Consider the following 57,671-nt stretch of genomic DNA (forward strand, 5'->3'; position numbering starts at 1 on the left):
CGAATCTGTTGACCCGACGCACCCCCTACGACGAGGGCTGCGACTACCTGCTCACCAACGAGCGGCTCACCATCTCGATCGAGCACGAGTCCGGTGCCGTGGTGACGGTGACGCAGATAGCCGATCTCTGGGTGGACCGCATCGTCGCGCACGTCGCCGTCGGCGACAGCGTCGAACGCGGCGAGCAATACGGGATGATCCGCTTCGGTTCTCAGTGCGACGTGTTCGTGCCGGACGCACTCGTCGACGAGATCACCGTCCGGCCAGGTAATTACGTGTTCGCCGGGGAGACGACGGTGGCCCGTTCGCCGATCCTCGTGGACGGCAGTCAACAGAGCGAAGAGGAACGATGATCACGATCGAAGAGGTCGACGGCAAAGCAGGCTGGCGCGAGTTCGAGGCCGTCTCGGACCTGGTCTACCAGGGCGATCCGTACCGCCTTCCCGACGAGTCGATGGACCTGCGTCGAGTGCTCATCGCACCGCCGTCCTCGGTCGCCGCCACCCGTATCACCAAGGCATTCCTGGCCCGCGAGAACGGAATTGCCGTCGGTCGCGTCGTGGCCATCCACGATCTGTCGTTCACCGAGTACACGGGGGAGTCGATCGGCTTCTTCGGCTTCTACGAGGCCGTCGACGATCACGATGTCGCGACAGCACTGCTCGACGCTGCCGCGCAATGGCTTTCGGCGCGCGGGCTCGCGACGATTTCCGGGCCGTTCGGACCCTCGATGTTCTACAGCGCCGGCATCGTCGTCGACGAGATCCCGGCGCTGCCGCTGGTGGGGATGCCACACAATCCGCTCTACTACGCGGCCCACTTCGAGAAGTGGGGTCTGATGGCGGTCAAGGACTTCTACAGTTACCTCTTCGACGACCCGTGCATCATCTACAACGACCCCAAATACGCGCGGCACATGCAGATCTTCGAGAAGATCAAGGCGCGGTCGGAGGTGACGTTCCGGTCGATGAAGTATCGGACGCTACGCCGCGACGCGCGCATCGTGCGAGACCTCTACAACAAGACGTTCGTCAACTTCTGGGGCTTCTCGCCGCTGTCCTACACGGAGCTGTTCGAGTTGCTGAAGATGATGCTCCCGGTCATCGACCGCAGGCTCACGCTGCTGGCCGAACTCGACGGCAAGCCCGTCGGCTTCCTGATGGGCATCCCGGACGTCAATCAGGCCGCCGCCAAGGCGTCGCACCTGAAGTCGCGCTGGGCGCGAGACCTGGTGACGCTGTGGCACGTCAAGCGTCCGGGCCGGACGGAGATCATCGACGGCGTACGGGTGGACATGCTGTTCGTCGATCCCGATTGCCCCGACCGGGCCGTGTCCTCGCTGCTGATCATGGAGATGTCGGTGCGCATGCGCGACCTCGGGTTCACGCGCGTCGAAGCCGCTCCCGTTCTCGACGACAGTCCGTGGATGAAGGGGTCGGTCCTGTCCAGGACGAAACTCGCTCCGCACCGCACGTACCGCATCTTCAGCCGGGAGTTGACGTAGATGACCGACACGATTTCGCGCATCGACCCGCAGGTGACCAGTGGAAACATCGGCGACCGGTGGGGCCGACTCGTCGCGCGTCGGCGCTGGGTGGTGCTGGCGATCTGGACGCTGCTCGCGGTCGGATCGGCGATTCTGTATCCGGCGCTGCAGAATTCGCTGGTCGGAGCCAACTTCTCGGTACCGGGCACCGAATCGAGCCGCGCCGACGACCTGATCGAGCGTCACTTCGAGTCGTTCGGCTCCGAACAACTCGTCGTCACGTTCACCTCCGAATCGGTGAACACGTCGGACCCGGCGTTCCGTGAGCGAGTGGGGGAGGTGGTCTCCTCGCTGCGGCAGTCCCCGGATGTGCTGCGGGTCGTCGACCCCTACGAGACCGCGGGCTTCGTCCCGACGATCTCGCAGGACGGCACGTCGGCGCTCGCGTTCGTCGGTATCGGCGGAGAGGCCAGCGATCGGATCGCGGTGGCCGAACGCGTGCAGGAGATGATCGGCGCGGCGTCCGGCGACGGCGTCGAGGTGGCGGTGACGGGGTATTCCCCGATGACGGTCGATCTCACCCGCGTCGAATCCGAGGACGCCGTGCGGGCCGAGAGCATCGGTCTGCCCATCGCCTTCGTGGTGCTGGTTCTCGCGCTGGGGTCCGTGGTCGCGGGCATCGTGCCGTTGGTCTCCACCGGAATCGGCGTGCTGGCGGCGTTCGGAATGTTCGCGCTGTTGTCCAACTTCATGACGTTCGACGTTCTCGTCACCACCGTGGCGGCGATGTTCGGCCTGGGTCTGGGAATCGATTACGCACTGTTCATCGTCAGTCGATTCCGGGAAGAGATCGGGCGAGCCGGACCACCCGACGATCCGCACCGGACCGAGCGCGCGGTGGGGGCGGCCATGGGTACGGCCGGGCACACCATCGTCATTTCCGGTCTGGTCGTGTTGATCGCACTCGGAGCCCTCGCCATCGTCGATGTTCCTGCCGTCCGCAGCATCTCGTTGGTGGTCGCGCTGACCATCGCGACCGTCGTCGTGGTCGCGTGGACCCTGCTGCCGGCGATTCTCGCGGTTCTGGGAACGCGCATCGGCGCGTGGTCGCTGCCCGACAGATTCCAACCTCCGTCGGTCGACGAGCACGAGGCGGCAGTTCCTACCTGGTGGTCACGGTGGGCGCAGCATGTCATCGAACGACCGTGGCGCTACACGGTCGCGTCGGCCGCGGTGCTCGTCGTGTGCCTGATTCCCATCGGTTCCATCTCGTACGGTGTCGACCTCGGGGCCGAGGCGCTGAGCGCGGAACCGTCCGGACGGGCCAACACGGTCCTGACCGAGAAGTTCGCGCCCGGGACCATCTCGCCCATCACCATCGTGTTCACGGGTGAGGACGACAGTCCGTTGGGACCGCAGCAGCTGGCCACCGTCGACGCGTTCGCTGCCTCCGTGCGCGACGACGATCGCGTCGCCTACGCGCTGGCACAGCCGGAGGGCGGGCGATCGTTGCTGATCGTGGTTCCGTCGGTGCCGATCGACTCGACCGAGGCCGCCGATCTCGTGGGATCCCTTCGAGCGCAGGCGGTTGCCGCCGGCGACACGGACGGCACGAGCGTCTCCGTCGGTGGCACCACCGCACTGGTGGTCGACGCCTCCGACGAGATCTCCGGCAAATTCGCCTGGGTCGTGGCCGCCGTCCTGGCCTTCTCCCTCTTCTACCTGGCCGTCGTCTTCCGCAGTGTGGTGATTCCGCTCAAGGCCGTCGCCATGAACCTGCTGGACACCGGCGCAGCGTTGGGTGCGACCGTCGCCGTCTTCCAATGGGGTTGGGGGTCGAGCATTCTCGGCTTCGAGAGCCCGGGCTACATCCAGGTGTATCTACCGGTGACGGTGTTCGCCGTGGTCTTCGGCCTGTCGATGGACTACGAGGTGTTCCTCATCGGCCGCATGCGTGAGATGTTCGTGCGGGGAGCCGGCAACGACGTGGCCGTGGTCGACGGTATCGAGCACACTGCCAGGCCCATCACGGCCGCCGCGGCGATCATGATCGCCGTGTTCGCCAGCTTCCTCACCGCCGACGTGCTCGAGCTCAAACAGTTCGGCTTCGCTCTCGCCATCGCCGTACTGTTCGACGCGGTGCTGGTGCGCATGATGATGGTGCCGGCGATGATGAAGCTCTTCGGCGAGCGCAACTGGTGGCCCGGCTCGAAACGCTACGAGGCCGTCGGCAGCTGAGCACGCGCCAGGACGGCACCACCGGACGTGCGGATCTCGATGTCGGTCACGTCCTGACGCAGCACCGCGGCGTTCATTCGGCACTCGATGGTGATGTCACTACCGAGGAACGTGCCGGACGGACGCTCGACACCCGATCGGTCGACGAGAACCACCTCGTACGGGCCACGATCGGACATGCCGTCCATCTCCAGGACGGTCTCTGTACCCCACGTGTGGGCGACCAGACCTCCTTCTATGTCCACACTCGGCACCTCGGTGGTGAAGGCGACCTGCTCGTACGCGCCGAGGGTTCCGGGTGGACCGGTGATCGCGGCGGGTGGATTCGTGGGGTCCTGGCGGTAGGCGTCGACTCCGAGCACCACCCCACTGCCGACCACCACCCCTAATATTGCGGCCGCAACGGCCAGTCCTGCCGATCTGCGCTGCCCCCCGAACCGCTGCCTTCCCAACCGCTGCCCACCGAACCGCTGTGTCCGCCGATCTTGCTGCGGCGACCTTTCGGAGCTGCCTGTCGCACCGAGGATTCGCTCGCGAAGGTCGGGTGACGTCGAAGATTCGAGCCACGCGTCGGTAGGGCCGCGGCTCCCGAGAGTCATGGTCAGCGAGCGCAATTCGGCGATCTCGTCGTCGATCGTGGGATCGGATGCAGCGAGCCGACGCAGTTCGGCGGCTTCGGCGTCGTCGAGATCGTCACCGACGGCAGCGGCGATCAACTCGGCTCGGCGATCGGGTGCTGCGCTCATGTCTCCTCCTTTCCGTCGAGATGTTGTCGTAGGGCTCGCAGTGCGTAGAAGGTGCGGGTGCGCAGTGTTCGCACGGCGACCCCGGTCGATTTCGACAGCTCCGCGTAGGAGCTGCCGCCCAGGTGCACTGCGACGACGACCTGCCGATGCTCGGGGGAGAGCAGGGCGAGTGCGGCGATGATGCGGAGCCGCTCGTCGACGTCGGGGCTGGTGTCACGCGTGACCCCGTCCGACTCCCGCCCGACGTCGTCGATCCGGTCCGAGGCCGGCATCGGCATCCTCGTCAGCGACCGCTGAGCATCGACGATCACGTTGCGTTCGATGGCGAACAGCCACGTTCGCAGGGACCCGCGCCCGGGCTCGAATCGGGACCGCGCTCGCCACGCCCGAAGGAAGGTCTCCTGAACACAATCCTCGGCCAGAGTTCTGTCACGGAGAGCGTTGACGGCGAACCCGAGCATGGCCGACGCGTGCTCGTCGTACGCGGCAGCGACGTCGAAGTCCAGTTCGATCACGCTCCCGATGCTCATGACAGTGGATACGTCGGTGGACCCTCGGACGTTCATGGCGAGGGCGGAAAACATTTCTTTACCGAGCTTTGAACATTTTGGCATCGGCGCTCGTACACCTTGCACGGGCTCGCCTGCCCGATACTCCCACGGAAGGCACACGAGATGACCAGACGCTCGATCCCCCGCCCGGCAACGTCGATCCGATCCACCGCCACAGCGCTCGTCGGTGGTACCGCCACCGCTGCGGCGATGATGCTGTTCGCCGCCGCCCCGGCCGGTGCCGATACGCCTGTCGCCGAACCGGATTCCTTCACCAGCGCATTCACGGCCATGGCCACTCCCGACCAGGTGCTCAACGGAGAGGGCGTCGCCACTCCGGGTCAGCCCGGTGCGATGGGTACCTTCACTCTGCGCATCAACTCCGACCTCGACATCATCTGCTATGACATCGCGCTCGAAGGCGTGACCGGCGACTACATGAGCCCGGCCAAGACCGCCACGCACATCCACCAGGCTGCGGCGGGCGCAGCAGGTCCTCCGCGTCTGGCATTCCCGAACCCCACCCCGATCGGCGATGGCCCGCGCACCAGCAGCGGCTGCATGCAGGGGCCGTTCACCACCGGCCTGACGCCTGCCGGTGCCGACGCGGACAGCGGGACCGGATTCACCCTGGATCAGATCGAAGCCGACCCGGCAGCCTTCGCCGCCGACACCCACACCGTCGACTTCTCGGCCGGAGCGGTGCGCGGCCAGCTCAGCCAGATTCCGGTCGGGTCCGTTGCGACCGGTGGCGGCGGGTCGGCGCTCGCGGCGTCCGATTCGGCGTCGAGTTCGGTGCTGCCGGTCGTCGGTGCGGTGGCACTGGGCGCGATGGTCGTCGCGGGCGTGACGGTCGCTGCTCGACGCGAGGTGCGGAGCTGAGATATCCGGTTCTGATCGCGGTCGCTGCCGCGGCGGTGGTGGTGGGCTGTTCCTCGCCCCCTCCATCGCCGCCGGCGGCGACCACGCCGGTGTCCTCGCAGCCGTCGTCGAGCACCACCGCGCCTGCACCCGCCGTGCCAGTACCCGCAGTGGATTCGGTGAGACCGGCCCCGACGCGGGTGAGTGCCGTGGACATCGCGCTCGACGAGCCGTTGATCGGCCTGGGGCTCACCGAATCGGGTGAGATGCAGGTGCCCACCGACTACGACGACGTCGGGTGGTTCACCGGAGGTGGCCGACCCGGCGCGATCGGCAGTCCGACGGTGATAGCCGGGCACGTCGACTCGACGACCGGTCCCGCGGTGTTCGATCGCCTGTCGGAACTCGGAATCGGCGATGTCGTTGCGGTGGACGACGAGGCGGGTGGCCGAGCCGAGTACCGCATCGACGAGATCGGTGATTACGGCAAAGCCGAGTTCCCGACGGCGTCGGTCTTCGGGGCTGTGCCTGCCGACGAGATCCGGCTCATCACCTGTTCGGGTGACTTCGACGCAGCCGTGGGCAGCTACGAGCGCAACCTCGTTCTATACGGAGTGCGCATATGACAGTGCAACGCATATGGCAGTGCGAACACCGAACGTTTTGGAGTTGACCCCGAACGTGTTGTAGCCTGGTCGACGGTTCGGATCACGAATGCTCGCACTCGTGCCCTGACCGCCCAATCAAGTTCTACCCAAGACCGTTGGTCACCGCCTTCTCGAAGGATTCGCTTCCGGGAGTTGCGCGGTTGAAGGTCCGAGACAGCTTCGGACGGCCCACGCAGGAGAACGAGGTAGGGAACCTGTATGCAGCCCTGGTGGCTGCCCGCTCGTTCACGCCCCGTGTGCTTCTTGCGCCGGGGCGTTCGTCGTTTTCCGGCCCTCTCGCGATCGACACAACTTCCCACGAGAGGAGGCGAAGTATGGCAAAGCCCGAAAAGGTCTCAGCAGTATCGGAGATCACCGAACAGTTCAAAGGTTCGACGGCTGCCGTCGTCACGGAATACCGTGGCCTGTCGGTGTCCGGTCTGACTCAGCTCCGGCGTGCGCTCGGCGAAGGTGCCACGTACTCCGTCGCCAAGAACACCCTGGTCAAGCGCGCAGCAGCCGAGGCCGGCATCACCGGCCTCGACGACTTGTTCGTCGGACCGACCGCCATTGCATTCATCAAGGGCGAGCCGGTCGACGCAGCGAAGGCCATCAAGGCCTTCGCGAAGGACAACAAGGCCTTGATCGTCAAGGGCGGCTACATGGACGGCGCAACGCTGTCCGTGGACGAGATCAACAAGATCGCAGACCTCGAGTCGCGCGAAATCCTGTTGGCCAAGCTCGCCGGCGCCATGAAGGGCAACTTGTCGAAGGCTGCAGGCCTGTTCAACGCTCCCGCATCGCAGTTCGCGCGTCTGGCGTTCGCGTTGCAGGAGAAGAAGGCTGCCGGCGAACCCGCCGCAGCCGAGGCACCTGCAGAAACAGAAGCACCGGCGGAAGCTCCCGCCGAAAGCTGATCCGCTGGTATTGGCGAACAGCTCAGCTCCACACCACCAACACCAAGTCGCGGATCAGCGACCAGGTACTTACAGGAAGGACCCGCCACCATGGCGAAGCTCAGCACCGAAGAATTGCTCGACCAGTTCAAGGAGCTCACCCTCCTCGAGCTCAGCGAGTTCGTGAAGGCATTCGAGGAGACCTTCGAGGTCACCGCAGCCGCTCCCGTCGCCGTTGCTGCTGCAGGCGGCGGCGCTGCCCCCGCCGAGGCTGCTGAAGAGCAGGACGAGTTCGACGTCGTCCTCGAGTCGGCCGGCGACAAGAAGATCCAGGTCATCAAGGTCGTCCGTGAGGTCGTCTCCGGCCTCGGCCTGAAGGAAGCCAAGGACCTCGTCGAGAGCGCTCCGAAGGCAATCCTGGAGAAGGTCGCCAAGGATGCAGCCGAGGCTGCCAAGGAGAAGCTGGAAGCTGCCGGCGCAAAGATCTCCGTCAAGTAAGACCGCTTCGTTGCAGTCGCACGTCACGCTCTGACATCGAGAGCGAGTCGAGGGACCGTTTCCACTCCGGTGGGGACGGTCCCTTTTCTGTGTTTCCGGTGGCACCGGTCGAGGTGCCGTTGTGATCGGTCACGGACTCCGCGAGATCGCGTGACACTCGCTCTGCGTCCCTGTTTACTCGACCTCGCCGAAGTCCGAAGCTTTCCGAAGGGTTTCGGCTGTGATCGCTTGTGGCTTGTCACAGCAGAGCACGGCAGGGACTTGTCACAGTTCTGGCGAGTCGCCGACCGTGTCGCGTGAGATGGGCCACACTGATGCAAGCTCTACAGCCTGACTCGGGGAAGTTCTTACTGGGCGGTAAGCTCCTGTGTCGGAGCGGACACGTGCATGGGTTACAGTGACGCAACCCACATCTGGGTCGATGTGTACGAATTGTGGAGGTCAGCGTGGGAGTCGAGGTTTCGGTCGAGGGATTGACCAAGTCTTTCGGTGTACAGAAGATCTGGCAGGACGTGACGTTGACCCTGCCGAAGGGTGAAGTCAGTGCTCTCCTCGGTCCGTCCGGAACCGGTAAGTCGGTCTTCCTGAAGTCTCTGATCGGCCTCCTCCGGCCCGAGCAGGGCAAGATCTTCATCGACGGAACCGACATCCTGCAGTGCTCCTCACGTGAGCTCTACGAGATCCGCAAGCTCTTCGGCGTGCTGTTCCAGGACGGTGCACTGTTCGGCTCGATGAACCTGTACGACAACGTCGCGTTCCCGCTCCGCGAGCACACCAAGAAGTCCGAGTCCGACATCCGCAAGATCGTCATGGAGAAGTTGGAACTGACGGGTCTGCTCGGTGCCGAGGACAAGCTCCCCGGTGAGATCTCCGGCGGTATGCGTAAGCGCGCCGGCCTCGCCCGCGCTCTGGTTCTCGACCCCGAGATCATCCTCGTCGACGAGCCCGACTCCGGCCTCGATCCCGTTCGTACCACGTACATTTCGCAGACCCTGATCGACATCAACGCCGAGATCGACGCGACGATCCTGATCGTCTCGCACAACATCAACCTGGCGCGGACGGTGCCCGACAACATCGGCATGCTCTTCCGTCGCCAACTGGTCATGTTCGGCCCGCGTGAGGTGCTGCTCACCAGCGACGAGCCGGTGGTCAAGCAGTTCCTCAACGGCACCATGATCGGTCCGATCGGTATGTCGGAGGAGAAGGACGAGGCGCAGATGGCGCAGGAGCAGGCCATGGTCGACGCCGGGCACCACGCCGGTGGCGTCGACGACGTGGAAGGCATCGTCCCGCAGATGAAGGCCACCCCGGGTACTCCGGTCCGCCAGGCCGTCGGACGCAGGCAGGAACGCGTCCGCCAGATCATGCACACCCTGCCGCACAGTGCGCAGGTCGCGATCCAGGAAAGCCTCGACACCACCGATCCCGGTCAGCGGAACCCCGTGTACGCAGACCAGCAGCAGGGCTACGACCAGCAGGGTTATGGCCAGCAGGGTTACGACCAGCAGGGTTACGACCAGCAGGGCTACGGCCAGCAGGGTTACGACCAGCAGGGATACAGCGAGCAAGGTCATGAACAGCAGGGCTACCAAGCTCCGACTCAAGGTCGGGGTCAATAGCAGACATGGGGGGATCGAAGAAGTCCGCGTTCGCTCCGGCGAATGCCGCTCTGACTCAAGCCGGAAATATCGTCGAGCTGTTCGTCGAGGTCGTTCGGAACACCTTTCGTAGGCCGTTCCAGTTCCGCGAATTCATCGAGCAGGCCTGGTTCATCGCCAGCGTCACGATTCTGCCGACAGCGCTCGTCGCGATTCCGTTCGGTGCGGTCGTGTCGCTGCAGACCGGATCGCTCATCAAGCAGCTCGGTGCCGAGTCGTTCACCGGCGCGGCCAGCGTGCTCGCGGTCATTCAGCAGGGCAGTCCGATCGTGACCGCGTTGCTGGTGGCCGGTGCCGCAGGTTCCGCCGTCACGGCCGACCTCGGCTCGCGCACCATTCGCGAGGAGATCGACGCCATGCGGGTGCTGGGCATCGACCCGGTACATCGTCTGGTCGTTCCGCGAGTGCTCGCGATGATTCTCGTCGCACTGTTGCTCAACGGCCTGGTCTCGGTCGTCGGCATCGCCGGCGGTTACTTCTTCAACGTGATCCTCCAGGGCGGCACCCCCGGTGCGTACCTGGCGTCCTTCGGAGCGCTGGCGCAGCTTCCCGATCTGTATGTCGCAGAAGCGAAAGCGGCGATCTTCGGGCTCATCGCGGGCATCATCGCCTCCTACAAGGGGCTCAATCCCAATCCCGGACCCAAGGGCGTCGGCGAGGCAGTGAACCAGACGGTTGTCATCACGTTCCTGCTGCTCTTCTTCGCCAACCTCATTCTGACCCTGGTGTACCTCCAGGTCGTCCCAGCGAAGGGAGCGTAACCGCGATGACGATCGCAAGAGGTCGCGGTGACCGCACACTGATGCGTGTCAAGCGCGTCGGCAATGCCCCGCTCAACGTGCTCGACCGTGCAGGCGAGCAGATGTCGTTCTACCTGCGGGCCATCGGGTGGATTCCCAAGACCGCGGTGCATTACAAGAAGGAGGTGCTTCGCCTGCTGGCGGAGGTCACCTTCGGCAGCGGTGCGCTCGCCGTCATCGGCGGAACCATCGGCGTGATCGTGATGATGTCCGGCTTCACCGGCATCGTCGTCGGCCTGCAGGGCTACGCAGCACTCGAGCAGCTCGGTAGCTCGGTACTGACCGGCTTCCTTTCTGCGTACGTCAACACTCGTGAGATCGCGCCGATCGTCGCAGGACTTGCGCTCTCGGCCACCGTCGGCTGTGGCTTCACCGCCCAGCTCGGTGCCATGCGGATCTCGGAGGAGATCGACGCCCTCGAGGTGATGGCAGTACCGAGCGTGCCGTTCCTGGTGACCACCCGCATGATCGCCGGCTTCGTGGCCGTCATCCCGCTCTACATCGTCGGACTGCTGGCGTCGTACGTCGCGTCCCGTGGGATCAGCACCATCTTCAACGGGCAGTCCACGGGGTCCTACGACCACTACTTCAACCTCTTCCTACCTCCGGAAGACGTGTTGTATTCGTTCCTGAAGGTGCTGATATTCGCCTTCGTCCTGATCATGATCCACTGCTATTACGGCTACCACGCCTCGGGCGGACCTGCCGGTGTCGGTGTGGCCGTGGGCCGTGCCGTTCGTACCGCGATCGTCACGATCGCAGTGCTGGACTTCTTCTTGAGCCTCGCCATCTGGGGCACGACCACCACAGTGAGGGTTGCGGGATGATCGACTCGCCATCGCGACTGAAGCGAGTACTGCTCGGTTTGGCGTTCTTCCTGGTGCTCATCCTGTTTCTGGGATGGAGCATCACGTCCTACAACAAGACGTTCAAGTCGGTGGTCAACGTCAGCCTCGAAACCGACTCGGTCGGAAATGCTCTGCCGATGAACGCCGATGTGAAGGTGCGCGGAATGATCGTCGGCGAGGTGCGCTCGGCGTCCACCGTCGACGGAGTCGTCACCTCGCAGCTGGCCATCGATCCGGACAAGGCTCCACTGATTCCGTCCAATGCGACGGCGCGGTTGCTGCCCAAGACTCTGTTCGGCGAGCGTTACGTGTCGCTGATCCTGCCCGAGAACGATTCCGCGTCGCCGATCACCGACGGCACGGTCCTGCAGCAGGACACCAGCGGGAACGCCATCGAGGTCGGGCAGTTGCTCGACGGCCTGCTCCCTCTGCTGCAGGCGATCCCGCCGCAGGACCTGGCGAACACCCTCGGGTCGTTGGCACAGGGACTCAGTGGACGCGGCGAGCAGCTCGGCCAGACCATCGACAACCTGACCAATGTCGTGTCGGGGCTGAACACGGAGCTGCCGAACATCCAGCAGACCCTGGTCGGGCTGGCGGATTTCTCGGAGACCTACGCCGACGCTGCGCCCGAACTGATTTCGGCGCTGGACAACCTGCGGACGACGGGCAACACCGTGGTCGAGCGGCAGTCCAGCCTCGAAACGCTGTACGGCTCGCTGACCTCGGCGTCCTACACCACCGCGGACTTCCTGCAGACCAACTCCGAGAACCTCATCGGATTGGCCGCGAACTCTCGTGAAGCTCTCGAGCTGCTGGCCGAGTTCTCCCCGACGTTCGGTTGCACGTTCACCCAGTTCGCCGAAGGTGCCAGGCGCGGCAAGATCGTGCTCGGCGAGGGCGACGAGTACCCCGGCATCAACGTGTCCGCATCGTTCGTCAACCCGAAGGGCCGTTACTTGCCTAACCAGGACGAGCCGCGCTTGTTCGACGATCGCGGAGCCACCTGCTTCGAGCCCGCAGCACCGGGAGAGTTCTTCCCGCAGTACCCGGGAGGTTCGATCAACGACGGCTCCTACCAGGTGCCGACCCGCAACCCGGGACCGCAGGTGATCGAAGGGCAGGGGCCGCCCAAGTCGGCTCAGAGCTCCATAGTTCCCGCGGTCGCCGCATCCGCGCAGCCTGCGAGCTACGAGGGCTCGGACTTCGAGCGTGACACTCTCGCCGTGATCTACGGACAGGCGAGTGGTGTTGCACCGGACAGTGTTCCGTCGTGGGCAGCCGCTATCGGCGCACCGGCGATGAGAGGAGTGGAGGTGACCGTGCCATGAGAGGCCTTCTCGCGCCGATCATCAAACTGATCGTGTTCGCCGTGATCACGATCATTGCTACGGCCACCCTTGCCTTCACCATCGCCAACAGCAGCGGCGGCGGCGGTACCAAGTTCTCGGCAGTCTTCACCGACGTCACCTCACTCAACGAGGGCGACGAGGTTCGCATCGCAGGCGTTCGCGTCGGCCAGGTCGACTCGATCGAGATCGCCAACGAGCGCGAAGCGAAAGTGGACTTCACGCTGAGCAGTCGCGATTGGCTGCCCGCCAGTTCGACGGCAACCATCCGGTTCAGGAACCTGGTGGGCCAGCGCTACATCGCCATCGAGCAGGGCTCGGGTGACCAGGGGCGCAAGATCACCGAAGGTGCCACCATTCCGTTGGAACGGACCAAGCCTGCGGTGAATCTGACCACGCTGTTCGACGGCTTCCGGCCGCTGTTCACCACCCTGAGCTCCGACGACGTCAACAAGCTGTCGTACCAGATCATCCAGGTGTTCCAGGGAGAGTCGGGCACGATCAACGAACTGGTCACCAACACGGCGACCCTGACGAACACCGTCGCCGACAAGGACCAGGTCATCGGCCAGGTCATCACCAATCTCAACAACGTGCTGGCGACGGTCAACCAGAACGACGGTCAGCTGGACAGCTTGATCGTCAACACCCAGCAGCTGGTCTCGGGTCTGTCGGCCGACCGTGAGGTCGTCGGCTCGGCCGTCACCTCGCTCGCGGGTCTGACCAACGCCACCGCCGACCTGCTCGAGCCGACTCGGCCGTCGATCCAGGGATCGGTCACGGCACTGAACACGCTGGCCGAGACCATCAACCGTCGAAGCGCCGACGTGGACGCGGTCCTGGGGAATCTGCCCGTGAAGCTCGACAAGCTGATTCGCACGGCCCAGCAAGGATCGTGGTTCACGTTCTACCTGTGCGGTATCGACATCGTCGCCGGACCGGGTACCTCGCCGAACCTGAATCTGCCCACCGGGCTTCCGACCGTCAACCAGCCGCTGTACACGAACTCGGCAGAGCGTTGCAAAGCTGGGGGGATCCAACAATGAAATCTCGTCGTAGTCCGGCCACCATCGGTGCTCTGGGCATTGCCATCATCCTGCTCGCCACGATGTCGGTCTTCTTTCTCGACCGTCTCCCGATCATCGGTGCCGGCTCGGTGTACACCGCCGAGTTCAGCGAGGCCGCAGGTCTCAAGGCCTCCAACGAGGTTCGTATCGCCGGAGTGAAGGTCGGCAAGGTGACCGACGTGCGTCTCGAAGGCGACCGGGTGCTCGTGGACTTCACGGTGCAGGACGCCTGGGTCGGCAGCGAGTCACGGGCCGCAATCGCGATCAAGACGCTGTTGGGACAGAAGTACCTGGCGCTCGACCCGAGCGGCCCGGAGACGCTGAGCCCCAAGGACCCGATCCCGCTCGAGCGCACCACGTCCCCGTACGACGTCATCGACGCGTTCTCCGATGCGGCGTCGACCATCAACGACATCGACACCGATCAACTCGCGACGAGTATGCGGACCCTGTCCGAGGCGTTCTCGGAGACGCCTGCGAACATCCGCGCCTCGCTCGACGGCGTCACCCGGTTGTCGCAGACCGTGGCGAGCCGCGACGAGGAGCTCAAGAAGCTGTTCGAGGCCACCGGTGAGACGTCGAAGGTGTTGGCCGACCGCAACGAGCAGTTCAACAAGCTGATCACCGACGCAGGTCCGCTTCTCGAAGAGCTGAACAACCGCCAGCAGGCAATTTCGCAGCTGCTCACCGGCACTCAGCGTGTCTCGCAGGAGCTGACCGGCCTGGTTCGCGACAACGAGGCGACCATCAACCCGATGCTGCAGCAGCTCAACGGCGTCATCGAAATCCTGCAGCGCAACAACGACAATCTCGACCGTGCGCTGAAGCTGTACGAACCGTTCATCCGGCTGTACACGAACGTGACCGGCAACGGTCGATGGCTCGATATCACGCTGGCCAACCTCACACCTCCCGGAGTTCCGTTGATACCTGGCTACCGCCAGCCCTCACTCGACAAGTTGCCGGGGGAATGATGACAGACACGCAGACAGCACCGAGAAACAAGAACAAGCTCGCGCTGATCGCCGTCGTCGTGATCGTGGCGCTGATCGTGGCCGTGGCCGGTTGGTGGTTGTTCACCAGGGCCGGCACGACCAAGATCACCGCGTACTTCGACAAGTCGATCGGCATCTACTCCGGCTCCGAGGTACGAGTGCTGGGCGTCAAGGTCGGCACGGTCGACTCCGTCACGCCACTCGGTGACGACGTCGAGGTCGTCCTTCGCGTCGACCGCGGGGTCGACATCCCGGCCGACGCCAAGGCCGTGCAGGTCAGTCCGTCGCTCGTCGCCGATCGTTACGTCCAGCTCTCACCCGTCTACACCGGCGGAGACACCATGGCGGACGGCACGACGATCGGTCGCGATCGCACCGCCACACCCGTCGAGGTCGACGAGCTGTACAAGTCCATCAACGACCTGTCGACCGCCCTCGGTCCCGACGGTGCGAACAAGGACGGCGCTCTCACCGACCTCGTCAACACCGGTGCCGCGAACCTCGACGGCAACGGTGAAGCCCTGGGCGACAGCATCACCCAGCTGTCTGCCGCCGGCCGCACTCTGAGCGATTCGCGCACCGACGTCTTCGACACGATCAAGAATCTGCAGACGTTCGTCAGCGCTCTGGCCGTCAACGATCAGCAGGTCCGCAACTTCAACACCCAGTTGGCCGACCTGACCGGTTTCCTGTCGGGTCAGCGAGAGGATCTGGGAGCTGCGCTCCAGCAGCTGTCGGTTTCGCTCGGCGACGTGGCGACGTTCGTCGCGGACAACCGGACCGAACTGACCGATGCCGCGAACGGTCTCGTGGTTCCGACTCAGACGCTCGCCGACAACCGCGAGCAGCTGGTGCAAACACTCACGTTGCTGCCGCTGGCCATCAGCAACCTGGTGAACGCCTACGACGCCGAGTCCGGCACGCTCGCCTCGCGCGCCAATCTCCAGAACGAGACCCAGGATCCGCTCGGCACCGTGTGCAAGCTCCTCGACCTCGGCGCGCTCGTTCCCGGCGATCCGCGCTTCGAGGCACTCGGTGCGCAGATTCAGCCGATCATCGATCAGTGCGCCAACATCACCACGATGATCCAGGCCCCGATCACCGACCAGAACCGGATCGTGCTGCCGTTCGGTGTTCTCACCAACGACATCGAGCAGAACGTGTCCGTGCCGGGCACCGTGCCGGGCGTCGTCTCGCCGAGGCTCGGAAACAGCACGATGCCCGGACTGGAGCAGTCGTACATCGGAGGTGGGGGACAGTGAGAACCTCTGTGAAAGGGAATCGAGCCCGCGTGAAGCGTTCCTTGGTCGTCGGAGCAGGCGTGTGCGTGGTGGCGCTGTCGGCCGGAGCGTGCTCGTCGGCCGGCATCTACGCCGTACCGCTTCCCGGTGGTGCCGATGTCGGTGACAATCCTTTCAACCTGACGGTGCAGTTCGACGACGTACTCGACCTCGTCCCGCAGTCGACCGTCAAGGTCGACGGTGTGGCTGTCGGCCGGGTGGCTTCCATCTCCGTCCCGAACGAGGGGTGGACGGCCGATGTCGACGTCATCCTCAACTCGGACGTGGATCTGCCTGCCAATGCGATCGCATCGGTGCAGCAGACCAACCTGCTCGGTGAGAAGTTCGTGCAGCTCTCGGCACCTCCCGCGGACGAGTCCGCAGCGCGGCTGCAGGACGGCGACACCATCCCGCTGGATCGAACCCGCCACGCGACCGACATCGAGCAGGTACTCGGTGCGCTCTCGCTGCTGCTCAACGGTGGCGGCGTGGGGCAGCTCTCGCCGATCGTCAAGGAACTGAGCACGGCATTCGACGGTCGCGAAGGCAGGACCAAAGAGCTTCTGCAGCAGGCGAACACGCTGATCGACGGCCTCAACCAGCAGCGTGACGACATCACCCGCGCCATCGATGGTCTCGACACTCTCAGCGGCCGCGTCAACACGCAGACCGACAAGATCGACGCCGTGCTGAAGGATCTGCCGATCGCCACCGAGGTGCTCGAGCAGCAGCGCCCGCAGCTGACCGAGATGCTCGGAGCTCTCGATCGTCTCGGAGCCGTCGGCACCGACGTGATCGACCGTTCCAAGGACGATCTGATCGCAGACCTGCGGGCACTGCGCCCGACGCTCCAGGCGCTGGCCGATTCGGCGGACGACGTGGTGACATCGCTTGCGGTGATTCCCACGCTGCCGTTCGCCGACGGAACCGAGAAGATCATCGAAGGCAACTCCGCCAACCTGTTCCTCTCTCTCGACCTGTCGATCGGAACTGCGCTGCGTAACTTCGGCGTCGGTGAAGGCGATCCGGTCTACGTCCAGCCCAAGTACGGCAACACACTGCCGGTGGTCGATCCGTCGAATCCGTACTACAACGGAAACGGACCTCGGCCGGGTTGGCCGACGATCTCGTTGCTGCCGTTGCCTCCGATCATCCCGTCACCGGTTCCGGGCCCGGGTGCCCCGGCGAACGAGCAGGCTGCCGCGGCCGCCGCGCCCGCACCGGCCGATCCGTTGGCACCGTTGAACGATCTGCTCGAGCGATTCGGAGTTGGACAGTGAGATCGAGACTGGTTCGCATTCAATTGGTCCTCTTCGTCGTGGTCGCCGTATTGGGCTTGGTCTATGTCGGTGCCAAGTACGTGCGCCTGGACAACATGCTCGGCTTCGGGCAGTACCAGGTCGATCTGAATCTCGCCGATTCCGGTGGCATCTTCTCCAATGCCGAGGTCACCTACCGAGGTGTTCCGGTGGGAACCGTCGGGGATCTGGAACTGACGCAGGACGGCGTCCGGGTCGCGCTCATGCTCGACAACGGTGGGCCGGACATCCCGGCCGGCACGAAGGCCGTCGTCGCCAACCGGTCTGCGATCGGTGAGCAGTACGTCGACTTGCAGCCCGACACCGATCAGGGTCCGTTCCTGGTCGACGGTTCGCAGATCGCACAGGCCGACACCACCACTCCCGTGCCGGTGGAGGACGTACTCGCCAACACGAACACGTTGGTCCGGTCGGTACCGCTGGACACGCTGACGCGGGTCGTCAACGAACTCGGCGTCGCGTTCGACGGTAAGGGCGCAGATCTGGCGTCTCTCGTCGATTCGCTTGGGAACATCTCCGAAGCAGGCAACGAGGCGCTGCCGGAGACGCTCGCGCTGGTGCGTGACGCGGTGCCGGTGCTGAACACGCAGTCCGAGCAGTCGGATCTGATTCGACAGTTCAGCACCAGCCTGGACGAGGTGACGGCTCAGTTGAAGTCCAGCGATCCGGACATTCGCCGCCTGATCGATACCGGTACGGCGGCAGGCGATCAGGTCGGCGGTCTCATCACCGATGCCGGTCCGGCTCTGACCACCGACATCAACAACCTGGCCTTGGTTGCTGCTCAGGCCGAACCGCGATATGTGGCGCTCCGTCCGTTCCTGACGTTCCTGCCTGCCCTCGGTGCCGGCATCTCGACGATCGTCCCGAACGACGGCACCATCCATCAGGGTCTGCTGCTCGAGGTCAACAACCCGCCGCCCTGCACGGTGGGCTACGAGGGTTCGCAGGCCATCCTCGACGAGGAGAAGCGCAAGAACCCGAACTTCGATCCGACTCGGGAGAACTACCCGTTGAACCTCGACGCGAACTGCGCGACACCGCAGGGCAGCGTCACGGGTGTGCGGTCCGCGAACCGCATCGTGTTCGCCGATCCGGACGTGCCGCAGCCGTGGGACCTCAAGCCCAAGGTCGATCCGGAGAAGCTCAACCTCAACCCCATCGCCACCCAGTTGGCACCGCTGATCGGCGTCACGCCGAAGTAGTGGAATCGGTGGAACTGCTGCTCAGCACTGCCGTCGGGCCGAGAGTGGTTCGGCCGGATATTACCGAGTAGTAGGGTGGAAAGTGTGAACTCGAGCACCGAAGCCCTGGAGTCCCCAGCGACTCCAGGGCGCACCAAGACCGCGAAAATCCTGTTGGCCGTCGTCACGGTGATCGCCGTTGCCGCTCTCGCGGCGGCAGTGTTCTTCGGTTACGGCTGGGGCAATGCGTTACTGAGCCAGAAGCCCACCGCGGACACCAGGGACGCGGCGCTGACCGGAGCTCAGCAGGCGGCCGTCAACCTGAACACGGTCGACGCAGCAGCCATCGATCAGTCGTTCGACAACATGAAGTCGTCGATCACCGGCGACCTGATGCTCAACGACCTCGAGCAGACTCGCTCGGGCATCACCGATCAGGTTCGCCAGTCCGGTGCCAAGAGCGAGGCCGAGGTGTTGCACGGCACGCTCACCGAGCTGAGCACGGACGAGAACACCGCCACCGCCCTTGTCGTCATTGCGACGACGACCACCTGGCCCGATCGCGTCGAGCGCAGCAAGCTGACGATGCGTCTGGCCATGGAAGAGGTCGACGGGGTGTGGAAGACCAACAAGGTCGACCCCATCGGTTCACGGATCTCGCTCGACAACCCGAACACCAATCCCGTTGTCCCGACCGAACCGGGCGGCCCCGCCGACCCGAATGCGGTCGATCCGAATGCGGCCGACCCCAGTGCGGCAGCGACGCCGGCTCCCCAGCCCGACGCCGGCGGCAACTGAGAGACCCGGCATTGGTGTTTTCCGTCTGTACCGAAGTGAGTTTCGAAGGAGTTCTGTAGTGCCTCCCCAGCGTCGCAAGATCGTTCCACCCACCACCACCAGCAAAGTTCGCCGGAAGGTGGCCGGGACCGGGAAGCCGACTGCTGCCAACTCCGCCACGGACTCGACCGGTGCCGAGGCGTCTGCTGCGACCGAGACTTCGGCGATCACCACGACACCGCCGACCGAGCCCGTATCGGACAAGCCCGCAGCCGACATGCCCGCAGCCGACAAGCCAGCTGTCGAGAAGTCGGAAACCGACAAGCCCGCTGCCCACAAGCCTGTGCTCGACAAGTCGGCAACCGACAAGCCCGCTGCCGATAAGCCTGTGCTCGACAAGGCAGCAACCGACAAGTCTGTGACCGCTGAGCCCGCAGCCGATTCCGCGTCGACCGACTCTGCCGCCGGGTCGGCGTCGGGGATCGGCTACAAGCACGTCATCGTCGTTGCGGTCATCGCCGTTGTGCTCGGTGCGTTCGCTGCCGTCGCCGCGTTCAAGCCGTTCGCCACGATCGACAACGCAGCCTGGGTGGATTCCGCGGCGACGCAGGAAGTCACCTCGGCCGCGACCGACGCGCTGCAAACCCTGTACACGTACAAGGCCGCCACGATCGACGCCGATTTCGATGCCGCTCGTGCGGTGCTCAATCAGTCGATGCTCGACGAGTTCAACTCCACCGCGGAAACCACCAAATCGGCCGTGGTGCAGACGGATACGGGAACCGAAGCCATGGTCACCGATATCGGCGTCTCGCGGCTGGAGGACGGCATGGCGGAACTGATCGCCAACGTGAACATCAGTGCCACGCAGAACGGTGTCGCATCGGGTAGTGCCGAGGGCCCGTTGACGGTGAACATGGAGAAGGTCGACGGCACCTGGAAGCTGTCGGCAATCGACGATCAGTAGGCGCGCCACAACAGCACTCGATCCGGCCCCGTTCGACGCAGAATTCCTGCCCGGACGGGGCTTTTTCGTGCGCTTTTCGGCGGTCTGTCACCGGCTGGCCACCGAGTTACCATCGCGATTGCGTCCTGGCTTGGGACGAGCCCTGGTTGTTCGAGACAACCAATAGACGCTCGACAGCCAGGGGTGGATCCGATGAAAACGGAGCATGCTGGTCATGACTGACACAACCATCGATTATTCCGTGCTGGAATCCAGGTCCGGTCGTTCGGGCTTTGCCGAGCACGTCAATCCCGAACTGTATCGGCTGTTGTCTGCGCTGAACTTGGATCGCGAGTACGTGCGGGGCGACGGGACGGTTCTGTTCGACGCCGCGGGTCGTCGCTATCTGGACTTCGCGGGCGCATATGGGGCGCTGCCCTTCGGCCACGGCCCCACTCCGATCTGGCAGGCGATCAACGATGTTCGCTGCAGCGGGGAGGCGATCTTCGTGCAGCCGTCGGTGCTGACGGCAGCGGGTGAATTGGCAGATCGGTTGGGGCGCATCGCACCCGACGGGTTGACGCGGACGACGTTCGTCAACAGTGGTACCGAGGCCACCGAGGTGGCGCTCAAGATCGCACGAGCGCACACCGGTCGGCTGGGTGTACTGACCACCGGGAACAGTTTTCACGGCAAGACTCTGGGCGCTTTGTCTGCGACGGGAAACATCAAGTATCAGAGCGGTTTCGGTGCACCGGTCGAGGGATTCGATCACATCGAGTTCGGTGATTCGGACGCGCTCGACGCGACCCTGGCGGCGGCACCCGGGCACTATGCGGTGTTTCTGGTGGAGCCGATTCAGGGTGAGGGCGGGGTGGTGTGTCCACCCGACGGGTACCTGCGTCGCGTGCGGGAGATCTGTGATCGGCACGGGGTGCTGATGGCTCTCGACGAGGTGCAGACCGGGCTCGGCCGGACCGGCAGGATGTTCGCCGCCGAGCACGAGGGTGTGGTTCCGGACATTCTCACCGTGGCCAAGGCGCTCGGGGGAGGGATCGTGCCGGTGGGTGCGGTGTTGTGTGCGCCGAGGTTGGTGGACGAGAGTTTCGCGCTCCGTCACACGTCGACCTTCGCGGGGAACGCGTTGGCCGCGCGGGTCGGTATCGCGGTTCTCGACGAGTTGACTCGAGACGACTGCGCTCTGGTGCAGAACGTGGCCGTTCTCGGGCGGCAGCTGAAGAACGATCTCTCCGTGCTGGCCGAGAAATATCCGTCGGTGGTCACCGCAGTGCGCGGTCGCGGACTGTTGCTGGGCCTGGAACTCACCGCGGACGTGAACTTCGTCGGGCGACAGTCGTTGCTGGGGTCGATTGCCGATCAACACAATCTGGCCGTGGTGATCTGCTCGTACTTGCTCGATGTCGAGGGGATACGTGTGGCTCCGACTCTGTTCGGTAACAGGGTGATTCGGATCGAACCACCGTTGACGGTGTCGGCGGTGCAGTGCTCGCGGCTGGTCGCGGCGTTGGATCGGGCATTGGGTTATGCGGCGGTGGGGGACCTGGACGGATTGTTCGGGCATCTGCTGGGCCGCCCGACCGTCGCCACTCCGCCCGCGCTCGAGGCGTTGCGCCCGGGTCGGACGCCCGATATCGCTGTGCGACCGGCCGATCGACGCTTCGCGTTCATCGCGCATCCACTCGATCTCGGATTCTTCGCTGCGTTCGATCCGGCGCTGGAGGTGTTCGACCACGGCGAGCGGCAGGACCTGCTCGAGCGGTTCGCGGCATCGACGTCCGAGCTCGAACCTGCGTCGTTCGTCATCGGCAGCGGCCGAGTCGTCGGGGGTGAGGAGGCGACGGCGCACGGCGATCTGATCGGGCTGCCGTACACCTCCGAGCAGTTGCTGCACCTGCCGACCGAGCAGGCTCTGCGGGTGGTCGGCAGTGCCGTCGAACTGGCGATCTCACGCGGTGCGACGGTGGTCGGGTTGGGCGGATACTCGTCGGTGATCACCGGGAACGGGTTGGGCCTCGGCGCGACGACGCGACCGATCACCACCGGCAACACGTTCACCGCTGCGGCGAGTCTGCGGGCTGTTCGACGCGTGTGCCGTGAACGCGGTATCGATGTCGCGCGGGCTCGGGTGACGATTCTCGGTGCCGCCGGCGCGATCGGGCGAACCATCGGCATGCAGCTGGCCGGTGAGGTCGGCAGCATCGTGCTGGTCGGTAGGCGGGGGGAGAGTTCGGTCATCGCGCCCAAGCTGTGGGCGGCCGCGCAGGAGATGGTGGCGAGCGCTCGGGCCGGTGCGGGTTCGGGAGATCTGGCCGCTGCCGCGCACGCGGTCGACGGTGATCTGGACGATCTGATCAGGTCGCGACATGTCGAGTTCTTCACCGATCCTGTTGCTGCGGTGCAGGATTCGTTGATCGTCATCGCTGCGACGTCGGCGCCGCATGCGCTGATCGATCCGACGGATCTGATGGAGGGTGCCATCGTCTGCGATGTTGCGCAGCCGCCGAACATCGGCCGGGACGTGCGCAGTGAGCGGCCCGACGTGACGGTGTTCGACGGCGGCATCGTGCGGGTGCCGTCGGGCTCGGATTTCGGGTTGACCTACGGGTTGGCTCCGGGGCTGACGTACGCCTGCATGGCCGAGACGATGCTGATCGCGTTGTCGGGTGAGTTCGGACTGCGCAGTATCGGCACCACCCTCGACGGCGACAGCGTGGAGCGGTTGGGTGAGTTGGCGGACGTCCACGGTTTCGCGCTCGCCGAGGCCACGCGGTGGCGCGAGGGCGACCGGTAGACGGCAGGGGGCGGGGCGCGTCGGTTTCCCGCCCCCCCGACTGCGTCGATGGACCATTGCATACGTCTCGGCGGTGCAATGGTCCATCGACGCGACTGGTTCGAGTGCGGTATCACGAACAACGGATTGGCCCGAACCTCTTGACGAAGGGGGCGGCACGGTTCACTCTTGTCGTCAGGAGCACCCCCAGTGGTTTCTGAAGCGCAGTGGTTTGATGAGAGCAGTGGTTCTGGGCGTTCGGCAGGCGACACGCTTTCGTCGAGTCGGCGCGTGAATGGACCCCGGGTGCTACTTTTGATGCCCCCGTTGCGCTGTGCGTACATTTGGGGTACCTTTGGACGTTGCGCTGGCTGCCTCCTGTCCACCTCTCGATCGCTGTTACCCGAAAGCACGTTTTCGGGCCGCTGTGATGGGGATTCGGTCTGGTTGCACCAGCCGAAATTCGCCCCACATATAGCAAACAGATACAGCGGCGGTCGCACTGCACGAGCGACCCGCGTGAGGTGCTGGAAGGACGCATCTTGGCAGTCTCTAGCCAGACCAAGGCAGTTGTCGGAACACCGGGAGCCCCGAGGAGGGTTTCGTTCGCGAACATTCGCGAGCCGTTGGAGGTACCCGGTCTCCTCGATGTACAGACGGATTCGTTCGAATGGCTGGTAGGTGCGCAGAGTTGGCGTGACCGTGCCGCCGCCCGCGGAGACAGCAGTGTCGCCGGTGGACTCGAGGACATCCTGACCGAGCTCTCTCCGATCGAGGACTTCTCGGGCTCGATGTCTCTCTCCTTCTCCGACCCACGATTCGACGAGGTCAAGGCCTCGACCGATGAGTGCAAGGACAAGGACATGACGTACGCGGCTCCGCTGTTCGTCACGGCCGAGTTCATCAACAACAACACCGGTGAGATCAAGAGCCAGACGGTCTTCATGGGTGATTTCCCGATGATGACCGACAAGGGCACCTTCATCATCAACGGCACCGAGCGTGTCGTCGTCTCGCAGCTGGTGCGTTCGCCGGGCGTCTACTTCGATCACTCGATCGACAAGACCACCGAGAAGGACCTGCACAGCGTCAAGGTCATCCCCGGTCGCGGTGCATGGCTCGAGTTCGACGTCGACAAGCGCGACACCGTCGGTGTCCGCATCGACCGCAAGCGTCGCCAGCCCGTCACGGTGCTGCTGAAGGCTCTCGGCTGGTCCACCGAGCAGATCACGGAGCGCTTCGGCTTCTCCGAGATCCTCATGGCCACGCTGGAGAAGGACAACACCGCCGGTACCGACGAGGCACTCCTCGACATCTACCGCAAGCTGCGTCCGGGCGAGCCGCCGACCAAGGAGTCGGCGCAAACCCTGCTGGAGAACCTGTTCTTCAAGGACAAGCGCTACGACCTCGCTCGCGTGGGTCGCTACAAGATCAACAAGAAGCTCGGCCTCAACTCGGGTCAGCCCATCGTGGCGTCGACCCTCACCGAGGAAGACATCGTTGCGACCATCGAGTACCTGGTGCGTTTGCACGCAGGTGAGACCTCGATGACCGCACCCGACGGCGTCGAGGTTCCGGTCGAGGTCGACGACATCGACCACTTCGGCAACCGTCGTCTGCGCACCGTCGGCGAGCTCATCCAGAACCAGATCCGCGTGGGCCTGTCCCGCATGGAGCGCGTCGTGCGCGAACGTATGACGACTCAGGACGTCGAGGCGATCACGCCGCAGACCCTGATCAACATCCGTCCCGTCGTCGCTGCGATCAAGGAGTTCTTCGGAACGTCCCAGCTCTCGCAGTTCATGGACCAGAACAACCCGCTGTCGGGTCTGACCCACAAGCGTCGCCTGTCGGCACTGGGACCCGGCGGTCTCTCTCGTGAGCGCGCCGGCCTCGAGGTCCGCGACGTGCACCCCTCGCACTACGGCCGCATGTGCCCCATCGAGACCCCGGAAGGCCCGAACATCGGCCTGATCGGATCGCTCTCGGTGTACGCACGCGTCAACCCGTTCGGGTTCATCGAGACGCCGTACCGCAAGGTCGTCGACGGCAAGGTCACCGACGAGGTCGATTACCTGACCGCCGACGAGGAGGATCGCCACACGCTCGCGCAGGCGAACTCTCCGGTCGACGACTCGGGCCACTTCATCGAGGACAAGATTCTCGTCCGTCGTAAGGGTGGAGAGGTCGAGTTCGTCTCGTCCGACGACATCGACTACATGGACGTCTCGCCGCGCCAGATGGTGTCCGTCGCAACCGCGATGATCCCGTTCCTCGAGCACGACGATGCCAACCGTGCCCTGATGGGTGCGAACATGCAGCGTCAGGCCGTCCCGCTGGTTCGCAGCGAGTCGCCGATCGTCGGAACCGGCATGGAGCTGCGTGCAGCTGTCGACGCCGGTGACGTCGTCATCACCGAGAAGACCGGTGTCGTCGAAGAGGTCTCCGCCGATTACGTCACGGTCATGGCCGACGACGGAACCCGCAAGACCTACCGGATGCGCAAGTTCGCGCGCTCCAACCAGGGCACCTGCGCCAACCAGCGTCCGATCGTGGACGAGGGACAGCGCGTCGAGACCGGCCAGGTCCTCGCCGACGGCCCCTGCACCGAGAACGGTGAGATGGCACTCGGCAAGAACCTGCTGCTGGCGATCATGCCGTGGGAGGGCCACAACTACGAGGACGCGATCATCCTGTCGCAGCGCCTCGTGGAAGAGGACGTTCTCACCTCGATCCACATCGAGGAGCACGAGATCGATGCTCGCGACACCAAGCTCGGTGCCGAGGAGATCACTCGCGACATCCCGAACGTCTCCGACGAGGTCCTCGCAGACCTCGACGAGCGCGGCATCATCCGTATCGGTGCCGAGGTTCGTGACGGCGACGTGTTGGTCGGAAAGGTCACGCCGAAGGGCGAGACCGAGCTGACCCCCGAAGAGCGCCTCCTGCGCGCCATCTTCGGTGAGAAGGCTCGCGAAGTTCGCGACACCTCGCTCAAGGTTCCGCACGGCGAGAACGGAAAGGTCATCGGCATCCGCGTCTTCTCGCGCGACGACGACGACGATCTGCCTCCCGGCGTCAACGAGCTGGTCCGCGTCTACGTGGCTCAGAAGCGCAAGATCCAGGACGGCGACAAGCTCGCCGGCCGTCACGGCAACAAGGGCGTCATCGGCAAGATCCTCCCGCAGGAGGACATGCCGTTCCTGCCCGACGGCACCCCGATCGACATCATCCTCAACACCCACGGTGTTCCGCGTCGTATGAACATCGGTCAGGTCCTCGAAACCCACCTGGGTTGGATCGGCAAGACCGGTTGGAACGTGCAGATCGCCGCGGACGGCACGAAGCCCGATTGGGCCGAGCGTCTGCCCGAGGAGATGTTGGCGGCTCCGGCCGACAGCAACATCGCCACCCCGGTGTTCGACGGTGCCAAGGAGAATCAGCTCGCCGGCTTGCTGGAGAGCACGATTCCCAACCGCGACGGCGAGCAGATGGTCGGATCCGACGGAAAGGCCACGTTGTTCGACGGCCGCTCCGGCGAGCCGTTCCCGTACCCGGTGTCGGTGGGCTACATGTACATCATCAAGCTGCACCACTTGGTCGACGACAAGATCCACGCTCGTTCGACCGGGCCGTACTCGATGATCACGCAGCAGCCCCTCGGTGGTAAGGCCCAGTTCGGTGGACAGCGCTTCGGTGAGATGGAGTGCTGGGCCATGCAGGCCTACGGTGCCGCGTACACGCTGCAGGAGCTTCTCACCATCAAGTCGGACGACGTTGTCGGCCGCGTGAAGGTGTACGAGGCGATCGTCAAGGGCGAGAACATTCCCGAGCCCGGTATCCCCGAGTCCTTCAAGGTGCTCCTCAAGGAGCTCCAGTCGCTGTGCCTCAACGTGGAGGTGCTGTCCTCGGACGGCGCTGCCATCACGATGGCCGACGGTGACGACGAAGACCTCGAGCGTGCCGCAGCCAACCTGGGAATCAATCTCTCCCGCAACGAAGCTGCCACGGTCGACGACCTCGCTCAGTAGTTCTGTGGTCTGCCGGATCCGCCCAGTGCGGATCCGGCAGGCGTTTCTCTCATTTGCTCTTCCAGCACAACACCCATAACGGGGAAAGGAAGTTACGTGCTCGACGTCAACTTCTTCGATGAACTTCGCATTGGCCTTGCCACTGCGGACGACATCCGTCAGTGGTCCTACGGCGAGGTCAAGAAGCCGGAGACCATCAACTACCGCACGCTCAAGCCCGAGAAGGACGGCCTCTTCTGCGAGAAGATCTTCGGCCCCACTCGGGACTGGGAGTGCTACTGCGGCAAGTACAAGCGCGTCCGCTTCAAGGGCATCATCTGTGAGCGTTGTGGCGTCGAGGTCACTCGCGCCAAGGTGCGTCGTGAGCGCATGGGCCACATCGAACTGGCCGCTCCGGTCACGCACATCTGGTACTTCAAGGGTGTGCCGTCGCGTCTGGGCTACCTGCTCGACCTGGCTCCGAAGGATCTCGAGAAGATCATCTACTTCGCTGCCTACGTCATCACCACGGTCGACGACGAGCTCCGCCACAACGAGCTCTCGACGCTCGAGGCCGAGATGGAGGTCGAGAAGAAGGCCGTCGCAGACCAGCGCGACGCCGATCTCGAGGCTCGTGCGCAGAAGCTCGAAGCCGACATCGCCGAGCTCGAAGCCGAGGGTGCCAAGTCCGACGTGCGCCGCAAGGTCAAGGACGGCGGCGAGCGCGAGATGCGTCAGCTCCGTGACCGCGCGCAGCGTGAGCTCGATCGTCTCGAAGAGATCTGGACCACGTTCACCAAGCTCGCTCCCAAGCAGCTCATCGTCGACGAGCTCATCTACCGCGAGCTCATCGACCGGTACGGCGAGTACTTCACCGGTGCCATGGGTGCCGAGTCGATCCAGAAGCTCATGCAGACCTTCGACATCGACGCCGAGGCGGAGTCTCTTCGCGAGACCATCCGCAGTGGCAAGGGTCAGAAGAAGCTGCGCGCGCTCAAGCGTCTGAAGGTCGTCGCTGCGTTCCAGGCCGGCCGTAACTCCCCGATGGGCATGGTCCTGGACGCTGTCCCGGTCATCCCGCCGGAGCTTCGTCCGATGGTGCAGCTCGACGGTGGACGTTTCGCGACGTCCGACCTCAACGATCTGTACCGCCGCGTCATCAACCGCAACAACCGCCTCAAGCGTCTGATCGATCTCGGTGCTCCCGAGATCATCGTCAACAACGAGAAGCGGATGCTGCAGGAGTCGGTCGACGCCCTGTTCGACAACGGCCGTCGTGGACGTCCGGTCACCGGACCGGGTAACCGTCCGCTGAAGTCGCTGTCCGACTTGCTCAAGGGCAAGCAGGGTCGTTTCCGTCAGAACCTCCTCGGCAAGCGCGTCGACTACTCGGGCCGTTCGGTCATCGTCGTCGGCCCGCAGCTCAAGCTGCACCAGTGCGGTCTGCCGAAGCTGATGGCACTCGAGCTGTTCAAGCCGTTCGTGATGAAGCGTCTGGTGGATCTGAACCACGCGCAGAACATCAAGTCGGCCAAGCGCATGGTCGAGCGTCAGCGTCCGCAGGTGTGGGACGTTCTCGAAGAGGTCATCGCCGAGCACCCCGTGCTGCTGAACCGTGCACCCACCCTGCACCGGTTGGGCATCCAGGCGTTCGAGCCGCAGCTCGTCGAGGGCAAGGCCATCCAGCTGCACCCGCTCGTGTGTGAGGCGTTCAACGCCGACTTCGACGGTGACCAGATGGCTGTCCACCTCCCGCTGTCCGCCGAGGCTCAGGCCGAGGCGCGCGTGCTGATGCTGTCGTCGAACAACATCCTTTCGCCGGCATCGGGCCGTCCGCTCGCCATGCCGCGTCTGGACATGGTGACGGGTCTGTACCACCTGACGCGTCTCGACGCCGGTGCCGTCGGCGAGCGCGCCGACGCCAAGACCGACACGGCCGAGTTCGGGGCGTACTCCTCCCCGGCCGAGGCTCAGATGGCCGTCGACCGTGGATCGCTCACGGTGCAGTCGCAGATTCGGGTTCGTCTCACCACGCAGCGCCCGCCGCGTGACATCGAGAACGAGCTGTTCCCGAACGGCTGGAACCGCGGCGATGCATGGACCGCGCAGACCACTCTGGGACGCGTGCTCTTCAACGAGCTGCTTCCGGCGAACTACCCGTTCGTCAACGAGCAGATGCCGAAGAAGCGTCAGTCGACCATCATCAACGATCTCGCCGAGCGTTACCCGATGATCGTCGTCGCGCAGACCGTCGACAAGCTCAAGGACGCCGGCTTCTACTGGGCCACGCGTTCGGGTGTCACCATCTCGATCTCCGACGTCCTCGTGCCGCCGGAGAAGCCGCAGATCATGGAGACCTTCGAGGCTCAGGCCGATCAGATCGAGAAGAAGTACCAGCGCGGCGCACTCGACAAGGTCGAGCGCAACTCCGCACTGGTCAAGATCTGGCAGGACGCGACCGAGCAGGTCGGTAAGGCCATGGAGGCGCACTTCCCCGACGACAACCCGATCCCGATGATCGTGAAGTCCGGCGCAGCCGGAAACATGACTCAGGTTCGCTCGCTCGCCGGCATGAAGGGCTTGGTGACGAACCCGAAGGGTGAGTTCATCCCGCGTCCGATCAAGTCTTCCTTCAAGGAAGGCCTGACGGTTCTCGAGTACTTCATCAACACGCACGGCGCTCGTAAGGGTCTGGCCGACACGGCGCTTCGTACCGCCGACTCGGGCTACCTGACGCGTCGTCTGGTCGACGTCTCGCAGGATGTCATCGTTCGGGAAACCGACTGTGGCACCGAGCGCGGCATCGTCACGACGATCGCCGAGAAGACCGCCGACGGCAAGATGATCCGCGACGCTCACGTCGAGACCAGCACGTACGCCCGCACGTTGGCGAACGACGCTGTCGACGAGAACGGCACGGTCATCGTCGCTCGCGGACACGATCTCGGTGACCCGGCCATCGACGCGCTGCTCGCTGCGGGCATCACGTCGGTCAAGGTTCGCTCGGTGCTCACCTGCACCACCGGAACCGGCGTCTGCGCCACTTGCTACGGCCGCTCGATGGCCACCGGCAAGCTGGTCGACATCGGTGAGGCCGTCGGTATCGTTGCCGCACAGTCCATCGGTGAGCCCGGAACCCAGCTGACCATGCGTACCTTCCACCAGGGTGGTGTCGCCGGAGATGACATCACCGGTGGTCTGCCTCGCGTGCAGGAGCTGTTCGAGGCACGTGTGCCGAAGGGCAAGGCTCCGATCGCGGACGTGTCGGGACGCATCCAGCTCGAGGACGGCGATCGTTTCTACAAGATCACCATCGTCCCGGACGACGGCGGCGAAGAGGTTGTCTACGACAAGCTCTCCAAGCGTCAGCGTCTGCGCGTCTTCAAGCACGACGACGGCACCGAGCGCCTTCTGGCGGACGGTGACCACGTCGAGGTCGGCCAGCAGCTCATGGAAGGTGCTGCCGATCCGCACGAGGTCCTGCGCGTGATGGGTCCCCGTCAGGTGCAGATCCACCTCGTCAACGAGGTCCAGGAGGTGTACCGGTCGCAGGGTGTGTCGATTCACGACAAGCACATCGAGACGATCGTGCGCCAGATGCTCCGTCGCGTGACGATCATCGACAGCGGCTCCACCGAATTCCTGCCCGGTTCACTCACCGAGCGCAGCGAATTCGAGTCGAGCAACCGTCGCGTCGTCTCCGAGGGTGGCGAGCCCGCAGCCGGACGTCCGGTCCTGATGGGTATCACCAAGGCGTCGCTGGCCACCGATTCGTGGCTGTCGGCAGCGTCCTTCCAGGAGACCACTCGTGTGCTCACCGATGCGGCGATCAACTGCCGTAGCGACAAGCTCATAGGTCTCAAGGAGAACGTCATCATCGGTAAGCTCATCCCGGCTGGTACCGGCATCAACCGGTACCGGAACATCACGGTGCAGCCGACCGAAGAGGCGCGTGCCGCCGCATACGCGGTGCCGTCGTACGACGATCAGTACTACAGCCCGGACGGCTTCGGCCAGGGAACCGGCGCTGCAGTGCCGCTCGACGACTACGGTTTCTCCAACGAATACCGCTAGAGCGACTTCGTCGCACGTGCACGGCTGAGTTTTGGGTCGCTTCGCAGGCTCCGCTCCTGCCTCGTAGCCCACTACGAGTTTCCGTTCACGACGACAGGGCCAGCAGACAAAGCCCCGCATCGACTTCGGTCGATGCGGGGCTTTGTTGTATATCTGGGGTGCGCGGTGAGTTTTCGATGCGCCTCGAGTCGGTACCGGCATGACCAATCAAACCCCCAGCACCATCGTGAACATCGGCGTGGCCATGTTCACCGTCGCAGACCAGGATGCCGCTCTCGAGTTCTATTCACGCGTGCTCGGTTTCGAGCTGCGCGACGATACGCGTTTCGGCCCCGAGGGCGAGTATCGGTGGGTCGAGGTGGCCCCGCCCGGTTCGACGGCACGTCTGGCCTTGAATCCGCCGATGGGTGACTCGCCCGGCGGGTCCTCGATCGGTGTGGAAACCCCCGACGTCGAGGCGGAACATGCGCGGCTGGCCGCGATCGGCGGTGTCGACATGGACGCAATGTCCGGGACGGAGGACGGTGCGCCGCCCATGTTCGTGCTGCGTGATCCCGACGGCAATATGGTGTGGGTGGTGCAAGCCTGACGGATCGGCGGGATATTTCCGGTCGATGAACGTGTACAGCTCGGCGATTGTGCCGTCCTTGACGACGGCGAAGTCCTGGCCGGTGACGACGGCTGGGGCGTCGGGCGGTGAGAGTGCCCAGGAGATGCGTGCGACGTCGCCCAGCACGGCGGGTTCGACGGTGACGGAGAAGGACACGCCGGCGGAGTCCGCGAGGAGTGCGGTGATCGCATCGATGACGGCGTCGCGTCCGGTCGCGGTGTTCTCGGCGTCGTAGAACACCGCGTCCGGGTGGTACATGGCTTCGATCAGCTCGCGTCGTCGGTCGGCGTCGGTCGCGTTGAACACCTCGACTACGTTGCGACGTACCAACTCGGCGTGAGAAGTGCTGTCCATGAAGGGCCCCTAAGGTTGGTGGTCGGGGCTCAACGGGCCGAACCCCGGGCCTCAGCATCTCAGAAAGAACGTGACATGTCACCTAATAATCCCGAAGGCGGCCCGTGGCTGACGCCGGCTCAGGAGTCGGCTTGGCGCGCCTACATGGGGTTGTCGCTGCAGATGACGTTCGAGATGAACCGTCAGCTGACCGAGGATCACGGGCTTTCCCTGGCCGACTACTCGGTGCTCGTTGCGCTCGCGGACAGTCCCGACGGACGTCGCCGGGTGAGCGACCTGGCAGCCGAGATCGGCTGGGAGCGCAGCAGGGCCTCGCACCACCTCGCTCGGATGTGCGCACGGGGGCTCACCGATCGCGCGGTCTCGACCACCGACGGTCGCGCCACGGATGCGGTTCTCACCGGTGCAGGTAGGGCGGCTCTGGACGGGGCTGCGGCGGGTCATGTCGATGTGGTGCGTCGATTGTTCTTCGACGGGCTCGTACCCGAAGAGATCCCCGTTCTGGAGTCGATCCTCACACGCCTGCGCGACCACGTGCGGACCAACGGGACACTGCCTCGGCCGCAGTGACAACGTTCACCTCGTCCCGGGGGGGCGCGGCTGATCTGAAAAGAACCCAACCGGTCTGGCAGTTTCGTCGTCCGGGGGTCGGTGGGATGCTGCGACCGTTACCGTCTTCCTATGCGAAAGACTGTGCTCGTGCTTGCGATGGTCATGGCGTGGATTCTCGCGGGAGCGCTGCCGGCCGGTGCGGCACCCGGTGACGACCCGTCGTGGTCGGGTGATTATTCGCTGATGCGGTTCGCGGCGAGCAAGACCGGCACGAGCGCAGCGGCGTCACAGCGAGAGCCGGATTTCTCCGACGTCTACACCTTCGCCTCCGACTGCACCGATGGAGAGTGCGTTGCCTCCGTCGTCGCCGGTCCAGCACCGGCGAACGAGTCACTCCAGAACCGCCCGATCGACTACGTCTGGGACGGAACGAGCTGGGTGCACACCTATGACTGGGTGTGGGACTGCTGGAAGGGTGAAGGAAATCCCAAGGAGTACAACGATGCGCACTCGGTTGCCTACTACACCCCGCAACCCGACGGCAGCCTGACGGGCGTGTGGACCACCACGATCTACGGCGGCTACTGCGACGGCACTGTCGTCATGGATGTTGCTGCATATCCTGTCTCACCGCTGCCCGTCCTGCCGCCGATGTTCGGCAGTAGCTGACCGACTGAGAACGCGTTCGTCGAATCATCAGTGATGGCAGACGGCTTCGAGGTCGATGCCGTTGAGATCGCGGACGAATGATCCGTAGTACGTGGCGTGGTATTCCGGCTGCAGCCCTGGAGGCCTGAGCTCGATCGCTCCTGCCGAGAGTGCCGCGGCGTGGAAGGCATCGACGGTGGCGCGATCCGGGGCGCTGAAGGCGAGATGGGTGTGCGGTCCGATGGCCGAACCCGGTGCGTCGACGATCCAGAAGAAGGGCTTCACCTGCGCCCAGCCGAACGCGATCATGGCGAGTTGGTTCGCCTCGGGGGTGTGCGGTACCCGCATGATCTCGCTGATCCCCAGTGGTTTCAATACAGCGCCGTAGAACTCGGCGCTGGCGTCGAGATCGGCGACGCCGATGTTGAGGTGGTCGATTTGGGAGCCTGTGCGGTCGGTGTTCGTCATGCGTTCGAGTTTTGCCGTGATTGCGGACGACTCAGGTCCTGAATCGAATGGAAATTTCGTGTTCATGTGCCCTTTCGATCGACGACGCGCACAGTTCGTTCGGGCGCGACAGCCTCGAAGGATGGTGAGACGGGGTAACGAGATACGGTTCGGTTCGGACATCTCCATGCGAGCGGGGGCCACACGTCGACAGTTTCTGACGTGGACTGCGCTGGTGGGGGCGTTGGCGTTCACTCCGGGACTCGCGGGAACCACGGCGCAGGCCCAGTCCGTGGTGACGCCCGATTACCCGTTCCGCCTCGGCGTGGCATCCGGCGATCCACTGCCCGATTCGGTGGTGCTGTGGACCAGACTCGCTACCGATCCCTTTGCGCCACTGGGCGGAATGACGCCTGGCGTCGTGCCGGTGCGGTGGCAGATCGCCGCGGACGAACGATTCGTGAACATCACCCGCGAGGGCGTCGAGCTTGCCACCGAGTTCGACGGCTGGTCGATTCACGTCGACGTCCGAGGGCTGGAGCCTGCTCGCGAATACTTCTATCGGTTCCTTGTCGGACCGCACTCCAGCTCGGTCGGCCGCACCAAAACCGCACCGGCGCTGGGCCAACCGTTGAGCAGGCTCGATTTCGCGTGGGCGTCGTGCCAGAAATGGGAGGACGGCTACTTCGGCGCGTACCAGGACCTGGCGGCGTCGAATCTCGATGTGGTGTTCTTTCTGGGCGACTACATCTACGAGTACGCGATCAAGGACGAGGGTGCTCGCAAGGGTGAGCCGCGTACCGAGTCGGCTGCCCGAGAGACCATGGTACTCAACGACTATCGAGACCGGTATGCGTTGTACAAGGCGGACGAGAACCTCGCCGCGGCCCATGCGTCGGCACCGTTCGTCTCGACGTTCGACGATCACGAGGTGGACAACAACTGGGCCTCGCAGATCAGTCAGGACGACGACGATCCGCGAGAGTTCCTGTTGCGCAGAGCCGATGCGTTCAAGGCGTGGTGGGAGAACACTCCGGTTCGGTCGAACCTGAAGCCCGTCGGCCCGGACATGACGGTCTATCGCCGGTTCTCGTTCGGCGATCTGGTGGACTTCTCGGTACTGGACACGCGGCAGTACCGCAGCGATCAGGCGCACGGGGACGGCGAGCATGCGCAGGACGCGGAGACGGCCGATCCGTCGCGCACCATAACCGGTGCAGCGCAGGAGAAGTGGATTCTCGACGGGTTCGCATCGCCGTCGACGTGGAACTTCCTGGCGCATCAGACGGTCATCTCGGACTTGGCTCGTGGGCTCGGTAGCGACCGCAAGGTCGGGATGGATCCGTGGAGCGGATACGAGGCGTCTCGGCACCGAATTCTGGACGGAGCCAGGGATCGTGGCGCGAAGAACGTCGCGTCGATCGTCGGCGACATTCATCGCACGATCGTCTCCGAACTGCGACGCGACTACCAGGATCAGGTGTCGCCGATCCAAGGTGTGGAGATCGCGGCCACGTCGATCGCGTCGGGCAAGGACGGTGCCGATGTCGACGCCGCCGGGGCGGCCATCGCCGAGGCCTCACCGCACGTCAAGTACGGCAATGCTCGCCGCGGCTATCTCCGCAGCACGCTGACGAACACCGAATGGCATTCGGAAGTGAGGGTTCTCGATGCGGTGTCGACGCCGGGCAGGCCGGTTCGCACCGCCGCAACCGTCACCGTCCCCGAAGGCCGCCCCGAGATTCAGTTGGGTTGACGCCGACGGTCACTGACGAATGGCGAACATCGGCATCGCGAGTCCGAGCAGCATCACGGTGAACAGGAACCATGCCGCGCCCTGCCAGATCGGCCACGTGCCACCGGCTCGGTAGGACTTGTATCCCAACGTCAGAGCTCCGATCCCGCCGAGAAAGCACACCGCAGGCACCGACGCGGCCAACACAGGACTGGTGCGGTCGACGATCAGGAACACCGCGGTCAGGGCAGCCGCCACCGCCACGACGCCGGAGCAGTATCCCGCAGCCTTACGAAGGGCACCGGGGTCGTTCCAGCGCTTTTCGACGTCGCGGTCGGCCATGGTGCGTTCGGTCGGGTCGTTGACGGGCATACTTGTGGGCTACCCGTTCGGCGCGGGTCTACCCACTTCGGACGGTCAGCGACCGTCGGCGATGATCTGCGCGACGTTGCGTTCGGCCAACGCGGTGATGGTGAGCGACGGGTTGGCGGCTCCGGTGCTACCGGGGATCAGGGCACCGTCTACGACGTAGAGCCCGGGGTGACCCTTCACCCGCCCGTAGTTGTCGGTGGCGTCGCCCAGTACCGCGCCGCCGAGTGGGTGGGCGGTGAAGGTGTCGTCGACATCGCGGGTGAACGGTTCGGCTGCGACGACGGTACCGCCGGCCTGAGCCATCCGATTCTGCACTGCGCGCAGGGCTTCCACGGTGTCGCGGCTGCCCCCCTTCGGCCAGTTGAGGGTCAATGTGTCTGTGGCGGAATCGAATCCGAAGTTTCCACGCAGGGGGTCGATGGTCATGCCGAGGGAGCCGATGAAACCGAGATTCACCGGAACGCCCGGCACGTACCAGTTCTCGACGGTCAGTGGCAGTCCTGAGTCGTCGACGATGCGGGATGCGCACGGCGCACCCTGCGGCCCGGCCGACATCGGCCCCAGTGACCGCGTCATCGACGCGTCGCCGTTGGTGCCCCATCCGGTGCCGACGAATTCGTTGAGGTTCGCCAGCGCACCGGTGGTGCGGGCGCGCATCAGCAGCTCGGTGGTGCCGATGGACCCGGCTCCGAGGACGAGGGTGTCGCAGGTGAGTGTGCGTGTCTCGAGTACGGTGCCGAACGGGTCGAGGCGTTCGATCTCGACGCGGTAGCGCCCGCCGGATTCTGTGCCGATCGCCGCGACGCGATGGCTGTGACATACCGTCGCGTTGCCGGTGGCCTCGGCCTGGGGGATGTAGTTCTGGGTCAGGTCGTGCTTGGCACCGTTGGAGTTGCCGAAGGTGCTCGCGCCGACGGTCGCGGACGGCCTCGAGCGGCCGCCGATCTCGTCGCGGACGACGTTCCAGTTCCAGTTGCCGTCCACTGCCTGCGGGGTGAAGCCGGCCCGCCTGGCGTGGTCGTCCCAGGTGCGTGAGTGTGCGAAGTTCGGGCTGTTGTAGACGTCCTCGGGCATCGCCGACGGCCGGAGCATCGAGCGCGCCTTGGGGTACCAGGTGGCGGCCATCTCGTCGTAGTTCAGTCGTCGGCCGAAGGAGAGGTCGAAGAACTTCTTGTCGGGGGCGATGGTGACGCCGGTGTAGACGATCGAGCCGCCGCCGACGGCAGCGCCGCGCCAGACGGAGAGGTTCTCGTAGCGGGTGGTGTCGAGGACGCCGCCGAACAGGTCGACCGGCCCGACGGGCATGCCGGTGATGTTGGTGAACGAGCTCTGCTGCCACAGTCCGCGTCCGTCGGCGGTCATATCGGCGGTGAAGATCTCGCGCCACGGATCACGTGGCCAGCGCAGTCCGCGTTCGAGGACGGTGACCTGGGTGCCGGCCTGCGCCATGCGGAGGGCGGCGGCGCTGGCACCGAAGCCGGAGCCGATGACGATCACGGGTGAGTGGTCCGGTGGGCGCGGGGGGTCGGCGAACAGCTCGGGAACCAGTGCTCGGATGCCTTCGGCACCGATCGGCAGCGCGCCTGCTGTGGCGGAGCCCGGCATTGCGGCCGAGTTCAGGACCGGAGCGGCGGCAGCGCCGAGCATTCCGGCAGCGGCCAACCGCAGCAGTTGCCTTCGGTTCACGGAAAGTCCCCCTACTTGACTCACGGACAGCGTTGTCGATTCTGTCGTGTTTGCGGCGAGAAAGCGAACAGTTCGGTCGGTCTCGAGGATGCTTCCCAGCTCGGCCTCAGGTTTGCCTGTAAGACTTCCGCTCATGGTTTCGGCATCGTTGGCCCTGTTACTGCTCTTCGCAGCGGTACTCGGCATCGTGGCGCACCTCGTCGACGCGCGGGGGCAGGCGATGCTCGTTGCCGCGTCTTTGGCACATGTCCTCATGCTCGCCGCGGTGCCCGGCACTGCACTCGCGGCCGTGGCGTTCGGGTGGTGGGGGCTGGCTGCGGGGGCGGCTGTACTGACGGGTGCCATCGCAACGCAGCTGCCGCTGCAGAGGCACCGTCCACTACACAGACACCGCTCCCGGACGACGACCGAGGCACCGACTCTGACGGTCCTGCACGCCAACATCTGGCTGGGACAGGCCGATCTCGACGCGTTGGTTGCGCTGGTCGAGCAACACCGCCCGGACGTGCTCACCCTCGTAGAACTGACGCCCGAGGCCGAGGCCCGTCTTCGCCCGAGACTGTCCGGCTCGTTGCCGCACGCGTACGTCAGCGCCGCCCCCGGCGGCGAAGGTACCGGCATCTACAGCCGCTTCCCGCTCGTCGACGAGCAGCGGCACGACGGTTTTGTCACCGAATTGCTCTCTGCACGGGTGGAGATGCCGGGTCGGCCGCTGGTGTTCGCGGTTCACCCGGTGCCGCCGTGGCCGCGGGAGCCGTCCGAGTGGGTTCGCGAGCTCGCGCTGCTGCGTCAACTACTGGCCAAGATCCCCGTCGACGACGGTCCCGTGGTGGTGGCCGGCGACTTCAATGCGACGCAGGATCATCGGCGGTACCGAGATCTACAGGACGGCCGGTTCGTCGATGCCGCGGTGGCCACGGGAGCCGGCATGCTCAGGACCTATCCGGCGCACACCTGGTACCCACCCGTCATCGCCATCGACCATGTTCTGGTGGCGGACATGGCGGTTCGATCGGTCGAGGCGGTGACGATCACCGGTTCCGATCACCGCGGCATCCTGGCTCGGCTGCAGTTCCGGCACTAGGTTCAGGGCTGCGCGGTTCAAGGCTGTGCGGGCAACTGCTGCACCGACCACTTGTTGCCGTCGGGGTCGGCGAAGTACACGAACGTGCCCCAGCCCTCGTCCTTGGGCGCATCGATGGTCAGACCCGACGAGGTGAGGTACTCGTAGGCCTCCTGGACGTCGTCCACGACCATCAGAATCCCCGCTCCCTTGCCCGGCTCGGCGTCGGTGATGCCCTCGCCGATCGCGATGGAGCACGCCGAGCCCGGGGGAGTGAGTTGGACGTACCGGATGCCGTCCCACGGCCGTGCGTCATGGTCGGCGTGGAAGCCGATCGAGACATAGAAGTCCTTGGCGCGATCGACGTCGGTGACGGCCAGGGTGACGAGTTCGATCTTCATGGTGAGGTTCATGGAGCAATGGTGAGCGCTTTTGCGGACACATTCGGTCCGCTATGAACGAACACTTCGAGAAATATGCCCGACGCCTCGTCGGTTGACATATCCGTGTTCTTCTCACTGCTCGACAGATCCCGCACTCGATCCGGAATGGACGACACCTCGGCGCTGCGGCATACCGTCGAACGAGCGGTGCATGCGGAGGAGATGGGGCTACACCGGTTCTGGGTGGCCGAGCATCACGGCGTTCCCGGTATCGCGTCGGGCGCGCCTGCGGTGCTTGCTGCGGGGGTGGCGTCGCGCACCTCGCGCATTCGCGTCGGATCCGGCGGGGTGATGCTGCCCAATCATCAGCCCCTGATCGTGGCCGAGCAGTTCCTGATGTTGGAGTCCCTCTTTCCGGGCCGAATCGACCTCGGAGTCGGCCGCTCCCTCGGATTCACCGAACCGGTCCGCGCAGCATTGCGCCGAGACCGTGACGCGCCCGACACGTTCGAGTCCGACATCGCCGAATTGCGTTCGTATCTGGACGGTTCGGCACCGGTGACGGCCCGCCCTGCCACCGCTGCTCCACCGGTGTTCGTCCTCGCCACCGGAGCCGGTCTCGAGGTGGCCGCTCGCGCCGGGCTTCCGGTGGTCGTCGGTGGACCGGTGCTGCAGAAGGATCATCCGTTGGCGTTGTATCGCAAGCACTTTAGGCCCACGCCCTCGAATCCCGAACCGTACGTGATCATCTCGCTCGACGTGACGATCGCAGCCGACGCCGAGGATGCACGTAGGTTGGCCGTGCCGGAGGCATGGGCGATGGCCAGGTCCAGGCGCGAGGGCGAGTTCCCAGCTCTGGAACGAGCGTCTGCGATCGACGAATCGCAGTGGACGCCGCAGACACGGAACCGAATCGAGGCGTCGTTGGCGTCGAGCATCCTCGGCACGATCGGGCAGGTCCGTTCTCGGTTGGAGGAGGTTGTCGAGCGCACCGGCGCGAACGAGATCATGGCCTCGACGTCGACGTACGATCGCGCCGAATTGTTCGACGCCGATGCCGCGTTCGCTCAGCTCGCAGGGGTGGCGGGCTGAACCGGTGCTGTCGCAGCCAGGGCCGCCACGAGGTCGCGCTGGATATCGGTGGCGGGCACGGTCGCGTCGACGACGGCCGAGACCGGGAGCCGCAGCCTGCGGTCGGCTTCGGTGCGGAAGACCAGGCCGGTCTTGGGGGTGCTGTCGGCGGTGCTGGCGTACAGGATGGACCAGCATTGCGGGTTCTTGAGGAGCTCGGCGCTGGCGGTGTGATCGGACGCCACGGGTGGGCCGAAGCTCAATGGCAGCCCGCTGCGCTTCATCTCGCGTTCGATCACCCGGTGCAACAGGATCTGCTCGCTCCGTTTGGGAAGTAGCAGGGGGTAGCCGGCGAGCTGGCTCAGGCTCGGGTTGTCCTCCCCCGCCAGAGGATGACCCTCGGGGAGTACGACGACGAGGTCCTCGGTCCACAGTTCGGTCACATGGAGACCGGAGCGTTCGACGCTGCCGCGGATCAGCGCCACCTGGCAGTCGCCGGATGTCACCGCTTCGATCTGTTCTGCGAATCGTTTCAGCACGAAGTCGATCTCGGCGTCGGGATGACGCTCGCGGACCGCGACGATGGCGGAGATGGCGTTGGCTGCGAACGTCATGTTTCCGGTCAGGCGCAGCTGATTCCGCTTGCGCGTCGTCAGTGCCAGGGCGGCCTGCTCGAGCTCCACCATGTGCCGGGCAATGGAGACCAATTGTGCTCCGACAACGGTCAATCGAACGGTACGAGAGGTCCGCTCGAACAGCGGCTCACCGATTTCTCGTTCAAGCTTGGAGATCTGCAGACTGATCGCCGATTGCGAGACGTAGCAGCGTTCGGCAGCGCGTGAGAAGTTCAGTTCCTCGCCGACCGCGAGGAAGTACTTCAGCTGCCGCAGTTCCATGTAGACATCCAATCATGAGTTCTGCTCATAGATGCTATTTCAACTTCCGCGTTGATAGAGCATCGCGGTCGGAGTTTCATGGAGGTAGTTCTTCGTAGAGGAAAAGACTCGAGCCGAAAAGGAAAGTGCTGTGCAAACGTACGACGTCGTCATCGTGGGATCGGGATTCGGAGCATTGGCTGCCGCCAAGTCTCTGGGCAAGGCCGGTGTGACGTTCTCGCTGATCTCCAGCACCACCGAACACCTCTTTCAGCCGCTTCTCTACCAGGCCGCCACCGGAATGCTCTCGACGGGTGAGATCGCCCCTCCGATCCGGCGGATCCTCGCGCAGTACGACTCGGCGGACGTGCGTCTCGGACGCGTCGTCGATGTCGATCCCGCGAATCACCAGGTCACCTACATCGGTGCCGGACAGAGCCACACCATCGGCTTCGGTCGATTGATCGTCGCCACGGGTGCCACGCAGGCGTACTTCGGGCGCGACGAATTCAAGGACCGCACGTTCGCGCTCAAGACCGTGGACGACGCGATCGCTCTGCGTGAGCAGATCCTGAGCTGCTACGAAACTGCGCACCTGACAGCCGATTCGGCTGCTCGCAAGGAATTGCTGAGCTTCGTCGTTGTCGGTGCAGGCGCGACGGGTGTCGAATTGGCCGGCCAGATCAGGGATCTCGCGCACCGCTATTTCGCCGGCTCGTTCCCCGACATCGACCCGAGCGGCGTCACCGTCACCCTCGTCGACGGAGTCAAGGAAGTTCTGCCCGCATTCGGCGGCAAGCTCAGCGCGTACGCCCGCACGAAGCTCGAGAAGTCCGGCGTCGACGTCGTCACCGGAGCCATGGTCACCGACATCGCCGACGACGTCGTCACGGTGCAGGATGTCGACACCAAGACCTCGCGTACCTACCCGGCCAAGACTGTCATCTGGTCGGCAGGCGTTCAGGCCAGCGATCTCGCGGCCACGATCGCCGAGCGCACCGGGTGCGAGACCGACCGTGCCGGACGCCTTCTCGTGCACGACGATCTGACGGTCGGCTCGGCGAAGGACATCTACGCGATCGGCGACGTGACGTCGCTGCACAAGCTCCCCGGACAGTCGCCGGTGGCGATGCAGCAGGGCAGGCACGTGGCGAAGATGATCATCGGAAAGGTCGACGCGGGAACACCGTTCGAGTACACCGACAAGGGCAGTATGTCGATCGTCGGCCGGTTCAGTGCGGTGGCGCGACTGTTCGGCAAGGTCGACATGTCGGGCCCGATTGCCTGGCTCATGTGGCTCGCGGTGCACCTGATGTACCTGGTCGGCTTCCGGAACCGCTACGTCGCGGTGGTGTCGTGGATGACCTCGTACATCGGCGACAAGCGCCCGCACTTTCAGTACACCGACCACTCTGCCTCGCTGGTGGAGCGCGCCGATGAGACCGCGGATGACGAGGAGCAAAAGGCAGCCTAGCTGCTCACCAGGCCGTTGCGGTAGGCCCAGATCACCACGTGCACTCGGGTTTTCACGTCGAGTTTGCGGCAGATGTTACCGATGTGGGTCTTCACCGTGCTCTGTTCGAGTTGCAGTTCCCGCGCGATCTCGTTGTTGCCCAGGCCCTGCGCCAGTAGTTGCACCACTTCCATTTCTCGCAGGCTCAGGTCGTGTTGCGGCGGAACGGAGTTGGGCCGACTCGGCGCGCCGCGGCGGGCGAACTCGGTCATCAGGCGCGGGGTCAGTCGAGGAGAGAGCACCGCTCCGCCGCAGGCGACGGTGACCACCGCGTCGGCGAGTTCGTCGGGATCGGTGTCCTTGAGCAGGAAGCCCGACGCCCCGGCATCGAGGGCAGCGAACACGTACTCGTCGAGGTCGAACGTGGTGACGACGATGACGCGAACGTTGTCGAACTGCGCCAGTATCTCGCGCGTTGCGGTCAGCCCGTCACCGTTCGGCATCCTGATGTCCATCAGCACGACGTCCGGTTTCAGGGTCGATACCTGTTGCACGGCATGTCTTCCCGAGTGCGCGTGCCCGACCACTTCGATGTCGGGATGGCCCGCCAGGAACAGCTCGAATCCCTGCCGAACCACGGGTTGATCGTCCGCGATCAGAACGGTGATCATGCCGGCACCTCCTGCGCCCGAGAGATCTTTCCGCCGACGGGCAGTCGAGCGTGCACGGTCCACGTCGTTCGGTCGTCGGAAAATCCGGCGTCGAGGGTCCCGCCGAGTAGAGCGGCCCGCTCCCGCATACCCGGAATGCCGAATCCCTGTCCTGTGGACTCGCGCTGCTCTGTCTCGTCCGACGGCATCGTGTTGGTGACGGTCACCTCGACGGCCGACGAACCCACGGTCACCTGCACGCGCACAACGCAGTTCGGCGCATGGACTCGGGCATTGGACAACGCTTCCTGAACGACGCGGTAGCACGTCAGTTGCACGGCGCTGTCGGTATCTTCTTTGTCTGCCACGATGCTCGTCTCGACGCGCTCGAAAGAGATTCGAGACTGTTCGATCAGTTCGGCGATGTCGGAGATCATCGGTTGCGGTGCAGTGTCGGTGTCGAAGCTGAGGTCGGTGTCGAAGCTGTAGGCCGTGTCGCTCGGTCGCAGGATGCCGACGATCTGGCGCAGGCTGTCGAGGGTGCGCTGGCCGTGTCCGATTGCGCCGGTGAGTAGTTCGCGTGCCTGCTCGGGGTTGCTCGGGATGAGGGTCTTCGATGCTTTGGCTTGGATGAGCATGCCGGTCAGGTGGTGAGCCGCAACGTCGTGGAGTTCGCGCGCCATGGCTTTTCTCTCGTTGTCCAGCGCCGCGTCGAGCTGCTGTCGGTGTTCGATCTCGGCTCGGCGGAGGGCAGCCTCGTTCTCGAGCTCCTGGGCTCTGTTCCGTGCGATGTACTTACCCAGAGCGATGAGCACCGTGTAGTTGACGGCGAGGTTCACGACCTGCTCGGCCACCACCCCGATCGTGCCACCGGGTCCGGCTGCGGCATCGGGAAAGGACAGTCGGGTGTCGACGCTGACGACGGTCTCGAGGATGAGGCCGACGGCGAGGGGAGCGAACAGGCGTGGCCCGGTCACTCGAATTGCCAACGCGGCGATCGCAAACCAGTACAGCGGGGTGAATCCGAGGGTGCGGTCCGGCAGAACCAGAATCAGCGCGACGCTGATCGCAACCACCGACAGGTACGACACGACGGGAAACGATCGGCGCACACACGTCGCGGCGGTCATCGCCAGCAGGGCAGCGATACCCACTGCGATCAGGGTCGGGCTGCGGACGAGTTCGTCTCTGGTGTCACCGACCATGCCGGTGGAGAGTTGGAATCCGGCGTAGACGAGCGTGGCCAGGAACATTTCGAGCGGCAGCACCACTGGATTTCGCGGTCGCCAGGCGGGTCGAAACCTGCGCAGTGTCTTGGAACCAGCCAGTGTCCTGGAACCTCCCACCATCAGAGTCGACTCCTTTCTCCTGCCGCATCTTTCGAGCTCGAGTTGTGCTTGCCGGCCACCCACAGCGGTCCGGTGACGAACCAGAAGAACGTGATGACTCCGAGTGGCTGGATCACGGTCTTCAGTGCCGCTGCCTGCTCCGAGTCTGCCACGGTGTACGCGAGGCCGTACGTGATCACCAGTGCGATAGTCGCGGCGACCAACCACTTCACGAATCCGCGGATCTCGTTGCGGTAGGCCTGCGGACCGGTCTTCGGGGCCTTGACCGGTGCGGGTCCACCGGCAAATCGGTGTGCGAAGCGTACGTCGAGCCAGGCGAGAGTGGAGTGCGCGAACACGACGGTCCATCCGAGGTAGATGCCGGCGAGGCGGTGTGCGAATTCGACGTCTCCGCCGCGGTGCAGATCGAGCGCCACCGCCCCAATCAACACGAGGTCGAGGGCCGGGAGCAGGGCGAGCGTGATGGTGCTGGCGCGTCGCATGCGTGCCAGGTAGCGCAGGCACAGGCCGCCGATCACCAGAGCCCAGAAGCCGATCTCGCAGATCGCGATAGTGAGCAGAATCGGATTGTCCATGGACCCGATCTCACCGCAGCCGACGTGCACGCGATACCCCCGCGGAGGCGTCGTCGCTGGTGGTTCGGCCGAAGGTACGACGCTGCGCTCCACCGAAAGTCGTAGCTCGACCGAAGGCCGATAGCTCCACCGAAAGTCGTGGAGCGTCGAGTCTTGTGAACGGCAGGCTAGGCTTCTCGCCGTGATAGACCTCGACGCGTTGCACCTCGGAGCGCTCGGGCGTCAACCGAAGATTTTCTGGGTCTTCGTCGCTGTCGCTGTGGTCGCGGCGGGAGTCATCGTGGTGGATTCACGCGCGTCCGGTCCTGCGGACGTCGCGTTGCCGGATACGCCTGCGTCGAGCGGGTTCAGCGCGTCGAACTACGACCAGGGTGAGTCGTCGACCACGATTCCGGGGTGTGATGCCGTCGTCGTTCCCGAGTCCGGGGAATTCTCAGGGGCGTACTTCCGCCTCGAGGGAGGACGCTACGACCACCCCCGTTATCCATGGTTCTCCGGGCGCAAAGCTACTGCGCTGTCCGATGCGCTTGTTTCTGCGTTGCCGGCCGAGACCGCCGTCGAGTTCGCAACACCCGGTACGTTCGCGTTCGGTGCCGAATCCGCGTTTCGATTCGGTCCTGTCCAAGGTCCCACGTCCGATAGCTCTGTCGGCGATGGTCCGACGGATGATCTGTCGATGTTCGCGAGCTCCACTGCCGCCGGGTTGCTGATTCGCAACGGCAGGGGTGCCGACGTGACGGTGACGATCTCGAAGTCGACTGCCGGTGTACCGCCCTGTGTCGGTGGCAGTCTCGATCGCAGGCAGGTCGCAGCCGACGGTACGGTCGTGGACACGAAAGAGTCCACCGGCGAAGACGGTGGTAGAACAGCGGTGGTCAGGACGGCGACTGCATACGCATCCGATGGAACGACGTTGCAGGCCAACGCAAGCCAGTTCGTGTCTTCGGACGAAGCAGTGTCCATGAGCGACCTGATCTCCCTGGTGTCGTCGAGCGAGCTGCGAATCGGTGCAGCGGTGCCGGACGGAACCCGACCCCCTCCTCTGCCGTGTGACACGCGAGTTGGGTCGCAGGATGGACCAGCGGTGACTCGCGCCGACGCAGACCGTATCGGTCGCGCTCTGGACCAGGCTCGAATCCGCGCGCTTCGGGCCGTGATCGCGCTCGAGCAGCCGCTGGCACCGATGCAACGGAGTTCGTTGTCCCACGACTCGTTGTGTGCAGCCGGGACAATTCTGACGCCAGGATCGGAAGGTGTTGTGACCGTAGCGATCACGGGTGGACAGCCGCTCCCGGAAATTCCCGACGCATATGACCCGACGGCTGATCGATCGGTCGACACCGTGCGCCTGCCCGACAGATCGATGTCCGAGAGATCGAAGCGCGGCGTCAGGACCGTGACTGTGACCCGGCCGTCGGGCACTCGTGTCCGTATCTCGTCGACATCGGCGGGCGAGCTCGTCACGGTCGGCAATCTCGAGTCCATCGCGACGGCACCGGGCCTGGACCTGTGAGCACCCGATGGCCGGTGTGGACAGCGGGAGCCGTGGCGTTGGCGACTGTCGTTGCTGCGGTGATCGTTGTCGCGCAGGACGACGACCCGGCAATCGCGACTGCCCCCTCACGGACGACCACAGCGCCGCCGACGGTTCCGCGTGCGCCGGAAGTCCAGTGGTCCAGATCTGCAGAGGCCGTCTACGGCCGCGAATTCGCGCAGTTTCGTGATCCTGGTGCAGGCGGACGGCTCAACCCCAGCGCAGCGAGATTCATCGATGCGGGCGGGGTGTATGTCGCGTCGGTGGGTCTGCCGGATCCTGCTACCGGGAATTTCGACGCTCCCGCGATGGTGGGCCTCGACGCAACGGATGGATCCACACTATGGCGGCGAGACGATCTCCGGGTGGACTCCTGTGCCGACCGGCCTTTGTCGGGATACCTCGTCTGCCTCTCCAGCACCGAGTCGGAGAATCCGGAATCGACGATCGTCACGGTGGACACCACGACCGGTGCTGGTCGTTCTGTTCGTGTGCCGCAACGTGTGTTCGCTGTGGGAACCGACGGGTTCTCGCTCTACTCGATCAGTTCTACTGTCACACAAGCAGGTTACGAGGGAACGCCGCAGCTCGCCAAGGGTTCTGTGGACGATCTCGGGCGCGATTGGGTCACCGAATTTCCCGGCGAGGCCATTTACGCGGGTATGCCGGGGCCGGTCATCACCATCGACGGAAACTACGGCCTGGGCCGGTTCGGTTCGACGGCAATAGGATTCGACTCGGTCACCGGATCGATCACGTGGTACCGGGGTTATCCCGACAGTTGCGTGTCGCAACCTTTTCGGGTGCAACCGGCACTGGTGATCATGACCGAGGCGGTGTGTACACAGTCCCAGACGTACGCCGGTACCGTCGCGCTCGCCTCGGATGGTCGAACTGTCGCCAGAGCTCCGCTGCCGGTGTATCCCTTCCTCGAGATCGACGATCCAACAGACCTGTCGCTGCCGATGGTCGTCGGTGACAGTGCGTTCGATCGGACGACCGGAACGTTTCTCTGGTCGAGCCCGCTGTTGGCGTCGACCAATGGCGTAGCTGTCGTCGGGGATGTGGTGATCGCACGTGCTCCCGGAACAGCTCATGTGACGGCATTGGATCTGAGAACCGGTTCGGTTCGGTGGGAGAACGATCCCGATGACTACTACCCGATCACGGCGTACGCCGACGGTCTCGCGTATTCCACCGTCGGCGGTACCGTGGAATCGATCGCGTTGGAAGACGGTACGACACGTCGGCGGTTGGAGATCGAGCCGACGCCGGACCCCTATGCAACGAATCGGTACCTGGCATCGTGGGTGATCGAATCCGGCGAACGTCTGGTGTATTCGTCCACAGCCACGATTGCCGTCGTCGACCGCGGGTAGCTGCTGTCGGTGCGCCTACAGTGGAAGTACGCATACAGGACATACGAAACAGGGAGTCCGCCATGGCAGGCAAGAAGATCGACAGAGTGCATGCACAGTCCGCGCTGGAGACGGTTCGAGAGAATCCCGGCATCGCGTTGATCGCCGCGGCACCGGCCTTGGTAGTGCTGGCGCTGGTGTGGTGGCTGCTCGGGTTCCCGGCAGCGCTGATCCTGTTGATCGCAGCAGGCGGTGCCGGCTACCTCTATCTCAGGAACCGCTGACTACCGGCAAGCACTGACTACTGATCGGCGCGCGGGATGCAGAACTCGGTGATCGTGGCCGAACTTGCAGCGAGGTCTGCCCACGACTTCTCGGTGGTGAGCACGGCGATTGCCGAGGTGGGGAAGCGGTGACGAACCTCGCGGGCCACGTCGGTGTCGTCGTCTGCCGCCAATTCGAGTGCGGTCCAGGGAATTCCGGGTTCGTGTCCGACGACCAGCAGTGTCGAGACGGTCACGTCGTCGAAGTACGTGTCCGCAAGGCGGATTTCGTCGATGATCTCGTCCGCGGATCCGCCGTAGATGTCTCGCTCGAATCGGGTGGGAGCGTCGCCCATGCCGGTAGCGGCCAGCGTTTCGCGGGTGCGCAGGGCCGTCGAGCACAGCACTGCATCGACGCGGCCGACGTGTTCGGTGATCCAGGCTCCGGCGAGTGCCGCCTCGCGTTGGCCGCGCGGTGCCAAGGGTCGTTCGTGATCCGGTACTCCGTCGGGGTAGCCGGATTTTCCGTGCCGCATGAGCACGAGGGTCCTAGTGGTCGCCATGCCGTCCACCGTAAACGGTCAGGGCGGCGGGGTCGGCAAGAACGTTCACCGGTTCCGGGAAGACGAACTTGCGCATCGCCCACCATCGGAATGCGGTTGCCAGCAACGTGCCGATGATGGAGCCGCTGACGAAGTCGGCGATGTTCTCGGTGAGGAAGGACACGTTCGGCGACCGCAGATCCAGCATGTAACTCGACACCCACAGCGGTAGCTGGTTGATTGCCAGGCCGGTTCCGGCGACGGCGAAGAACAGCGCTGCCTCGTGGTGACGACGTCGTCCGCCACGCGCTGTGAACGACCATTCCCGGTTGAGGATGTACGACACGATCGTCGCGATCAGCACGGCCAGAACGTTCGCTGTCACCGGCTTGTCCTGCAGGATCGTCCACTTCAGGCCGAAGAACAGTACGACGGTGACGACGAAGGTGATCGCTCCGACGATGAGGAACTTGAGGGCCTCGGCGTGCTTGACGAGGGGCTCGAGCCAGCGTTCGGGAACGCGGTCGGTGAGGCGGTCGGACACATGCATCCGATCGACGTTACCTCGAGTAACGGATCCGGCCCGCCGACGAACGATAGGCTCGCATCGATATGACTGGTGCCAGGCTGTCCGTTCTCGTCGTCTTCTTCATCAACGGCGCGGTGTTCGCGAACTGGGCTCCCCGCATTCCGGAGATTCAGAACTCACTGTCGATCGACGTCGCAACGCTCGGCCTCGCCTTGACCGGTGTCGGGCTCGGCGGGCTGGCGGCAGCCCCCGTCGCCGCTGCGTCGGTCCGACGGTTCGGCAGTCGGTGGACCATTCTCGCCTCGGGGCTGCTGTTGTGCGCGGCCTTCGTCCTGCCCGCGGTCGCAGTGTCGTGGTGGACGCTGCTTGCGGCGCTGGTACTGCTCGGCGGCGCCGATGCTGTGATGGACATTTCGATGAACGCGCAGGGTGTCCTCGTGGAGGAACGAGCGGGGAAGTCGCTGCTGAGCGGCTTCCATGCCGCCTGGAGCGTCGGTGCCGTCGTCGGGGGAGTGACCGGCGCGGCCGCGGCCGGCATCCGGATGCCGGTGGTGGCGCACTTCGGTCTTGTCGCGGTGGTGCTGATGCTCGTTCTCGTTGCCGTCGGACGGGGTCTGGTGGGTCCGGAATCGGTGGCGCTCGACGATCGCGAGGACCCGGCACCCGGCCCCGTTCTCGTACGCCCGACCGCAGCACTGGCCCTGCTGGGGGCCGTGGTGCTGCTCGCCGGGCTGATGGAGGACTTTCCGCAGTCGTGGAGCGCGGTCTACATGACGACCGAAGAGGGCGCGGGCCCGGGTTCGGCCGGTATCGCGTTCGTTGCGTTCTCGGCCGCGATGCTGATCGGTCGGTTGGTCGGGGACCGGATCGTCGACCGGTTCGGCCCGTCGACGGTGCTGAGCGGAGGCGCGTCACTGGTGGCCGTGGCTTTCCTCGTCATCCTGGGCCTGTCGGTTCTGGCCGCGGATCTACCGGTCCTGGTCATCGGGGCGTTCGCGGTTGCTGGCCTGGGCGCGAGCCCACTGTTTCCCATCGTCTTCAGCCTGGCCGGGCGGCTTCCCGGTGTGTCCTCGGCGGCGGCTATTTCGATCGTGTCGCTGGTGTCCCGGATCGGTTTTCTCGTGGCACCGTTGGCCGTCGGTCGCGTCGTGGATGCGTCGGGCTTCGGATCGGTGTTGGGTGCCATTGCCGCGGCGGGCGTCGTCGTCGCGGTGATCGGGTGGTACTACGGCCGCAGATTCCCTGTCGACTCGACTCAGGACCGCGGCTCCAGGTAAGTGCGCAACAACCGACGTACCTCCTCGGTCGCGAGTTGCTCGGGATACGTCACCGCCTGCAGCGTCAGGCCGTCGATGTAGGTATGCAGTTCGGCCGCTGCGTGTTCGTCCGCTGCGCGGTCGAAGGTGAATGCGGGAGAGTTCGGGCGGTCGAGATCGTGCAGGTGCGCCCACGCGAGCCGGCACAGGTACCGGCTGCCGAACCACCCGGCCGTCTTGAGTGCGGCGAGTCGCTCGTCGAATCTGGCACGCACGATCGCTTCCAACCACACCGACGCCTCGGCGCGGCGGTCCTCGTCGAGGGGTAGCAACTCCTCGAGGACGCGGATCGCTCGCGTCGGTCCGTCACCATCGGTCGGGTGCGCCTCCAACCGATGCACGACGCGTTGCGTCATGGCCTCGGCCGCGAACAGCACCAGTTCTCCTTGGTCGGAGAAGTAGTACCGCAGTGATCCGGGGGAGACGCCTGCCTCGGCGGCGACGCTGCGAACCGTCGCCCCGTCCATTCCCGATCGCTCGATGACGCGCCACACGGCGGCGACGATCTCCGCCCGGCGTGCGTCGTGGTCGACGATCTTCGGCATCGGTCTATTCTAGCACGAGGACATCTTTTCCACACGGCTGTGTTGAAATCCTGTTACGGTACAGCTGTGTTAATTCAGTTGGTGGGGCTCGCGCTGATGGACAGCATCGGCGTCGGGACTTTGGCGGTTCCGCTGTGGATGATGCTGCGGCCGTCGTTCCGGGTGCGTGTGGTTCTGCTGCATCTGGGTGTGCTGGGGCTGGTCTACTTCGGGGTCGGTATCTCCTTGTGGGCGGCCGCCGATGGCCTGAGTGTGGCGATTCCTGGTGATGCGTGGACTCGATTGGCGGTGGGTCTTGCGGTTCTGGTCATGGGTCTGGTCTGTGACCGCCGGCGGCGAGACTCGGGCAGCGCGTGGTGGACGCGACCTCCGAGAAATGTCAGCGCGGTAGTCGTTCTCGCCGTCGCTGTGGCAGCGGTGGAGGTGGCGACGATGCTGCCCTACTTTGCAGCGATCGACACGGTGGTCGAGTCCGGCCTGGGGTGGGGGTTCTCGGTGCTCTTGCTCGTGGCGTACGTGCTCGTGACGCTCTCACCCGCTCTCATCCTGCTCATCGCCAGAGTGTTTGCGCAGGAACGGGTTTCGTTACTCACGCCAACTCTGCTCCGGCGCGTGGATCGCTGGAGTGGGGACGTGTCGGCGACGGTGTTGCTCGTCGTGGGCGCGCTACTGGCCGCGGATGCGGCAATCGAACTGAACCTGGTCTGACCTGATTGTGGTCCGAAGCGATGGAAGGGAAGCGATGAACGCGAGAGATGTGCGCAGCATCGTCATGATTGTCGTCGGAGCTGTGCTGGCGCTGTTCTTCTGGGACCTTCGGTTCTTCTGGTTCCAGGGCGGGCCGATCGGCTGTGTTCTGGTGGTACTCGCGATGGTCGACATTTGGGAATCGCGCCGCGGCACCCCGAAGAAGGGATTGCTTGCGGAACTGCGAGACGACATCGTCGGCGGTGAGGATTCGAGCGACACACCCGAGCCTGGCCCTCGGTCGTGAGGGGCACCCCCCGGCTCGTATCGCCAGGACGGTACTGAATTCTCGGCCCGGGCGTGATAGACAAGCTGTTCGGCGGTGCTGTATCGAGCGGAATGGTGGTGGCCTGGTGACGACCGGTGTCGACGCGGGGCTTGCTGAACGCCCGTCTCGGCGTGGTCTGACCGCTGCCGGTACCGCCGTGATCGTCCTGGGTTTGGTGGCCGGTTGGGTCGTCGTCTACTTGGTCGGCCTGATGGGTGCGCTGTGGCGTTTCCGTGAGCCCGACGCGCCGGCCCCGATTCTGTCGATAGGGGATCAGTGGGCCGATCTCGCTGTCGGCGCGGCGCAGGTGGTGGTAGGTGCCGTCGCGATCGCCATCGTCTGGTTCGTTCGGCGTCGGAAGCTGCCTGCGGTGTGGCCGGCCCGCAGTGGGACCGCGTTCGAGGCTGCGCTCACGTGGTGTGCCGCGATCGGTGCCGCGTCTGCTTCGCTGCTCGTGTTGTCGCGGATGGACATCGTCCGATTCAGCTTCTCGATCCCGGCCTCGGTCGAGTCCGATTGGCTCGCAGTGGTTTCCGCTCTCGTCGTGGGTCTGCGGGAGGAACCGATCCTGGTCGCGTTGCCGGTGTTGTTGCTCATCGGCCGAGTCCCGATCTGGGCAATCATGGCGTTGTCGGGCACGATGCGGGGCCTCCTCTACATGTACTTCGGTGGAGGCGGATTTCTGTGGGCTCTGTGCTGGGGTGCCGCGGCGGTATGGGTGTTCTACCGCTACCGGCGACTGTGGGTGTTGATCGCCATCCACGGATTGGTGATGAACATCCAGGTGTTCGATCGCGTGATTCCGTCCGAGAATGCGGCGACGGTTCTGCAGTGGGTCAACATTCTGATTCTGTTCTCGGCGCTGCTGTGGTGGATCACTCCGCGTGCGCTGGAAGCTTTCCTGCCGAACACGGTGGCCGTTCGGTACGGCGATGCGACCGTCGAGACGACTCCGATGGTGGCAGAGGTGGTACTGAACCCCGAGAAGCTCGATCCCGACGAGTCCAGACGAGAACCGCCGGTCAAGCCCTGACCATGCGGGCTTCGAGGCACTCCCAGAGCGGGTCGAACTTCTCGGTGCCGTCCAGCTCGAACCGATGCTTGCGGTAGAACGCCACCGCACGATGGTTGGCCGCTGCCACCCACAGATAGGTGGATGCCTCCCGGTCGATCACGGTCGTCATGAGTTCTGTTGCGACGCCGGTGCCGTGGTGCTCGGGCACAACGTTCAGTGACCACAGTTCGGTCGGTGCCGGCGGATTGTCGTCGCGTGGTGGGCCGCCGGTGGCGAAACCGACGATGCGTGAATCACTGGTGTCGACGGCGCATCGGGTGCGCACACCGCGGCTCGACTGCTCGTCGCGGCGGGCGATGATCTGCTCCCATCGTTCGATGCGATCGCGAGGGCGTATCGCATCGAGCTTGGCGCTGTTCATCATTCCCGCGTACGTCGCCTTCCAGATTGCCACGTGCGCTCGCCCAGTTGTTCCTCGTCGCCCGGGCGGATGTCGCGGATGGTGTAGCTTGCCACCGTTGCAGTTATACCGATTCGACTCGAATTGTTCTCGGATTTTCTTGTCGTACCCCTCTCGTAGCATCGAATGCATGTTCGATACCGGGGGGTGGGGAGCGGCGGAGACGCCGCCGGTCGACGACTGCATTGCGGGGTTCCTCGACGTCATCGCGCTCAACCGTGTCAACGAGAATCTCGCTCGGGCAGCGACTGTGCTCGCGTACTGCGACGTGCTCGAGATGCGCCTCGAGGCAGCCGAAGCTGCCGGCGGAGATCCGGGTGAGACGGTCCGCGGTGCCCTGTGCGATCTGGCCGTGACGATGACGGGAACGCGCCGCGATGCGTCCGTGGTGCACGACGTCGCGGAGCGTTTGCATCGGATGCCGTTGACTGCCTTGCGTTTCGTCACCGGCAGCTTCGACTGGTCGACGGTGGTGACGATCACCTCGGTGCTGCATCGTGCCAGTGACGAGACGATCGCGAAGATCGAATACGAGGTGTGTGCGGCGGGTGGCCGGATGCGTCCGCAGGCGCTGCGCAATCGGATTTGGCGGTTGTGGATGAAGGCCGATCCGGTCGGTGCCGCAGCTGCCCGCGAGGCGGCGAAGTCCGAGGAGGTCGGCGTGCGGATCGATCGCACCGGTCCGGGCGGGATCGCGTCGCTCATTGCGAAGATCACCGATCTCGAAGCGGCAGAGGCGGATGCGCTCATCACCGAGATCGTCGGGACGGTCTGTAAGCGCGACCCACGATCGACGGGGACGCTGCGGGCCGCGGGTCTGATGGCGTTGCTGCACGGCGAGCATTCACTGGCGTGTCAGTGCGATCGCGGCGACGACTGCCCGGTGGCAGGCGCTGTCGACGACATTCCTCCTCGGCGCGGGCATCTCCTCCAGATCGTGGTGGCTGTGGAGACATTGCTGGGACTGTCCTCGGAGCCTGCGACCCTCCCCGACGGGACGCCCATCGACCCCGAAGTGGCGCGCATCGTCGCCACGGATGCGAAGTGGCAGGCGCTGCTGACCGAGCTGGTCGAGATGCTGAAGCCCGAACAGGGAAACACGGGCGACGGCGGATCGAACGGTGACGGCCGGGACGTTGACGGCCCTGACAGTGGTGGGTTGGACGGTGGCCCCGAAGGCGGCCCTGACGACGGCGGTGCTGACGACGGCGGTGCTGACGGTGGCGGTCCGGATGGCGGCGGTCCTGACGGCGGCGGTCCTGACGGCGGCGGTCCAGACGACGGTGGTTCAGCCGGTGGCGGTCCTTCGCACTCCGGCCGCGGGCAGTCGCCCCGTGACTCCGGCCCAAGTTCCGGGCACTCCGACCCCGGCCAAACCGGCTCCCACAGCGGCGGTGGGTCGGGTATGCAGTCGAGTTCGTTCGGACCGTTCTCTACGGCGGTGCCGTCGTTGTTGCGTCGGGTGGTCGGCCTGGGTCGGGTACGAGGTGCCGCCCAGCTTCCGTCTGTGCGCCTCGAGGGTGCCCACTGCCTCCCACCTGCAGCCCCGCTACTGGGGGAGGAGTCTGTCCGCGATGGGCTCGTCGCACGGTGGCTTGCATGGATTGCCGAACGGCCCGAGCGTGCTCGCGGAATCTTTCCCGACGGTCATGGCGGCGAGTCCGCTCCGTCGCGGTCTGCGGTGACGTATCTGCCAGGTGCCCGTGTCGCGGCGTTCGTTCGGGCTGCCTATCGCACGTGCACTTTCCCGAACTGCGACGTGCCGGCGGCCCGGTGTCAGATCGATCATCTGGTTCCGTTCGATCACGACGATCCCGGTCGGGGCGGCTGGACGATCGTGACCAATCTTCAGCCGGTGTGCGTGTTTCATCATCAGGCCAAGACCTCGGGGGCGTGGTCGGCGGTGATGCTCGCAGGCGGCGCGATTCTGTGGTCGAACTCGCTCGGTCTGCGCAGAGTCACGTTGCCGGAGTTGTCGATCGCGACTCCCCGCGCATCCCGCCGACGGCGAAGGGTCTCGTCGAGGCCGGGAGCGAGCCTGCTCGAACCCACCCGCTGGGAGCTCGAGTACAGCGGGTGTACACCGCCGACTCTGAACGACTGTCGTTCTGCGACAACGGATATCGACCGAAATGAGTTGGCGGAGAAGCGGCGGGCCTACCTGGAACACTGTCGCGTCGTCCATGCACGCGTCCGATACGACCGCGCCCGATACGACCCTCCGCCCTTCTGAACCACACCCGTGCCGGTGTGGCGCAGGCCGCTGGCCTGCTACCTTGAACGCCGTTCAAGTTTCTGGGGCAGGTCACCGCCCCACTCCACGAGGAGCCACCGTGTCAGATGTCGACAGCAGTACCCGCCAGCCGAGCCGTAAGGTCAGCCGAATGAACGTCTCCGCCCGCGACATGGCGCAGATCGCAGTGTTCGCAGCACTCATCGCCGCGCTCGGCCTGCCGGGATCGATCACGGTCGGGTTCTCGGGCGTCCCCATCACCCTGCAGACTCTCGGCATCATCCTGTCGGGCGCGATCCTCGGACCCCGCAAGGGCACGGCCGCGGTCCTGGTGTTCCTCGCCCTGACGATGATCGGCCTGCCGCTGCTGGCGGGCGGGCGCACCGGTCTCGCCGCCATGGCCGGGCCTACCGTCGGCTACCTCATCGGCTGGATACCGGCAGCGTTGCTGATCGGCTGGCTCACCGCCCGCATTCTCCCCAAGTACTCGATCGCGCTCGGCCTGGCGATCAACGCGGTCGGTGGCATCCTCGTCGTCTATGTATTCGGCATCGCCGGTCTGATCCTGCGCACCGACGTCGGAGTCTGGGCCGCGATCACCTCCAACGGACCGTTCCTGCCCGGCGACATCGCGAAGGTCGTCGTCGCCACCGTCGTCGCCAAGAGCGTCCACCGCGCGTACCCGGGCCTGATCAAGGCGTGACTCTCACGCTGGGAGGTCGAGGCCGCGACAACGACACCGCCATCTCCTGGGCGGGTCGCACACTCACCTACGCCGAACTCGACGCAGCCGTCGAGCAGTGGCCTCACCTCCCGGTGCACGACGCTCGATTTCACGACGCATCAGCACTGGAGCTGCCGGACGCGTTGATCTGTGTTTTCGCGGCAGCCAGGCAGGGCAGTGCGGTCCGAGTGGAGGATCCGGCCGCCCGACCCGAGCGCCCTGCGCACATCGATCCCGACGCGTTCCTGCTGGTGGCAGCCTCGGGCTCCACCGGCCGGCCGAAACCGCTCGCTCGCACGGCCGCGTCGTGGGTAGACAGCTTCCCCGAGTTCACCGACATATCCGGTATCCGCCCGACCGACACCGTGCTCGTCACCGGACCGCTGCACGCCACGATGCACCTGTTCGCCGCGGTGCACGCACTGTGGCTGGGGGCATGCGTCACCGACGATCCCGCGCAGGCCACGGCTGTCCACGCGGTGCCTGCGGTACTCCGTGACGTCCTCCGCCGGATGCCTCATGCGCGGATTGCCGTCGCTGCCGGAGCCGGGCTCGATGATGTTGCTGCGCAGACGATCTCGGCGCAAAGCGTCAGGCTGGTCGAATACTACGGCTCGGCGGAGTTGTCGCTGGTGGCGGCGAGGGTGGTGGGCGAACAATCGTCTCTGAGGCTGCTCCGGGATGTCGAAGCACGCACCGAGGACGGGTACCTGTTCGTTCGATCGCCGTACGCCGCGCTGGGTGCGCGCGATTGGTTCGGCGTCGGTGATCTGGCCGAACTGAACGGCTCCGAACTCCTCGTCCACGGCCGCGGAGATGCAGCGATCAACGTGGGCGGAACCACCGTCATCGCCGAGGACGTGGAAAGCATCCTGACCGGGCTCGACGGCGTCCGAGCTGCGGCAGCGATCGGTACACCGCACGCGGTTCTCGGCGAAACGGTCTCAGCCGTCATCGAACTCGACGGAACCCGCGACCTCGACCTGGTGCGCGCCGACGCTCGCGCAATCATGGCGAAGGAGGCGCTGCCGCGACGCTGGACGGTGGTGCAGCAGTTGCCCCGCACCGCGAGCGGCAAGATCGCCCGAAGGGCCCTGCTGTGAATGTGTCTGCTTCGTACAGCCCAGTCATCGTTGCGGCCAAACGTTCTGCGATCGGTATCGCCGGGCACGGCTTCGCCGATGTCACCGCCCCGAACCTCGCCGCGCCGGTGCTGAAAGCTGTTGCAGCAGAGATCAGTCCGCTCGATACCCCGATCGACGACGTGATTCTCGGCAACTGCCTCGGTCC

The 57,671-nt window shown here is 64.9% G+C and carries 53 protein-coding genes and 1 pseudogene (1 of these 54 running past the window's edge); 39 read left to right on the forward strand and 15 right to left on the reverse strand.

Going from position 1 to position 57,671, the window contains the following annotated elements; translation table 11 throughout:
• The 3 genes from CH256_RS01770 to CH256_RS01780 form a co-directional block, all read left to right on the forward strand.
• The coding region (locus CH256_RS01770) for a phosphatidylserine decarboxylase (protein WP_179271963.1) at positions 1-353 on the forward strand (353 nt) is incomplete at its 5' end.
• Positions 350-1,504 (forward strand): hypothetical protein, encoded by a 1,155-nt coding sequence (locus tag CH256_RS01775; protein ID WP_094668705.1) that lies wholly within the window; start codon positions 350-352, stop codon positions 1,502-1,504. The genes CH256_RS01770 and CH256_RS01775, both read left to right, overlap by 4 nt.
• Positions 1,505-3,724, forward strand: a complete 2,220-nt coding sequence (locus tag CH256_RS01780) for an MMPL family transporter (RefSeq protein WP_094668706.1) — start codon at positions 1,505-1,507, stop codon at positions 3,722-3,724. It abuts the gene before it with no gap.
• Here CH256_RS01780 and CH256_RS01785 read toward each other — a convergent pair.
• Both CH256_RS01785 and CH256_RS01790 read right to left on the reverse strand, forming a co-directional pair.
• Positions 3,703-4,470, reverse strand: a complete 768-nt coding sequence (locus tag CH256_RS01785; RefSeq protein ID WP_094668707.1) for a hypothetical protein — start codon at positions 4,468-4,470, stop codon at positions 3,703-3,705. The two genes, CH256_RS01780 and CH256_RS01785, sit on opposite strands and share 22 nt — an antisense overlap.
• Positions 4,467-5,000, reverse strand: a complete 534-nt coding sequence (locus CH256_RS01790) for an RNA polymerase sigma factor (RefSeq protein WP_256980861.1) — start codon at positions 4,998-5,000, stop codon at positions 4,467-4,469. The genes CH256_RS01785 and CH256_RS01790 overlap by 4 nt, the downstream gene beginning before the upstream one ends.
• 144 nt (positions 5,001-5,144) lie before the next feature.
• On the opposite strand from CH256_RS01790, the gene CH256_RS01795 reads away from it, so the two are divergent.
• The 19 genes from CH256_RS01795 to CH256_RS27900 all read left to right on the forward strand — a co-directional run bounded on the left by CH256_RS01795 (position 5,145) and on the right by CH256_RS27900 (position 31,613).
• A complete protein-coding gene (locus CH256_RS01795; protein ID WP_094641119.1) occupies positions 5,145-5,903 on the forward strand; it encodes a CHRD domain-containing protein in 759 nt (252 codons plus the stop codon).
• Positions 5,904-6,052: 149 nt separating this feature from the next.
• A complete protein-coding gene (locus CH256_RS01800; RefSeq protein WP_256989330.1) occupies positions 6,053-6,508 on the forward strand; it encodes a class F sortase in 456 nt (151 codons plus the stop codon).
• Between the two features lie 356 nt (positions 6,509-6,864).
• On the forward strand, positions 6,865-7,446 hold the full coding sequence (gene rplJ, locus CH256_RS01805) for a 50S ribosomal protein L10 (RefSeq protein ID WP_094641121.1): 582 nt from the start codon (positions 6,865-6,867) through the stop codon (positions 7,444-7,446).
• Positions 7,447-7,536: 90 nt separating this feature from the next.
• Complete coding sequence (gene rplL, locus CH256_RS01810) at positions 7,537-7,923, forward strand: 50S ribosomal protein L7/L12 (RefSeq protein WP_057475236.1); 387 nt, start codon at positions 7,537-7,539, stop codon at positions 7,921-7,923.
• 446 nt (positions 7,924-8,369) lie between these two features.
• Complete coding sequence (locus CH256_RS01815) at positions 8,370-9,545, forward strand: ABC transporter ATP-binding protein (RefSeq protein ID WP_179271964.1); 1,176 nt, start codon at positions 8,370-8,372, stop codon at positions 9,543-9,545.
• Between the two features lie 5 nt (positions 9,546-9,550).
• On the forward strand, positions 9,551-10,345 hold the full coding sequence (locus CH256_RS01820; RefSeq protein WP_037191254.1) for an MlaE family ABC transporter permease: 795 nt from the start codon (positions 9,551-9,553) through the stop codon (positions 10,343-10,345).
• A 5-nt stretch (positions 10,346-10,350) separates the two neighbouring features.
• Positions 10,351-11,211, forward strand: coding sequence for an MlaE family ABC transporter permease (locus CH256_RS01825; protein ID WP_027498223.1), 861 nt, complete (start codon positions 10,351-10,353; stop codon positions 11,209-11,211).
• Positions 11,208-12,563, forward strand: coding sequence for an MCE family protein (locus CH256_RS01830; RefSeq protein ID WP_094641123.1), 1,356 nt, complete (start codon positions 11,208-11,210; stop codon positions 12,561-12,563). Before CH256_RS01825 ends, CH256_RS01830 begins: the two co-directional genes overlap by 4 nt.
• Positions 12,560-13,627 (forward strand): MCE family protein, encoded by a 1,068-nt coding sequence (locus CH256_RS01835; RefSeq protein WP_094641124.1) that lies wholly within the window; start codon positions 12,560-12,562, stop codon positions 13,625-13,627. The genes CH256_RS01830 and CH256_RS01835 overlap by 4 nt, the downstream gene beginning before the upstream one ends.
• On the forward strand, positions 13,624-14,622 hold the full coding sequence (locus tag CH256_RS01840; protein WP_094668709.1) for an MCE family protein: 999 nt from the start codon (positions 13,624-13,626) through the stop codon (positions 14,620-14,622). The genes CH256_RS01835 and CH256_RS01840 overlap by 4 nt, the downstream gene beginning before the upstream one ends.
• Positions 14,622-15,905, forward strand: coding sequence for an MCE family protein (locus tag CH256_RS01845; protein ID WP_094641126.1), 1,284 nt, complete (start codon positions 14,622-14,624; stop codon positions 15,903-15,905). Before CH256_RS01840 ends, CH256_RS01845 begins: the two co-directional genes overlap by 1 nt.
• Before the next feature lie 29 nt (positions 15,906-15,934).
• Positions 15,935-17,203, forward strand: a complete 1,269-nt coding sequence (locus tag CH256_RS01850; RefSeq protein ID WP_094641127.1) for an MCE family protein — start codon at positions 15,935-15,937, stop codon at positions 17,201-17,203.
• Positions 17,200-18,447, forward strand: a complete 1,248-nt coding sequence (locus CH256_RS01855) for an MCE family protein (protein WP_094641128.1) — start codon at positions 17,200-17,202, stop codon at positions 18,445-18,447. The genes CH256_RS01850 and CH256_RS01855 overlap by 4 nt, the downstream gene beginning before the upstream one ends.
• 84 nt (positions 18,448-18,531) lie before the next feature.
• Positions 18,532-19,224 (forward strand): hypothetical protein, encoded by a 693-nt coding sequence (locus CH256_RS01860; RefSeq protein ID WP_094668710.1) that lies wholly within the window; start codon positions 18,532-18,534, stop codon positions 19,222-19,224.
• A 58-nt stretch (positions 19,225-19,282) separates the two neighbouring features.
• Complete coding sequence (locus CH256_RS27895) at positions 19,283-20,170, forward strand: hypothetical protein (protein WP_179271965.1); 888 nt, start codon at positions 19,283-19,285, stop codon at positions 20,168-20,170.
• A 214-nt stretch (positions 20,171-20,384) separates the two neighbouring features.
• On the forward strand, positions 20,385-22,961 hold the full coding sequence (locus tag CH256_RS01870; protein ID WP_094641500.1) for an aminotransferase class III-fold pyridoxal phosphate-dependent enzyme: 2,577 nt from the start codon (positions 20,385-20,387) through the stop codon (positions 22,959-22,961).
• 503 nt (positions 22,962-23,464) lie between these two features.
• Complete coding sequence (rpoB, locus tag CH256_RS01875) at positions 23,465-26,971, forward strand: DNA-directed RNA polymerase subunit beta (protein ID WP_094641131.1); 3,507 nt, start codon at positions 23,465-23,467, stop codon at positions 26,969-26,971.
• A 96-nt stretch (positions 26,972-27,067) separates the two neighbouring features.
• A complete protein-coding gene (locus tag CH256_RS01880; protein WP_094668712.1) occupies positions 27,068-31,024 on the forward strand; it encodes a DNA-directed RNA polymerase subunit beta' in 3,957 nt (1,318 codons plus the stop codon).
• Positions 31,025-31,268: 244 nt separating this feature from the next.
• The gene (locus CH256_RS27900) at positions 31,269-31,613 is read left to right on the forward strand and encodes a VOC family protein (protein WP_256989334.1); all 345 of its coding nucleotides are present in this window, start codon (positions 31,269-31,271) and stop codon (positions 31,611-31,613) included.
• A gap of 51 nt (positions 31,614-31,664) precedes the next feature.
• Here CH256_RS27900 and CH256_RS28425 read toward each other — a convergent pair.
• Positions 31,665-31,988, reverse strand: a pseudogene (locus CH256_RS28425) (nuclear transport factor 2 family protein); the annotation flags it as partial.
• A 75-nt stretch (positions 31,989-32,063) separates the two neighbouring features.
• Here CH256_RS28425 and CH256_RS01890 point away from each other — a divergent pair.
• Both CH256_RS01890 and CH256_RS01895 read left to right on the forward strand, forming a co-directional pair.
• Positions 32,064-32,558: a MarR family winged helix-turn-helix transcriptional regulator gene (locus CH256_RS01890; protein WP_094668714.1), complete on the forward strand. Its 495-nt coding sequence runs from the start codon at positions 32,064-32,066 to the stop codon at positions 32,556-32,558.
• A 111-nt stretch (positions 32,559-32,669) separates the two neighbouring features.
• Positions 32,670-33,209, forward strand: a complete 540-nt coding sequence (locus CH256_RS01895) for a hypothetical protein (RefSeq protein WP_094668715.1) — start codon at positions 32,670-32,672, stop codon at positions 33,207-33,209.
• Between the two features lie 27 nt (positions 33,210-33,236).
• On the opposite strand, the gene CH256_RS01900 is transcribed toward CH256_RS01895, so the two are convergent.
• The gene (locus CH256_RS01900; RefSeq protein ID WP_094668733.1) at positions 33,237-33,656 is read right to left on the reverse strand and encodes a VOC family protein; all 420 of its coding nucleotides are present in this window, start codon (positions 33,654-33,656) and stop codon (positions 33,237-33,239) included.
• A gap of 121 nt (positions 33,657-33,777) precedes the next feature.
• Here CH256_RS01900 and CH256_RS01905 point away from each other — a divergent pair, with 121 nt between their 5' ends.
• Positions 33,778-35,391 (forward strand): alkaline phosphatase D family protein, encoded by a 1,614-nt coding sequence (locus tag CH256_RS01905; protein ID WP_094668716.1) that lies wholly within the window; start codon positions 33,778-33,780, stop codon positions 35,389-35,391.
• A gap of 9 nt (positions 35,392-35,400) precedes the next feature.
• On the opposite strand, the gene CH256_RS01910 is transcribed toward CH256_RS01905, so the two are convergent.
• Both CH256_RS01910 and CH256_RS01915 read right to left on the reverse strand, forming a co-directional pair.
• Positions 35,401-35,742, reverse strand: coding sequence for a hypothetical protein (locus CH256_RS01910; protein WP_094641134.1), 342 nt, complete (start codon positions 35,740-35,742; stop codon positions 35,401-35,403).
• A gap of 45 nt (positions 35,743-35,787) precedes the next feature.
• A complete protein-coding gene (locus CH256_RS01915) occupies positions 35,788-37,428 on the reverse strand; it encodes a GMC oxidoreductase (protein WP_094641135.1) in 1,641 nt (546 codons plus the stop codon).
• A 133-nt stretch (positions 37,429-37,561) separates the two neighbouring features.
• On the opposite strand from CH256_RS01915, the gene CH256_RS01920 reads away from it, so the two are divergent.
• Positions 37,562-38,512, forward strand: a complete 951-nt coding sequence (locus CH256_RS01920) for an endonuclease/exonuclease/phosphatase family protein (RefSeq protein ID WP_179271966.1) — start codon at positions 37,562-37,564, stop codon at positions 38,510-38,512.
• Between the two features lie 17 nt (positions 38,513-38,529).
• Here CH256_RS01920 and CH256_RS01925 read toward each other — a convergent pair whose 3' ends face one another.
• Complete coding sequence (locus tag CH256_RS01925; protein WP_068053385.1) at positions 38,530-38,904, reverse strand: VOC family protein; 375 nt, start codon at positions 38,902-38,904, stop codon at positions 38,530-38,532.
• Positions 38,905-38,997: 93 nt separating this feature from the next.
• Here CH256_RS01925 and CH256_RS01930 point away from each other — a divergent pair, with 93 nt between their 5' ends.
• Positions 38,998-39,966, forward strand: coding sequence for an MsnO8 family LLM class oxidoreductase (locus CH256_RS01930; protein WP_179271967.1), 969 nt, complete (start codon positions 38,998-39,000; stop codon positions 39,964-39,966).
• On the opposite strand, the gene CH256_RS01935 is transcribed toward CH256_RS01930, so the two are convergent.
• On the reverse strand, positions 39,942-40,841 hold the full coding sequence (locus CH256_RS01935; protein ID WP_068053390.1) for a LysR family transcriptional regulator: 900 nt from the start codon (positions 40,839-40,841) through the stop codon (positions 39,942-39,944). The two genes, CH256_RS01930 and CH256_RS01935, sit on opposite strands and share 25 nt — an antisense overlap.
• Before the next feature lie 130 nt (positions 40,842-40,971).
• On the opposite strand from CH256_RS01935, the gene CH256_RS01940 reads away from it, so the two are divergent.
• On the forward strand, positions 40,972-42,294 hold the full coding sequence (locus CH256_RS01940) for an NAD(P)/FAD-dependent oxidoreductase (RefSeq protein WP_094668719.1): 1,323 nt from the start codon (positions 40,972-40,974) through the stop codon (positions 42,292-42,294).
• Here the strand turns inward: CH256_RS01940 and CH256_RS01945 are convergent.
• The 3 genes from CH256_RS01945 to CH256_RS01955 all read right to left on the reverse strand — a co-directional run bounded on the left by CH256_RS01945 (position 42,291) and on the right by CH256_RS01955 (position 44,847).
• Positions 42,291-42,944 (reverse strand): response regulator transcription factor, encoded by a 654-nt coding sequence (locus CH256_RS01945; protein WP_068053396.1) that lies wholly within the window; start codon positions 42,942-42,944, stop codon positions 42,291-42,293. The genes CH256_RS01940 and CH256_RS01945 overlap by 4 nt on opposite strands.
• Entirely contained in the window at positions 42,941-44,191 is a 1,251-nt protein-coding gene (locus CH256_RS01950; protein WP_179271968.1) for a sensor histidine kinase, read from the reverse strand. Before CH256_RS01950 ends, CH256_RS01945 begins: the two co-directional genes overlap by 4 nt.
• An 80-nt stretch (positions 44,192-44,271) precedes the next feature.
• The gene (locus CH256_RS01955; protein ID WP_094668734.1) at positions 44,272-44,847 is read right to left on the reverse strand and encodes a hypothetical protein; all 576 of its coding nucleotides are present in this window, start codon (positions 44,845-44,847) and stop codon (positions 44,272-44,274) included.
• A gap of 181 nt (positions 44,848-45,028) precedes the next feature.
• Between CH256_RS01955 and CH256_RS01960 the strand changes: the two genes are divergently transcribed.
• The 3 genes from CH256_RS01960 to CH256_RS01970 all read left to right on the forward strand — a co-directional run bounded on the left by CH256_RS01960 (position 45,029) and on the right by CH256_RS01970 (position 48,023).
• Positions 45,029-46,360 carry a hypothetical protein gene (locus CH256_RS01960; protein ID WP_094668721.1) on the forward strand — a complete coding sequence of 444 codons (1,332 nt, stop codon included), beginning with the start codon at positions 45,029-45,031 and terminating at the stop codon, positions 46,358-46,360.
• Complete coding sequence (locus CH256_RS01965) at positions 46,357-47,760, forward strand: outer membrane protein assembly factor BamB family protein (protein ID WP_094668722.1); 1,404 nt, start codon at positions 46,357-46,359, stop codon at positions 47,758-47,760. Before CH256_RS01960 ends, CH256_RS01965 begins: the two co-directional genes overlap by 4 nt.
• Before the next feature lie 62 nt (positions 47,761-47,822).
• A complete protein-coding gene (locus CH256_RS01970) occupies positions 47,823-48,023 on the forward strand; it encodes a hypothetical protein (protein WP_068053408.1) in 201 nt (66 codons plus the stop codon).
• A 17-nt stretch (positions 48,024-48,040) separates the two neighbouring features.
• Here the strand turns inward: CH256_RS01970 and CH256_RS01975 are convergent, their stop codons facing one another.
• Together CH256_RS01975 and CH256_RS01980 are read right to left on the reverse strand one after the other, a co-directional pair.
• Positions 48,041-48,565, reverse strand: coding sequence for a SixA phosphatase family protein (locus CH256_RS01975; RefSeq protein WP_094668735.1), 525 nt, complete (start codon positions 48,563-48,565; stop codon positions 48,041-48,043).
• Positions 48,552-49,094 carry a GtrA family protein gene (locus CH256_RS01980; protein ID WP_094668723.1) on the reverse strand — a complete coding sequence of 181 codons (543 nt, stop codon included), beginning with the start codon at positions 49,092-49,094 and terminating at the stop codon, positions 48,552-48,554. The genes CH256_RS01975 and CH256_RS01980 overlap by 14 nt, the downstream gene beginning before the upstream one ends.
• 62 nt (positions 49,095-49,156) lie before the next feature.
• Between CH256_RS01980 and CH256_RS01985 the strand changes: the two genes are divergently transcribed.
• Positions 49,157-50,350, forward strand: coding sequence for an MFS transporter (locus CH256_RS01985; RefSeq protein WP_094668724.1), 1,194 nt, complete (start codon positions 49,157-49,159; stop codon positions 50,348-50,350).
• On the opposite strand, the gene CH256_RS01990 is transcribed toward CH256_RS01985, so the two are convergent.
• Positions 50,329-50,934 (reverse strand): TetR/AcrR family transcriptional regulator, encoded by a 606-nt coding sequence (locus tag CH256_RS01990; RefSeq protein WP_094668725.1) that lies wholly within the window; start codon positions 50,932-50,934, stop codon positions 50,329-50,331. The genes CH256_RS01985 and CH256_RS01990 overlap by 22 nt on opposite strands.
• Before the next feature lie 66 nt (positions 50,935-51,000).
• Here CH256_RS01990 and CH256_RS01995 point away from each other — a divergent pair, with 66 nt between their 5' ends.
• From CH256_RS01995 to CH256_RS02005, 3 genes are all read left to right on the forward strand, one after another.
• Positions 51,001-51,642, forward strand: a complete 642-nt coding sequence (locus tag CH256_RS01995) for a GAP family protein (RefSeq protein WP_143536500.1) — start codon at positions 51,001-51,003, stop codon at positions 51,640-51,642.
• A 34-nt stretch (positions 51,643-51,676) separates the two neighbouring features.
• On the forward strand, positions 51,677-51,928 hold the full coding sequence (locus CH256_RS02000; RefSeq protein WP_094668727.1) for a hypothetical protein: 252 nt from the start codon (positions 51,677-51,679) through the stop codon (positions 51,926-51,928).
• A gap of 106 nt (positions 51,929-52,034) precedes the next feature.
• A complete protein-coding gene (locus tag CH256_RS02005; protein ID WP_256989331.1) occupies positions 52,035-52,982 on the forward strand; it encodes a CPBP family intramembrane glutamic endopeptidase in 948 nt (315 codons plus the stop codon).
• Here the strand turns inward: CH256_RS02005 and CH256_RS02010 are convergent.
• Complete coding sequence (locus tag CH256_RS02010; protein ID WP_256989332.1) at positions 52,972-53,418, reverse strand: GNAT family N-acetyltransferase; 447 nt, start codon at positions 53,416-53,418, stop codon at positions 52,972-52,974. The genes CH256_RS02005 and CH256_RS02010 overlap by 11 nt on opposite strands.
• 136 nt (positions 53,419-53,554) lie before the next feature.
• On the opposite strand from CH256_RS02010, the gene CH256_RS02015 reads away from it, so the two are divergent.
• From CH256_RS02015 to CH256_RS02030, 4 genes are all read left to right on the forward strand, one after another.
• On the forward strand, positions 53,555-55,657 hold the full coding sequence (locus CH256_RS02015) for an HNH endonuclease signature motif containing protein (RefSeq protein WP_094668728.1): 2,103 nt from the start codon (positions 53,555-53,557) through the stop codon (positions 55,655-55,657).
• Between the two features lie 151 nt (positions 55,658-55,808).
• Entirely contained in the window at positions 55,809-56,360 is a 552-nt protein-coding gene (locus tag CH256_RS02020; protein WP_176460393.1) for a biotin transporter BioY, read from the forward strand.
• Entirely contained in the window at positions 56,357-57,484 is a 1,128-nt protein-coding gene (locus tag CH256_RS02025; RefSeq protein ID WP_094668729.1) for an AMP-binding protein, read from the forward strand. The genes CH256_RS02020 and CH256_RS02025 overlap by 4 nt, the downstream gene beginning before the upstream one ends.
• Positions 57,481-57,671, forward strand: the beginning of a protein-coding gene (locus tag CH256_RS02030; protein ID WP_094668730.1) for a thiolase family protein. It continues 961 nt past the right edge of the window; 191 of the gene's 1,152 nt are visible here — the first part of the coding sequence; the start codon lies at positions 57,481-57,483; its stop codon lies off the right edge, out of view. Before CH256_RS02025 ends, CH256_RS02030 begins: the two co-directional genes overlap by 4 nt.

The organism is Rhodococcus sp. 05-2254-6, assembly GCF_002258565.1.
GTDB lineage: Bacteria > Actinomycetota > Actinomycetes > Mycobacteriales > Mycobacteriaceae > Rhodococcoides.

Coding starts and splice junctions, on each gene's coding strand:
- CH256_RS01775 (WP_094668705.1), top strand. CDS start 350: ATGATCACGATCGAAGAGGTCGACGGCAAAGCAGGCTGGCGCGAGTTC.
- CH256_RS01780 (WP_094668706.1), top strand. CDS start 1,505: ATGACCGACACGATTTCGCGCATCGACCCGCAGGTGACCAGTGGAAAC.
- CH256_RS01785 (WP_094668707.1), bottom strand. CDS start 4,470: ATGAGCGCAGCACCCGATCGCCGAGCCGAGTTGATCGCCGCTGCCGTC.
- CH256_RS01790 (WP_256980861.1), bottom strand. CDS start 5,000: ATGAGCATCGGGAGCGTGATCGAACTGGACTTCGACGTCGCTGCCGCG.
- CH256_RS01795 (WP_094641119.1), top strand. CDS start 5,145: ATGACCAGACGCTCGATCCCCCGCCCGGCAACGTCGATCCGATCCACC.
- rplJ (WP_094641121.1), top strand. CDS start 6,865: ATGGCAAAGCCCGAAAAGGTCTCAGCAGTATCGGAGATCACCGAACAG.
- rplL (WP_057475236.1), top strand. CDS start 7,537: ATGGCGAAGCTCAGCACCGAAGAATTGCTCGACCAGTTCAAGGAGCTC.
- CH256_RS01820 (WP_037191254.1), top strand. CDS start 9,551: ATGGGGGGATCGAAGAAGTCCGCGTTCGCTCCGGCGAATGCCGCTCTG.
- CH256_RS01825 (WP_027498223.1), top strand. CDS start 10,351: ATGACGATCGCAAGAGGTCGCGGTGACCGCACACTGATGCGTGTCAAG.
- CH256_RS01830 (WP_094641123.1), top strand. CDS start 11,208: ATGATCGACTCGCCATCGCGACTGAAGCGAGTACTGCTCGGTTTGGCG.
- CH256_RS01835 (WP_094641124.1), top strand. CDS start 12,560: ATGAGAGGCCTTCTCGCGCCGATCATCAAACTGATCGTGTTCGCCGTG.
- CH256_RS01840 (WP_094668709.1), top strand. CDS start 13,624: ATGAAATCTCGTCGTAGTCCGGCCACCATCGGTGCTCTGGGCATTGCC.
- CH256_RS01845 (WP_094641126.1), top strand. CDS start 14,622: ATGACAGACACGCAGACAGCACCGAGAAACAAGAACAAGCTCGCGCTG.
- CH256_RS01870 (WP_094641500.1), top strand. CDS start 20,385: ATGACTGACACAACCATCGATTATTCCGTGCTGGAATCCAGGTCCGGT.
- CH256_RS27900 (WP_256989334.1), top strand. CDS start 31,269: ATGTTCACCGTCGCAGACCAGGATGCCGCTCTCGAGTTCTATTCACGC.
- CH256_RS01890 (WP_094668714.1), top strand. CDS start 32,064: ATGTCACCTAATAATCCCGAAGGCGGCCCGTGGCTGACGCCGGCTCAG.
- CH256_RS01895 (WP_094668715.1), top strand. CDS start 32,670: ATGCGAAAGACTGTGCTCGTGCTTGCGATGGTCATGGCGTGGATTCTC.
- CH256_RS01900 (WP_094668733.1), bottom strand. CDS start 33,656: ATGACGAACACCGACCGCACAGGCTCCCAAATCGACCACCTCAACATC.
- CH256_RS01905 (WP_094668716.1), top strand. CDS start 33,778: ATGGTGAGACGGGGTAACGAGATACGGTTCGGTTCGGACATCTCCATG.
- CH256_RS01910 (WP_094641134.1), bottom strand. CDS start 35,742: ATGCCCGTCAACGACCCGACCGAACGCACCATGGCCGACCGCGACGTC.
- CH256_RS01920 (WP_179271966.1), top strand. CDS start 37,562: ATGGTTTCGGCATCGTTGGCCCTGTTACTGCTCTTCGCAGCGGTACTC.
- CH256_RS01925 (WP_068053385.1), bottom strand. CDS start 38,904: ATGAACCTCACCATGAAGATCGAACTCGTCACCCTGGCCGTCACCGAC.
- CH256_RS01935 (WP_068053390.1), bottom strand. CDS start 40,841: ATGGAACTGCGGCAGCTGAAGTACTTCCTCGCGGTCGGCGAGGAACTG.
- CH256_RS01945 (WP_068053396.1), bottom strand. CDS start 42,944: ATGATCACCGTTCTGATCGCGGACGATCAACCCGTGGTTCGGCAGGGA.
- CH256_RS01955 (WP_094668734.1), bottom strand. CDS start 44,847: ATGGACAATCCGATTCTGCTCACTATCGCGATCTGCGAGATCGGCTTC.
- CH256_RS01970 (WP_068053408.1), top strand. CDS start 47,823: ATGGCAGGCAAGAAGATCGACAGAGTGCATGCACAGTCCGCGCTGGAG.
- CH256_RS01975 (WP_094668735.1), bottom strand. CDS start 48,565: ATGGCGACCACTAGGACCCTCGTGCTCATGCGGCACGGAAAATCCGGC.
- CH256_RS01980 (WP_094668723.1), bottom strand. CDS start 49,094: ATGCATGTGTCCGACCGCCTCACCGACCGCGTTCCCGAACGCTGGCTC.
- CH256_RS01985 (WP_094668724.1), top strand. CDS start 49,157: ATGACTGGTGCCAGGCTGTCCGTTCTCGTCGTCTTCTTCATCAACGGC.
- CH256_RS01990 (WP_094668725.1), bottom strand. CDS start 50,934: ATGCCGAAGATCGTCGACCACGACGCACGCCGGGCGGAGATCGTCGCC.
- CH256_RS02000 (WP_094668727.1), top strand. CDS start 51,677: ATGAACGCGAGAGATGTGCGCAGCATCGTCATGATTGTCGTCGGAGCT.
- CH256_RS02015 (WP_094668728.1), top strand. CDS start 53,555: ATGTTCGATACCGGGGGGTGGGGAGCGGCGGAGACGCCGCCGGTCGAC.
- CH256_RS02020 (WP_176460393.1), top strand. CDS start 55,809: ATGAACGTCTCCGCCCGCGACATGGCGCAGATCGCAGTGTTCGCAGCA.